The organism is Rhodococcus sp. NPDC058521, from assembly GCF_042719695.1.
In the GTDB taxonomy this organism is placed as follows: Bacteria; Actinomycetota; Actinomycetes; order Mycobacteriales; family Mycobacteriaceae; genus Rhodococcus_F.
Genome location: NZ_JBHXNL010000002.1, coordinates 340,828 through 398,498 on the forward strand (window position 1 = coordinate 340,828; position 57,671 = coordinate 398,498).

Below are 57,671 nucleotides of genomic sequence, written 5' to 3' on the forward strand. Positions count from 1 at the left end.
CGGGCTGTCAGGTTCCTGGGCAGGGTCGCCGAACCTTCCAGCGCGCGGGTGACCTACCGATGATCTAAAGCCGAGCACGCGATGACATACACATGAACGCAGCGCGGCCGGGTCGTCGACCCGGGCCGCGGCCGGTCACGGAACGGAATGCTTTTCGGCCACAGCTCTGTTGTGAACAGCTTGGATACACATGGCAGGCGCGGTGGCTACGAGCACGAGGAGACCGACACGGATCGCCGGAACCAGTATTCCGTCAGTAGCCATGTTGCGGCTGATCAGCATGCTGCCCGCCACGAAAAGAAGTGCTCCTACGAAGCGAAGTGAAACCGTGCGGCCGTCCTGACGTGGAAACTTCCCCCACCAGGGGACGCGCCTATCGGTGTTCAGTCGCATCACGAGCACTGTTCCGACGGTGTAGACAATCCCGCCGAGAGCCGAGAATGCGTATCCGATGAGCATGTGCCGACCGTAACCGACGGCACCACGCACCCGTACGAGTCGGCGTCGACGCCAAGGCAGGCCACTTGCGGTGACCGTGATGGCGACGGCCGCGCTGCTCCTCACCGCAGTCGCCGGCGGCGGCTCGGGCGACGATTCATCCGGCCAGCCGGCACCTGCCACCCGTGTTTCTGCCACGAGCGCTGCCGTGGCACCACCGGCACCGATCGAATCCGAACCCAAGACCGATACGGGAGCCGAGAACGGGGCACCGGCCGCGGTCCTGAGAACGAGGAACCCGCTCAGGCACCTGAAGCGGAGCCTGCTCCCGCGGTCGACGATCGATGCACGAACCAGATCCACTACGCAGGCGACCCTCGATCCAACGCCGAAATCAACTCCATCGGCGAGCAGACCGCCAGTGCCCTGAGCCGATCACCGGCTGCCCCCGTGAGTGGCATGATTGGCGGTGTGGGCCCATTGTTCGAGTTTCTCTCGCATTATTGGTGGCTGATCTTCGTCTTCGGCGGCAGCATCGGCGGAGCTGTGAAGGCGATCGGAGCCGCCAATCAGCGGCGGGTCGAACGTAGGCAAGAACGATTTCGCATCAAGCAACAGACCAAGGTCGCCGTCGCGCAGGCCAACGCACAGGGCCAGGTAGACAAGGAGGCTGTGCTGCGTGACGTCGCCAAGACGATCGACGAACACGAACAAACCGATGCTCGGTGGTTCGGCTACGAGATCGACATGGTGACACTGCTCGACTTCCCGATGATGATCGATATGCGTGAACCGCTCACCATCGAATTCCACAAGGCGAAGCGCCACGCCGACCTGCTCAAGCCCTCGGATCCGGAGTCGCTGGTGGGTGACCCCGACGGTCGCTCCCGGTACCGCGATGCCGTTCACGTCTATGCCGTCGCCTTCGACGTCGCCGAGAAGGAGGCCACGCGCCGACGCCACGGTGACTTCGACGACGGCGAGCAGGAGCGGCTCGTGCGCGCACAGCGCTTGCTTCGACTCGCGATGAACGACGGGGCCACGCAGCAGGAGCGGCACAGCGCGTACGCCAAAGCCCGCAAAGAGCTGGAGGGACTCATCTCCATCCCCAACACCGCGCGTCTACAGCTCGAGCGCAGCATCGCCGGCCAGATCGAGGCGTAGTGCCACTGTGCTTGGTCCGAGAGTTCCTGGACTCGTGTCTGAGTTCAGGACATGCAGGACAGTTGATGTTTCAGGACATCGAGGACACTCACAGCCCGCCTGGGTGACACTCAGGGATGGGCGGAAAAGGGTTTTCGATGAATCCAGACATCGTGGAAGCGGTCGCCACGTATGCAGGCGGGACACGGATCAATGTGTCCCGCCTGTGCCGCGAACAAAGCATCTCGCGGAACACCTTCTACGCACTGGTGCACCGTTTCCGTGACGAAGGGGCGTCCGCGTTCACCGCGCGTTCGACCCGGCCGAACGCCAGCCGGACGGCCACCACACCCGAGGTGCACGAGGCGATCGTGCGGGTCCGCAAAGAACTCGACGACGAAGGGCTCGACAACGGGCCCATCTCGATCCGCTGGCGCCTGCAGGACCAAGACCTGGACCCGGTGCCGTCGAGGTCGACGATCTACCGGGTGCTCACCGACCACGGCCTGATCATCGCGGAGCCGCGCAAAAAGCCCCGCACCCGCCGCAGCTTCGAGTTCTCCGAACCCAACGGGTGCTGGCAGATCGACGGGCTCGAGCACTACCTCGCCGACGGCACCACGGTATGCATCCTGCAGATCCTCGACGACCATTCCCGCCTGGACGTGTGCTCGTTCGCTGCTCGCGCGGAAACCTCCGCCGACGCCTGGACCGCACTGCAACGGGCGATGAACGGCTACGGGATCCCGCCCACCTGCTCTCCGACAACGGCCTCGCGTTCTCCGGCAAACGACGCGGTTCCATGGCAGAGATCGAACGCCACCTCGCCGCCCTCGGCACGAAGACCATCGCCTCCTCCGTCTACCACCCGCAGACCTGCGGCAAGAACGAACGCGCCCACAAAACCCTGCGCAAATGGCTCGCCAAGAAACCCGCCGCCGACACTCTGACCGAACTGCAGACCCAGCTCGACACCTACCGGCAGATCTACAACAACCGCCGCCATCAGGGAATCGGCGGAACCACTCGCAACAACGTTGGGACACCACTCCTGCCGCCCAACTCACACCCGGGCTACCGCGCCGAGCCGGCCGCATCGAGCGTCCCGTCTCGAGCACCGGAGTGATCCAGTTCGATGGACTGTCGATCATCATCGGACGCCGCTACAAGAACACCGACGCCACCGTCCACTGGCAGGGCGATCGTGTCACCGTCATGATCGGCGACACGATCGCCCGCACACTTACACCCGACAGAACCACCAGGTATCAGAAACTGTCCCATAAGTCCTGAGACAGATCTGTCCTCGATGTCCTGAGACATGACAAGAGCCCCTGGACTCGCTAACCACTCACGGGGCGCGGAGCGCCTTCAGGACGGCACGGGTGCGGTGATCACGCTTGTCACGGAGCCGCTCGTATGCCTCGGGCCCCACTCCATAGGTGTCTTCGACCTGTTCGAACAGGTTTTCGACGACCTCGGGATCGGTCGAGGGGACCCCGAACTCGATCTTGCCGGTTTCGGCTCCTACCCCTGCGAACAGGTGCCGAATGCCGCCGGGTCCACCGCCCAGTACGTTGCCCTCGAACAACCCGGTGGTCGCCCACCGCAGGCCGAGCGAATTCTGCAGAATCGTGTCGAGCTGTTCGGCGGAGACCACACCCTGCTCGACCAGGTATCGAGCTTCGCGTGACAGTGCCATCTGGAGACGATTGGCGACGAATCCGGGCAGCTCCTTGCGGATGACCACCGGCACACGCCCCAGCGCCTCGTAGAGTTCCACTGCCCGGTCGACGGCCTCCGGTGCGGTGCGTTCGCCCGGGAGCACCTCGACCAGCGGCATCAGCTCGGGTGGATTGAAGGGGTGTCCGACGACAACCCGAGCTGGGTCCTCCAGTTCCGTCGCGATGAGTGTCGCCGAGATGGAGGAACTCGAGGTTGCCAGTACGGCGTCGGGCTTGGCCGCCTGAACAATCTCTGCGAACAGCGATTTCTTCACGTCGAGCCGTTCCGGACCGTTCTCCTGAACTAGGTCCGCATCCGCGACGGCTTCCGCGAGATCGCTCGTCGCTCGCACGTGCTCGTCGTCCGCGAACTCCGCCACGACGTTCTCGAGGTCCGGGCGTGGATCGGTGATTACGACGTCCCACCCGTGTTCACGGGCAAGTCTGGCCCAGGACAGCCCGATGACTCCTGCTCCGACGATTGCAATCGTTCTCATGTCACATACCTACGATTCCGGTGAGTCTTCCTTCGATGCGCGCGACCACGCGCTCTTCACTGCCTGCGGTGAGCGGTACGGCGCGCACGGTTCCACCCAGGTCGGTGACGTACGCGGTGCCGGCAGCCGAGTCGACGGCCAGCCCGATCGCCTCGTGAAAGCCGCCGGCGAGTACCTCGGGCTGCGCGCCGCGTTCGCCTGGTCCGGGGACGGCCGCTCGGTTGAGGGTGTTGCCGGACGGCTCGGCGCCCCGGTCGGTCCAGTAGAGTACGTCGCCGTCCAGGTGCAGGTCGATCGGTTCGGGCAGGTTGTCCCAGAGCACTTCGATGTCGGTCCGATCCGCTGCCGTCTCCCCTTCGGGGATGTCGAGCCCGGTTCGCAGGATGCGACCCTTACCGCCCTTTGAGGGGCCCTTCTGTGTCCAGTACAGGTAGCCGGCCGCGGGATCGACCGCGATGCCGACGCATTCCTGCATGATGTCGCCCACGGGTGCGTTGACCACGAGGTCGGTCAGGCCGGTCCCGTCGATGTCCACACGGCTGACCTTGCAGCCCTCACGGTCTCCCCAATACAGCTGTCCCGCAGCGAGAACCGCGGTCAGCTGCTTTCCTGTGGTTATGGCGCCCACCGGCAGGATCTCGCGCCGATCGGTGCCGTCGACATTCGCCGAGTACAGGGCGCCGTTCTTCGCGGAGAAGTCGAACTCGGCATCCGGCCCAGAGCCGACGACCTCGGGTCGACCCATGATCGTCCAGTAGATCCGGCCCGATTCTGCGTCGTGGGCGATGCCGTCGGGCGCTGCGCCTGCATCGTCGACGAGCGCACGAATCGACCCGTCCGAAAGATCGATTCGCTCGATCGTGCCCGCGGCGATGTTCAGAACGAGTAGTGCGTCGAACATGTCCAACCTGCTTTCTAGACTGCGATCGCGTTGTCGCGCAGCGCACTCGGTGCTGTCAGGGGCGATGCCGATGCGAGAGCGCGGCGACGGGCCGCTTCCACTCCACCGAATGCCTGCGCGATTCCGGTGAGCCGTGCTGCGTAGTGGCTGACCGACGTTTCGTAGGTCATGCCGATTCCGCCGTGCAGCTGGACGATCTCTTCCGCGACCTTCCGCGAGATGTCGGCGACGAGCACGAAAGCGTCGTCCGCGTTGCTGCCGAGGTTCTGTTCGTCGCCCGAATCGAATGCTTCCGCCATCGCAGTGGCCCACAGCGCGGTCGAACGTGCGAGTTCGATCTCGGCGTACAGGTCGGCGCTGCGGTGGACGAGGGCCTGGAAGACCGACAACGGTACGCCGAACTGCTTGCGCGACTTCAGGTATTCGACGGTCTGCGCGAGTCCGGAGTCCATGAGACCCACCGCTTCGCCGAGAAGCGCGATCCGGGCCTTGGCGATTGCGACGTCGAGCGCACGGACGGCGTCCGTTCCGGCGGCGCCGAGCGCAACTGCCGGGGTGTCGGTGAACAGCACCTCGGACGCATGTGCCCAGTCCGGGGTGCGGCCGTCGACACGAGTGAGCCCGGCCGCGTCACCCTTCACGACGTAGAGACCCGTGTCGCCCTGGTCGTCGATCGCCGTCACCAGCAGGGTTGCGGCCCTGTCGGCGCGCAGGACTGGGGACTTCACTCCGTTCAGAAGAACCCTGTCTTCGGCTCCCGCGCTCGCGGCGACCGCGGGTGGGGTGTCCCAGGCACGCTTCGGCTCGGCGTGAGCGACGGCGTAGATCTGATCGCCACTCACCAACGGTGCCAACAGATCGTTCTGCTGGTCGTCCGTTCCCAGGGTGGAGATCAGCCAGGACGGGAGGAACACGCCGTCGAGGAGTGGTTCGACCGCTGCGTGCTTGCCGATAGCATTCTGGGTCACGAACACCTCCGCAGCACCGGCACCTGCCCCGTCGTGGTCTTCGTCGACACTCAGTGTGGTGAGTCCCAGATCGGTGGCGTTCTCCCATGCCTTTGCGCTCCAACCGAGTTCGGTTGCGACCACCTCGCCGCGGAACCCCGGGGCATAGTGGCGGGCCAGCATGGCGTCCACGCTCTCGAACAGAAGCTGCTGGTCTTCGTTGGGTTCGAGGTTCATGATGTTCTCCTTACAGCCCGAGGATGGTCTTGGCGATCACGCCGCGCTGGATTTCGTTGGATCCGCCGAAGATCGAGAGCTTCCGCAGATTGAGGTATTGAGTGGCCGCGACAGCATCAGCTGCCGCTGCGTGCAGTTCCGAGGTGACACCCGACCCGCCGCCCACGAGGAGCGAATCGGATCCGGCAATCGCGACACGCATTTCGGAAAGCTCCTGGAGAAGCTGGGTACCTTCCAGTTTCAGCAACGAGGAAACAGGGCTGGCCTGTCCGTTCTCGGAGGCGCCTGTGACGCGCAACTGTGTTGCTTCGAGGGCGAGCAGCCGCAGCTTGACGGCATGCATACGGCTTCGGAAGGTCGGGTCGTCGGCGAGGGGGCCGGTTCCGATGTCACGGCCACGTGCCTGGTCGGAGATCTCCGCAAAGATTCGTTGGCTCGTGCCCACCTGAGCGATTGAGTTGCGTTCGTTGCCGAGAAGGAACTTCGCGTAGCTCCACCCGCGATTCTCCTCACCGACAAGGTTTTCCGCGGGAATACGGACGTTGTCGAAGAAGAACTCGTTGACCTCCGAGCCACCGTCGATCAGCTTGATCGGACGACGTTCGATGCCGGGGGTGTCGAGGTCGAGCAGGAAGAAGGAGATTCCATGCTGCTTCTTGGGTGCGTCCGGGTTGGTGCGGGCAAGCAGGAACATCCAGTCGCCGTACTGCCCGAGTGTCGTCCACGTCTTCTGCCCGTTGACGACGTACTCGTCCCCGTCACGCACCGCCGTGGTCTTCAGTGCCGCGAGATCGGAACCGGCTTCGGGCTCCGAGAAACCCTGCGACCACCAGATGTCGAGGTTGGCGGTGACCGGAAGGAACTTCTCCTTCTGCTCCTCGGTGCCGAACTCGGCGATGATGGGTCCGACCATGCTGACGTTGAACGCCAACGGGTTCGGGACGCCGGCCCGCTGCAGTTCGGAGACGTAGATGTGAGTTTGGGTCGGCGTCCAGTTCTTACCGCCCCATTCGACGGGCCAGTGCGGCACTGCGAGTCCATGCTTGTTCAGCACCTGCTGCGTTTCCACGATGTCGTCGCGGGTGGTGTGACCCAATGCGCTTCGGCGTCGGATATCCGGGGAGATGTCCTGGGACAACGCGTTTCGAATGTCGTCGCGGAATGCGATCTCTTCGTTGCTGAGCCCGAGATTCATGATGCCTTCTTCTCGTCGTTGACGCGGCGGAGAGATCCGAGGACCTCGTCCGTGCTCTGGCCTGCTCGTTCTGCGTGCCGGTGAATGTCTGCCGGGGTCCTGGAGAAGTTCACGGGGTTGGCCGCCACCCGGATCCGACCCTCTGTGGGGTGATCGACTTCGCTGATCAGGCCCATTTCCTTGACGTAGGGGTCGTCGGAGATGTCGGCGATGTCGAGAACGACGCCGTACGGCATGTCGTGTTCGGTGAGGAACTCTTCCCACTCGGCTGTCGTCCTGTTGGTCGAGTGATCGAGCACTGCACGGATTCCGTCGTAGAACACGTCGCGAACCATCACCTTCTCGTCCCATACCGGGTCTGCGGCGCGCTCGTGCTGACCGGCGCCCTTCAGGAGGAGACGCACCGCGTCGTAGGTGTACGGAACAGCTGCGATCGCGCCGCCATCCTTGGTGCGCATGGCGGCGTGCACATCGGTGAGGCTCAGGGGATTGCCCACATCGCCTGCGGCCGGGACAAATACGTCGCCTGCCATGTGCTCGACCGCGTTCATGGCGATCATCGTGTCCGCCATCGCGAGAGACACCTGCTGCGCCTCTCCGGTCCGCTCACGGTGGAAGAGCGCGCCGAGTATGCCGTTGACGAGGTATAGGGCAGCGGTCTTGTCCGCGATGTAGGTGGGTACGAACTGCAAGGAGCCGTTGGCGCGCTCCTGGAGGTTCACCAATCCGGTGACGGCCTGGATCACTTCGTCGTAAGCGGGGCGTGCACTCTGCGACGAGGCCGCATTGAAGCCCTGCGCGTGCGCGTAGATCAGGTGGGGTAGACGCTCGTGAACCGTGTCGTAGCCCAACCCGAGTCGGTCGAGGGCCCCGAGGCGCATGTTGGTGAGCAGTACGTCCGCGGTCTCGAGCAGCTCGAAGAGCGAGTGCAGATCGTCCTTGTCCTTGAGGTTGAGGACGACGCTGCGCTTGTTGCGGTTCACCTGCATGTAGAGGGGCGCCATGCCCGCGTTGCGTCCGGTGTTGGCGGGGGAGACGCGTGCCGTGTCGAACGGGGGCTCGATGCGGATGACGTCGGCGCCGAAGTCACCGAGGATCTGCGATGCGAGCGGGCCCATGACGACGGTCGAGATGTCGACGACCGTGACGCCTTTCAGAGGTCCGGTCGGGTCGTTTCCGATGTTGAGTGTTTCGGATGTCGTGGGAACCGTCATCGCGTGGTGTCCTTTCGCGTTCGGCCGACCCGTTTCGGTCGATGTGATCATTACCCACGCTAATTACTGCTGACCCGGGAGGGAATGACCGTCTTTCACACGTCGGTATGACCACATGCGACATACCAACCCCGCCACGACTACACTCGGGCGAATGGAGATGAGGCACCTGCGGTACTTCCTCGCGGTGGCTCACGAACTCAACTTCACCCGGGCAGCGGGCATTCTGCAGATGTCGGTGCCGCCGCTGAGCCAGCGGATCAAGGCGCTGGAGAAGGAACTGGGCGAGCCGCTTTTCGACCGTTCCACCCACCACACGAGGCTGACGCCGGCCGGCGCCGCGCTGCTGCCCATCGCCACGAAACTCGTCGACGAGTTCGATGCGATACCCCACCTGATCCGCACCGACACCAGGCACGATCGCGTTCGCGTGGCAGTTCCCGACGTTCTCAATCCCCGCCATCGACGGAACATCTCCGAAAGGATCCGTGCGTTGAAGGGCTCGTATTCGTTCACGATTCGCCAGATCCCGTCCCTCGACATGGAGTCGGAACTTCTCGCTCGCAACGTGGACATCGCCATCTCCCACGTCCCGACGAGCCACCCCGACCTGGTGGCCCTCAGCCTCTACTCGGAACCCCTGGGCGCCGTCGTCGACGCGGACCTGTTTCCGGGGAGAACTTCGCTGAAGTCGAGTGATCTGCGTGGTCTCAAGCACGTGAGCGGCCCGACGCACTGGAATCTGCGACGCGAGAACAAGCGCTGGCTCGAGGCGGCCGGCATCGAATCCGAGCCCGACGTTCGGTTCTCGGACGTCAGCGGAATGCTCATGATGCTCCGCAACGACCGGTACTTCACCTTCGCGCCGATCGAATCGGAAGCACTCACCGGCATCGACCGGTCCGAGTTCGTCGTGCTGCCGATCGACGACGCCGATCTGGCACTCACCACGTGGCAGATCCGTCGGGTGGCCGATGCGTGGCTCGCGCCGATCACCTTCCGCCGTGACCCGGAAACGCCACTGCCCCCGACCTGACAGGGCGGGAGCAGTGGCGTTTCGTCGGTCGACCAGGTCTCGACGACCTAGCCCACCGGAACCGGAGTGGTCGTGGTTACCGGAGCTTCGGTCGTGGTCGTCGGCGCGGACGAGCCGGTCGACCCCTCGGTGACCGTGGCGCCGGCATCCTTCGTCGGCACCTCGGCGGGCGGCGCCGCCACCTCCGGCGTGACCTCCACGGTCTGCGACGGCGCCGGAGCGTCCGAGGTGACCGGTGCCGCCGACTTCGTCGTTGTGGCCTCTGCTGCCGGGGTCGGAACGGCAGTCCCCGCAGGCTTGTCCGCGGTCGATGCCGCCGCCTTGGCCGCGGTGGCGTCCTTCGTCTCCGCCACGAGTTGGAGTGTGTCGGCGACATCCTCGGCCTGCGGCTTCACCGCCGTGTTCAGCGGCTTACCGTTCTGTGCCTGCTTGGCCAGATTCGTGAGCCACGCCGCCGCATACTCGGCGGAGGTCAGCGGCTTGCCACCGTTGGGGTTGGCATCGCGCCAGTAGTCGAAGTGATGCCCGGTTCCGTTGGGGCCCAACGTGAGCTGATACGGATCGCTCATGATCACCGGGATCGTGTTGGTGTTGGTCGCGATCAGTCCCACGATCTCCCGGAACAGTTTCTGCGGCAGGTACGCGAGCGGAGACAGTTCCTCGCCGTCGATCACCTCGCCGCCGGTTCCGTCCTCACCGTCCTCGTCCTTCACCGCCGAGGCATTGGTCGCGACCTTGACGGGCGTCGCGTCTTCGCCCTGCGGGGGCTGGTAGCTCGGCGCCGACACCTTCAGCAGTACCTGAAGGAACGTCTCGTCGCTCTGCATCCAGTCCTTCTGCGACTGGATGTCTGCGAAAGCAGCGAAAGCGATGCGGCTCAGTGCCATTGCCACGTCCTGGCCGGTGGCCGGGGTGAGGCCGTCCCGCTCGATGGCATCGACGTTGATCTGACGGCCGACATTGGCCGCGAGTTGCAGCAACGAGGTGTTCTCGGGAGCAGCGCAGGTGAGGTCACCGTCCGAGCAGAACGACGCGATCTTGCCGTCCAATGCACCGAAGCCACCACTGGTGTCCGAGGCGATGCCTTGCCCCGACGCGGCGTCCTTGCCGGTCTGGTAGCGCTGGTCGAAGTTGTCCGGGCGTCCGTACGGGTCCTTCGCCCCGGGGAACGGCCCCTCGTTCAGTCCACGGCCCGCATCGGCCAGAATGACGACACCGAGCACCCGCGCCGGATCTACGATCCCGTACTTGCCGTTCGCGTCCTGATCCTGGTTGCCGATATTCATCGCGACACGGCGGGCGACATCTGCACCCTCGCTGTATCCGACGATCGAGAACTGCGTGTCCGGGCAGGCCGCCTGGATTTCCCGCATGACCCGCTGCGAGTTCTCGACACCCGCGGCGACCGCGTCCTCGTAGGTGGCCATGTTGGCGGGGTATTCGATGTACACGGCACCGTACGTACCGGCGGCGACCTGGTTCGTCGGGACGTTGACGACTCGGTCGACCCAGTAACTGCTGTGATCACCGGACATCGCCGCAGGGAGGTCCTTGCCATCCCGGCCCTGCAGCATCGCCGTCGTGCCCTTGACCGGGGTGTCGTTTCGTCCCGCGACCGAGATGGTCATCATCTTCTTGCAGTCGTTGACCGACGACGTCAGTTCGGTGTCGATCGTCTGCGGCCCCGAGGGCAGCGCAAATGATGCGGCGACAATCGCCGTAACCCCCAACATTGCTGGTACGGTCGCCGCCGAAGCGATGCGATGCCGTTTGAAGAACTCGCGAAGAGCCATGTCCACGTCCTTTGACCCCGAACCAACCGGTATGCGCGCGAACCGACCCCCATGCCGTGCGTCACGTCAACACGAACGTCGTAGTGGAAGGCGAAACCGTTACAGCGGTTCTCAGGCGTCTCTGTGAACTCGCCGCCGAGTTCCCCGATCCTTCATGCTGCCGATGCGGAGTGAACCGGTGTGTCCCTCGTCTTCCGAAAGCTCTTCTGCCACCTCCTCGACGTACCCTTCGGGGTCTATGTCGGAGGTGTCGATATCGTCCGCGGTGCGGTGCTCGGACAGGTACGCGGCGAATCGCCGACCCAAAGCGTCCCGAAACGCCGCTGTGGCGGTCCGCCGAAAATCCGCAAGTCCCTCGCGTTCCTCTTCTGCCATGTGCTCGTCGTTCGCTTCTCGGGCGCGTCGGACGGCCGCCCACCATTGTGCATCGCCGACGGCATGCTTCTCGGCGTCGTGGACGCCGTCACGAATGTCGTTGTGGTCGCCGATCGCGTCGAGAGTCTCCGGACGAGCATCGTCCCCGACGCGAAGCAACTGGGGGTAGAAGATCTCCTCCTCGGCGACTGCATGCACGTCGAGGCGTCGTGCAAGGGGCTTCCACACCGCTTCGAGCGCCGCGCAGTCGCGAGGCGACTGCGCACGCAGTTCGTCCAGGTCGGCGAACTGACGCCGGAACCACTGGTGATCTTCGAAGATCAACTCGACGATATCGGCCATTCCCCGACCATAACCTCGATCATTCGGACGCGACTGCTGGTCGGGGATCAGTCCGGGCTTTTGTGATCGGGTTCGACCGGCTCGACCGTCGCCCGATCGGAGGGTGTCCCGGCCGCGCCGCGCTCCTCCGACTCCTCGACCACCCGGTTCTCGAGTTCGTCCACGACGGACTCGACGTCCCCGCTCTCTTCGGCTTCCTTCAACCGGTCGTGTGATGCGTTTCGCTCTTCTGTACCCATGCGATCGCCTCCTCGAGTAGCCATACGACCCTGTCTCACCCATTGTGCAGACAAATGGTCGCTCTGCAGCAAAGGTCGGTGGCCGGACCCTTGGCCCGACCCTGATGCTCCACCTCCGAATCTGGGTGAGGTGCCCGATGGTGTGCGACGCCCTGCATGCCAGGGTGAGTTGAGTCCACCGGTTCACAGCAACCCCGCCTGCAGGGCGAGATACGGATCAACCCCACCATGACGATTTCCAGCATCATGCCGGTCGAGGACAATGACCGCATGGCCTCCACCCACCCCAGAGCCGACGGCCCCCGCAGACGACGCGCGTTCAGCCCGGCCGACAAGCTGATGCACCTGACCGCGTACGAGCAGGCCTGCGAGGACGGCACCGGCGGTTCCTACCTGCGCCGCGAAGGCCTGTACTCCTCGCTGATCAGCGAATGGCGCAAGCAACGCGACGCCGGGGTCCTCGACGGCAAACCCGCAACCTCGAAGATCGGCAAGCTCACCGCCGAGCAGGCCGAGATCGCCCGACTCAAACGGGAACTCGACCGCGCGAACAAGCGACTCACCACCACCGAAGCAGCCCTGTCGATCATGGGAAAAGCACACGCTCTCTTGGAATCACTGTCCGAGAGAGCGGATCCGGACGACAAGCCGACCAAGCGCTGACCGCAGCGTGGACCGAACTGACCGAAGCTGGGGTATCGACAAGAACGGCCAGCGCGTTGACCGGTGTAGTTCGTTCGACCGCGGTCCGGCGCCGCGCCGCAGACAAGGCGCCGACACCTGAGGTTGCCGTCGGGCCCGCGACCCCACCGGCGAACAAACTCACTCCCATGGAACGCCGGCGGATCCTCGACGTGCTGGGCAGCGCCCGGTTCGTCGACTACGCGCCGCTCGAGGTGTACGCGCAGCTGCTCGACGAGGGCATCTACCTGTGCTCGGTGTCGACGATGTACCGCGTCCTGCGTGAGAATGCGCAGGTCAACGAGCGTCGTCGGCTGGCTCGGCACCCGGCGAGAGCCTGCCCGGAGCTGGTCGCGTCCGCGCCTCGGCAGGTGTACTCGTGGGACATTACCAAGCTTGCCGGGCCGGTGAAGGGGCGCTACTTCGACGCGTACGTGATGATCGACATCTACTCGCGCTACATCGTCGGCGTCCACGTCCACGCGCACGAATCTGGCGTGCTGGCACGGGAGTTGATGGAGCAGATCTTTGCGGTGCACGGCATTCCGCAGGTCGTCCACGCTGACCGGGGCACGTCGATGACCAGCAAGTCCGTCGCGACGTTGCTCGCCGACCTCGAGGTCACCCGGTCGCATTCGCGGCCACGGGTCTCGAACGACAACCCGTACTCGGAGGCGGTGTTCAAGACCCTCAAGTACGGACCGACCTTCCCCGATCGGTTCGGATCACTCAGCGAAGCAAGAGAATTCATGATCCAGTTCAGCGAGTGGTACAACCATGACCATCGCCACACCGGCATCGGACTACACACGCCGGCTGACGTCCACTTCGGTTTGGCCGCCGGCAAGGGCGCCGAACGTCGGCAGGTGCTCGATGCCGCCCGCGTGAGGCATCCGCACCGCTTCGGCACCACGAATGCGCCGAAGATCCTGGACCTGCCCGACACCGTCTGGATGAACCAGCCAGCCGAAGGTTCCGAGACCACCGCGGAGGCTGAAAAGTCGGCCGCTTAACACCCGCTGGACTCAATCACCTTGACAAGTTCCGACGCGACGAGCGAGCTACTCGTGCTCTCGGTCATCGCAGTGGCAGCCGCGACCGGAAACCCACCGCTGTGGCATCTCCTCCCGTCCATCGGGTTCGGGGCAATGCTCGGCGATTCAAGGTCTCGCAGAGGGCTTGCGCGGCGACAAGGAATGGGCGGTGACCTCACAGGCGTTCGGGCGCATCCTCGCCAATTTCGCCAAGCGGGGCAGTTTCATCCGCGGATTCCAGATGCTGCACCGCAGTGTCCCGGCCGATATGACCCCGCACGAGAACTGGGTGACCGCGCAGATCAAGGCCGCCGGAGCGGACGCGGCGCGGGTGGTGCCGGCCATCGCCTCCTACGGGCAACTCCTCGACCGGCTGGCACCGCTGTCCGAGCAGCACCACGCGTACGGGGTGCTGGTGTTCCCGAAGTCGCCGGCCCTGCTGGCCGAGGGTGCCCGGATCGCCCGACGCAAGAACGCCCCGCTGATCGGCGGTATCGCCCAGGTCATTCGAGACGAGACGATGCGGGCTGTCGTGTCCTTCGAACGGGCACGGATGGGCCGAGTGGAGGTCTACGGGGAACAGCGGGCCTGCGCGGTGATCCGCGCAAGCCTGGACCCCTCCCATCCGCTCGACGCGCACAAGGGTGTGCGGTGGGAGAACTGCTGGCCCTCGTATGTGGGCCGCGACGAGTCGGTGCAGGTGGCCGAGAAGTGGCACACCCGGGTGGGCATCGTCCCGGCCCGCGCCATTCAGCCGATCGAGCTCGGTCCGTTGTGGCTGGCGCCGCTGCTGACCGGGGTCGAGCCGGATATCGGGGACGACGAGATCGCACCGGCCCCGACGATCCGGACGGTGATGGTGCGCATGGACTTCGTCGAGGCGAGCAAGGCTCGTTCGGCGGCGAAGAAGGATGCCACGCAGGATCAGGCCAAGCAGATCTACGAACAGCGCAAGGGCATGGTGACCGACGGTTCGTCCGAGGTGGCCATCTCCGAATCCGCCCGTCGCCGTGAAGACCTCAAAGCCGGAAGCGGGCACCACGGAGTGATCTACTCCGCGGCCGTGTCGGTGACCGGCCGCGACGAGGACGACGCCCTGCGCGCCTGCACCCGCGTCGAGCAGGCCGCCGGCGAATGCGGAATCGACGAGATCGAGTGGCAGGACCACCGCCACGACGTCGGCATGTTTTTGACGCTGCCGCTGGGCCGTGGCCTTGCGGGAACCAAGTTCACGCGGCACTGAGGAGCACACGATGACCACCAGCACCCGCACCCCACACCATCGGTCCACGCCGCCGGCGAACCGCACCCGCGCCCGCCGGTGGTGGTTCTCGGGCGGACGAAAGACCGTCCCCGCCACGACCGCCGAGGAACGGTCGGTGGCGGCGGCCTACGACGGTCTCGACCGCAAGGTCGCCCGCAAACGCGCCCCCAAGCGCAACAAATGGCTCGACCGGTGGGGCTGGTACGAAATCAGGGTCGAAGGATCATGGGCCAGCACCCGGCAGAGCGAAGCGCTGAACCTGGCCACGATGCGCCGCTCGGTGCGCCACGAAGGGATGATCACCGGCCTCAACAAGATCTCCCAGTCCACCGTCACCACCGACCCGTTCGCCCTCTACGGGGCGGAAATCGAGAACATCAACGTCGCCGTGGTCGGCGACATCGGCAAGGGCAAGTCCTCGATGATCAAAACCGCGTACTGCCAGCGGCAATTGGTCAAGGGCACCCAGGTCGTGGTGATCGACAAGAAACGCCAGGGCAGCAAGGGCGGCGAGTACACGATGGTTGCCGAGGAGATGGGGTCACCATCGATCCGCTTCCGCACCGGCAACCGGGGAATGCGCATCAACCTGCTCGACCCGGCCATTGCCTCCGGCGAATCACGCATCGACGGCGTGGCACCGGCCGGACAAGAGGCCCTGGTCGGCGCCGTCATCGAGGACACCATCGGCCGCGATCTCGGCCCCGAAGAAAAGGGCGCGATGCGACGCGCATTGCGGGTGGTCAACGAACGCGCCCGCCGGGAAGACCGCGAGCCGCGGCCGATCGAGCTGGCCACCGAACTGCTCGACCCGAGCGCCGAGTTCGCGGACATGTTCGGCCAGCTCTGGGCCGACGAATCCCGCAAGTGGGGTCTGGCACCAGGGTTGGCGTTGCAGGAGCTGTGCGAGGGCGACCTCAAGGGACTCGTCGACGGTCAGACGTCACCGGAGATCCGCGAAGCCCTCGATCATCCGTTCGTGCACTTCGACGTGTCCGCTCTGCCGACGAAGGGTCCAGCGCTGCGGGTGATCATGACGGTCATCAACACCTGGTTAGCGAACCTGCTCGCGGACCGGTCCGCGCGGCACAAGCAAACATTGCTGCTGGTCGAGGAAGGCTGGCACGTTGCCGAGGGGTCCACGGGCCGGGTGTTTCGCGAGAACATGAAGCTCTCTCGCGGGCTGGGCTTGTCGACCGTCTCTGCGTTCCACCACATCTCGGACCTGCCGCCGGAATCTCCGGCACGAGCACTGATGAAAGAGGCCGGGATCGTGCTGCTCTACGGGCAGGACCGGCTCGAGGACGCCGAGGAGACGGTGCGCATGTATCACCTGCCCGAAGGATCGGTGGAGATCATCATGTCCCTGGCCAAGGGGCACTGCCTCGTCAAGTACGGCAAGGCCGACCCGATCCTCATGGAACACGTGCTCTCCGGCAGGGAGATGGTTCTGACCAACACCGACGAAGTGATCAAGGGGGCAGCATGAGTACACCGATCGCCCGGCCCACCCAACCGGTGATCTCGCCGCTGTTCTGGCCGGTGCTCGGCTTCGCAGCCACGGTCGTGTTCTCCGTGGTCGGCGGCGGCTGGCTCTCCGGTCTCCTGTCCGGCCACGGCGGTGCACTCCCGGCCGGGTTCTACGGGTTCCTGGACGTGATCAAAGGGCTGTTCATGTCCCCAGCCGACCCAGCGTCGGCCTGGCCGGAAGGATCGCGGCCCGGCGGGCCGGTCCTGACGTGGGTTTGCATCGGCCTCCTCGCAGTGCTGTGCATGGTGATCGCAGCATTCATCTCCGGGCAGCAGATGAAACGAACTGCGGCCACACGCGAACGGGCGCACGGGTTCGCCGACCGCACCGAACTCAAACGGCAAGGACTGACCGAGAAGACGGCCGTGAAGAAAGCCAAGGCCACCCAAGCGTCGCTGGCTCAGGTGCCGCTCGGGCAGATCGACGCCGAGACCGCCACCACCAGAATCGGGAAGCTGTACGGAACCCGCGACGAGGGTGTGTACCTGCAATACCGGGACGGGCTGCTCGTCGAAGGACCGACCGGGTCCGGTAAAACCTGGCGGCTGTGCTGGCAGGGCGTCACCAATGCGGTCGGCACCGTCGTGGTCACCACCACCCGCGGTGACCTGCTGCGCGCCACCTGGGCCGACCGAATCAAGGTCGGGGCGGTGTACGTGTTCGACCCGGAACGCCTGACCGCGTTTCCGCAGAAGATGAAGTGGTCGATCCTCGCCGGCTGCGACGACCCGGAAACCGCCAAACGGCGGGCAGAGGCGTTGGTGCAGGCCATGCCGATGGACGACACCAAGAACTCCGGGTACTGGAACGGCAAAGCGGCGATGCTGATGCGCGGCTACCTGTACGCGGCCGCGGTTCTCGACGTGGATCTGCGCACGGTTCGGGTGTGGGCGGCGTCCCGCAACGTCAAGGCCGTGCGTGAGGTGCTGGCCGAACGCCTGCCCGATTGGGATGCCGAACTCGCCCAGGCGCTCGGCTCGAAATCCGATTCCTCCGATGACGTGATCAGCGCGTGCACCCGACTGCTCGAACCGTTGGCCTCACCGGCACTGATGGAATCGGTGAACGTGCCCCGAAATGAGTCGGTCGATCTGAAAGCGATCCTGGCCGAGGGGAGGAACACGATCTACCTGGTCTCGGAAGGACATTCGGCGTCGGCGGCCGCCTTCACCACGGTCCTGTCGGCCGAGTTGTATCACCTGGCCAAGACTCTGGGGTTGAAGAATCCGGATGACCGGCTCGACCCACCGTTGCGGATGGTCCTCGACGAGATGAACAACGTAGCGGCGATCCCGAACATGCCGTCGCTGATCACCGATTCCGGTGCCCGCGGCATTCAGATCTGGGCGATTGCGCACAGCGCCTTGCAGAACGAGGAGCGGTGGGGCCGGATCGGCGGCCGCCGACTCTCGACCGACTCACCGGTGCGGATCTACCTTCCCGGTCTCGGTGACGAACAAGAGCTCACCTCGCTGTCGCGGCTGCTCGGAACCCGCGACGAGTACACCGCACCGCACGCACCGCCTCGGTCGGTGCCGATCATGTCGCCCAACGACATCCGGCAGATGCCACAAGATCAAGCACTGATGATTGCTCGGCAGATGTCCCCGGCGAAGCTGCACCTGCCGACCGTGTGGGACATTCCCGATCTCGCGAAACGGGTTCAGGCGAACCAGGATGCGTTCGACTGGTACTGCGAGACCGCGCAATGACCATCCCCGAGTTTCAGCTACCCGAGTACCGGCCCGGGCCGATCGACTGGGCTCACCTCGACCGCGAGGCGGCTGCCGCCCTGTGGGCCGAGCTCTACCCGTGGACCGAATGGCTGCGCCGCCGCTACAACCTCGGCACAGACATCAAAGGGTGCTGGTTCCACCACGAGGAGCTCGTCGAAGAGCTGACAGCGGCGATGATGGCGCACCGCGAGGTCTACCAAGCGAGCAAGAACCCGTACAACGGGGGAGCGGCGGCCTGGCACTACCAAGTGCTCTGGCCGCTGATCGCCCGTCTGCGCAGTGTGGTCGACTTCGAACTGTGCCGGCCCGGGGTATGCAAGTACCGGCCACCGAACCCCGATGTGGCCGACGACTTCCAAGAGTTCTGCGCACGCGACTGCGACAACCGACCGGAAGCGGCCGCCGTGGTCACAGGCGCGCAGCATCCGCAGAGATTGGATATGGACACCGTCATCAGCATGGTGGACGCAGGAACAGCCAACGCCGACGACCCTGCCGACGACTTCACTGCGGTGACTATCGACGGCGTGCGCTGGGAATACGACGAGAACCTCGCCGCCTACCAGCCTGCACGCTGACCCCAAGCCGAAGTACCTGCTGGTAGTACCGCCCGGGGTGGTCTCGCCCACCGCTCCGGGCCGGCAGTAGGTACTTCTCAGTGTTCACCGCAACCGCCGGTGCGGGTTGTCCCCGCCTGGGACCCGTCCAGCGGTTGCGGTGAACACGACCAGATTGGCGACACTCAAGGGTTGATACGCATGAATTACTAGCGAGCCCTCAAGAGAGTGTGAACTTCCTTGAATAGCCCTCCACGGACAGGCTCGGGGCGGGGATGCACGTCCCGAGCCTGATGATCGCAGCGTTAAATTGACTGATTCGCGCGGTTTGTTACCTAAGTGATATTTGGTTCTTGTGTGGTTGCTGAGAACTCGCCGTAGGTTCCTCTCCAGCAGCGTGTGCTGCGGATCTTCGATTGCCAGGGGAGGGCCCGGATGACGGGATATTTGCGATCAGGGCGCGGGATGCGCCTTCGCTCACGGAGGTTGGTGCGGGGCACGGTCGTGCTGTCGTTGGCGGCTGCGCTCACGTTCACGGGTGGCGGTTTGGTTGCCGCGCAACCGGACTCGGACACCACCACTACCACGACGACTACTACGCCGGCCCCAAGCACGTCGGCCGAAGGATCGACCCCTGCGGAGGAATCGGCGCAGGGGTCGCCGCCGACCACGCCGCCGTCTGTGCGGCCGCCGAGCACGGTGGCCAGCGACGAGACAACCGCCACCTCGCCACCGCCGCCGGCCATCGAGACGCCGGTCGAGTCGGTAGCTCCCGAACCATTACGTCAGGCTGAGGTGCCGGACGAACCGGCATCTGATGAGCCTGTGGCCCCGGATGATCCGGAGTTGTCGTCGAAAACGGCAGAGCCGGATCCGGACTGGGCGCCGACGCAGAATCCGAATGCGACCGTGGTGCCGGGGCAGATGCGTTCGGATCATGAAGAGATCCCCGCCGGATTCACGAAGGAACAAGCTGATCAAGCAGAGATCGCTGAGGCGAGGGCAGCGAGATCGCGGGCCGTCGCAGCATGTCAATACTATTGGCCGTCGCCGCATGCGGTGTGTGGTGCGATCAAGGACAAGTACAACTCGTTGGGCGGGCCGGCGAGCTTCCTCTCGTATCCGAATACACCTGAGTTGACGAACCCGGACGGACATGGAAAGCGGACCCAGTTCCTCAATGGTCCGATCTACTGGTCGGCTGCCACCGGTGCGCATCCGGTGGTCAATAGCTTCCTCAACCGGTGGGGCGTCCACGGCTACGAAGCAGGCTGGTTGGGCTACCCGAAGACCGACGAGATCGTGCATGCCGACGGTGTGGGTCGCCGCCAAGAATTCCAAGGTGGCGCCATCTACGTGGCGTTCCAGAACGCGATCGGCTCGACCATCACCGGCGCGATCCGTGACAAGTGGAACACCGTAGGTGCTGAAACTCCTGGCAGCCTGCTCGGCTACCCCACCTCCGACGAAATCCGCCTCCCCGACGGACAAGGCCGCATGAACCGCTTCGAACGCGGCGTCATCTACTGGCACCCCTCATATGGAGCCTGGCCCGTGACAGGTGGGGTCCTGGAAAGATGGGCCTCCGCAGGGTACGAATCCGGGCCGCATGGTTACCCCACAGCCGATGCTGTCGACAACGGATCCACAATCGAGCAGCGATTTCAGCATGGGACTATCCATGGTCCAGGTGGAGCGACTCTGAGGTTGGCCGAATTGAGCCCTGGGGTCACGGCCATGGAGATCCTCACCGAAGCCGAACGCGTGGCCCAGGAAGTGTCGGCCGGTGTGGTTGATGTGATTCAAGATATCCTCAGTGGCGCTCTGCTCGATATGTCGGTAGACGATGTTTCCGAACCCAACGGAGCGGAGGCGGTACTTCCAGATGCACGTGGGCCCGGAGACTTGTTTCTCTCCGACGCAACCACCCTTGATGTAAACCATGGGCACAATGGAATCTTCGTCAGCACAACGCAAACGGTCGAAGCGCTGGACCCTGAACGCGGAGTTCAGTTGATCAACAACCCGACAGCGGGCCCAGGGCAGACACCCCGGACATTGCCTGATCCAAAAATGATGTGGGTCAACACATCTTCCACGGTTCGCGCAGCGGCCGTGTCCTTCGCGAGGTTTCAAGAGGGGAAAGGCTATAACTCGAATTTTCACTTCAACAAGAAGGTTGTAGATGCCCCCGCATACAACTGTTCGAGCCTCCTGTGGGCCGCATACATGACTGCGACCGAGGGTGGGATCGACCTCGACGAAATCAATGGCGAGGAAGAACATACTCCCAGTGCAATCTATCCGCGCGAGATCTACCGCTCTTCCTGGACAACGCCTTACCCGTGAAAGGATGCCTTTGCCGCGCGACCTGGTGCCGCGCGGCAAAGGTGCGCGGCACCATATGAAGGGATTACCAAAGTACGATGCGATCACCTCGCCGGATTGTCCTCATCGCCACAGCGGCGGTGCTGCTGTTGTCATCATGTTCGGACTCCGACCACGACGATCGCGGTCCCGAACTCCGCGAACTCCCCCCATCTGCCGCAGGTGCGGTGTCGGTCGGTCCTCGAAATATGGAATCGCTCAGCAAAGCCGACCGCTCGACTGCATTTGTCTTCGGAAGAGAGGGCGATCTTCTGGGGAAAGTTTCCGGGCAGGCGATCTACGGTGGTGCATCCGTGCTTTCGAGGGAATCGCTGACGACCACGTCATCGCAGCGAGTCACAACGCTCACACCGGACGGGTCCGCAGAAAGCGACATCGGGTACGAGAACATCGTCGAGGCTGCGACAGGCGACCCCGCAGGCGGCGCGGCGGCCATGTGGTTCAACTCGGGGGTGGTCGACGGCGTCTACTCCAACCGGTTCGTGACCAGCTATCCCGATGCTGGCGTCCGTACAGGCTTTGTTCCTGGGGTCACGCGCATGGTGGGACATTGTGGCGACCGCATTTACGGCATCGCTCAGGAGGCCTATATCGGGACCTCGGGGCCGCCTACCGAGAACACTCTCTACGAGTATGCAGCAGAAACTGACCCGAAGCCTTTGCATACTTGGGACTTCGCAGAGGACTTTCTGCCCGCGTCCCGCAATGCCGTGTGTACGCCGGACGGCAACTTCCTCCTCGGGCTCTATGCATCCGATGAGTCCCGGAAAGACAGATCTGGAGGGGTCGGGCTGACTCTCGTGCGCGTGAACGTGCACGACGGGACCAGAACGCAAACCTCTCTCGAGATGGTCGGCATTTCCGAAGACACCCGGGGTGGGATCATTCACCTCAGCGGGGGCCGACTGCACTGGCTAACAGCAGACGGCAAGGCGGTGTCCGCTGATTGGGATTCAGATGCGCCACAGGTAGTCGTGGACTGGGAGCTTCCGAGCAAAGAGATCGGATCCGTCACCGCAACCGAATCAGGGGAACTCGTCATCCTGTCCAAGGACACATCATGGGGGATCGAGAGGTTCGAGATCACCTCCGGCGATCCTACTTCCGAGCGCATCTCACTCTCTTGGCTCGATTCCATACTGGGCGCGACAACTGAAAGCGGAAAGAGCACGTACACTTCGTCTGGCCTCGCATACATCCCGTAGGTCGCGTGGCCGCAAGCCTGGGCCGCTCGGCTCTACATGGACGCTATGGGTGCGGCCGTGAACACGCCCTGTGCGGGCGATCTTACGCTCGCATATCGCGATCACTTGCCTCGTGCGGACTTTGTTGTCAGACTATAAGTGCCCGAGGCAATAGCTGAGGGAAGTGGTCCGTGTAGGAGGTCTCCGGGGCGTAAGTACCCCAGTAGGCAGCCCCCACCAGATGGTTTCCAGCCTTGCGCGCCCATCACGACTGAACACCCCGGTTTCTTGCGAGACCGGGGTTTCGTCGTTTCTACAGATATTCGACGGTCACCCGGTGGTTGATGGCCTTCCGAAACGAGCCGCCTCGACCCCAGGCCCACGCATGGACGTCGGGGATCCAGAGCAACGGGTTCCCTGGGCCGGCGGGCTCGTGGGTGTAGGTGAGTTCTGGGGAGCCACCCAGTGCGTCGTAGATGACCCTGCGGTCCTCTGTGTCCTGGGCGCAGGATTCGATGACGACCCGGTGGCCCCGAGGTCTTGGAGCTGGGTGAAAGTACGTGCCAGTGCCATGTCGCGGGCAGTGCGGGTGGGGCACTTCTTCGTCACGACGAACAGGTAGCTGTGGGCGTCGAGTTCGGCCACGCCTTTGACGATGCGTTTTGCGTCTTTGCCCATGTTCTTCATATGGATGCGCGATGCCCCTTTGGGGCACAGCTGCCTCATTTTGGTCTTGAGGGCCGTCACGTCGCCCGGTGTGATGGTGGCCGCGCACATCAGGAACTCACCCTTACGTCCGGACTCGTCGACAAACGCGTGCAACGGCGCCAACCTCTCAGGAAGGGGAGTTCTCGTACGGGGTCGGATTGTCCCGCACGAGAATTTTAGGCCCTAGCAGTTGGACGGAGCCGATGCTCCTGCGCCGAACTACATTCGAGGGCCGCGCCGTTCCTGGTCGATGCTCTGTTGCTGGGTGGCGATGGTGTGGTGGCGCTCGAGCTCGTGCTGCTGCTGGTGGTGCTGGTTCTCGTGATGCTGCTCGAGGTGCTCACGGTAGGTCTCGATGCTGGTGTGGACGTTGTTGAACGCGACTCGTTCGGTGTGCTCGTGCGGTCGGTCGCCGGCCACGGAGGTGGTGTCGGTGATCTCGTAGGTGTGCCGGTAGGCGTGGACCTCGGCGGCGGTGCGTGCCCATTCCTGGCGCAGTTGCGGGTCGTCGGGTCGTGGGCCGACTTCGGCGGTGAACGATGCCGGCACCATGTCGGTGGCCTCGTCGTGGCCGAGTGCGCGGGTGTGGTCGGCGTGCTCGGCGGAGATGTGGGTGTACTGGTCTCGGAGCTCTCCCGCAAGGGTGGTGTCGACGTGGTCGGCGTCGAGTGCGGGGGAGGGAACCCATCTGGGTGCGTTCGGGTTCGTGGGGTGCTGTCCTGCCGGTGCGATGGTGTCGAGGGCGTCGAGGATTCCGGCTGCTGTTGCACTCGATCGGGTGGTGGCCTTGACCTTCTCGCACAGTTCGGGCAGCGCGTAGTGACCGGTGTCGGTGAGTTCGCGCATCCGTCCGGCGGCGGTGTTCCAGCGTGGATCGTCGGTGCGGTCGACGAGTGCCGTGGCGATCGGGAAGTGCTCGCGCAGGACCGCGTCGTGATCGCGCAGCCATGCGGTGTTGGCGGCGAGGGTGGCCTGCTCGATGGCCGGGCCCATGTCGCGGATCAGGCCCATGACGGTGATGTCCTGGTCGCGGCCGCGGAGCTGCTGGGCGTGCCAGCCGAGGACTGCGTTGGGGTCGAGTCCGGCGAGGGTGGCTTTGCCGAGCTGACGGCCGAGCCGGTGCACACCGCGCTCGTGGGCCAGCCTTTCGGCGGTGGTGTCGTCGAACACGGCAGCCAGCGGCACGTTCACCCGCTGCTCGTCGACGCGCTTCTGCGTGGCCTCGTAGGCGCGGATGCTCTCGCCGATCCCCGGCTGTGGGGTGTGGTCGGGTCGGGCCTGGGCGTACTTGGCGGCGACTGTGCGGGCGTAGTCGTCGAGCTCTTTGTCGGTGCCGGCGACGCGCGGCGGCAGTGCCGGCAGTGCGACGCTCTCACCATCGGTGGTGTTGCCGAGCGGGATGGGGGAGTGGGTTTCGATGCGTGAGCGCAGGACGGCGGCGATGTTGCGGCTGGTGTGCAGTTCGCCGTCGTTGACCGCTGCGGTCAGGACGTGGGTGGCACTGTTGCCGCTGTTGTTGATCTGCGCCAGAGCGTCGCGGAGTGCTTGCCTGCTCTTCGGGTCACCGGCATCGATGGTGGCCAAGACCGCGGCGGGTAGCGCCCGGTCGAGGGTGGTGTCGAGCCAGTGCTCGTGCAGCCGGGTGTGCGCGGCGAGGTATGCCTCGCGGAGTCGTTCGGGGCTGCGGGCGTGAGCGGTGGCTTCCTTGAGTTCGGTGAGGGCAGCTTTGTGTCCGTTGTCGGCGGCGAGGATCTGGTTGAGCACCAGCCGTTCGGTGGGGGTGTCGAGTTCGGACAGGTGCATGCCCTCGGTGTCGAGGGTGACACCGGGTTCGGTGGAGACGTAGAGCCGGTTGTCGCTGCGGCCGCGAGTGAGCGCAACGTAGAGGCCGGCGCGGTTCATGTTGCCGGTCGGGCAGGTGTGGGAGGTGTCGACGGTGATGCCTTGGCTGCGGTGCACGGTGGCGGCGTAGCCGAGTTCGGTGTTCTCGCGCACGTACGTGGCGGGCAGTGTGATGGTGCCGGTGTGGGCTTTGCTGCGCACCACCAGGGAGCCGTCGGGGTTGACGGCGGTGACGGTCCACAGGTCGCCGTTGCGGACGAATGTGTTGCGTCGGCGGCCGCCGACGGCACGCAGTTCGCGGTTGTTGCGGCGCGTGAGGACGGTGTCACCGACTCCGGCGTGCAGCTCGTCGGACAGTGGGATGGCACCGGCCTCGGTGGCGATTCCGGTGGCCCGGTGGCGGGCTTGGACGGCGAGGTTCACCTCGCGCACGTCGTCGACGGTCGAGAGCATCACCATCGACGACAGGCCAGCGTCGGTATCGGCCAGGTAGCCGCGTACGGCGGCCTCGCGCATCTCTGTGGCTGTGCCGGCTTGCACCCAGCCGCGGTCGAAGTACAGGTCGAGGCTTTCGTTCTCACCCTTGCGGAGTGCGAGTGAGTTCTCGGCCTGTTGGAGGTCGTCACCGAAGCGCACGACGTCGGTCAGCTCGGGTGCACGGCTCTCTTCGGCGAGCATCCGGAACGCGCCACCGGTCTCGACGGCGTCGAGCTGTCCGGGGTCTCCGAGCAGTCGGACGATGGCTCCGTGATGCTGGGCGATCTCGGTGATCGCGGCCAGATCCTTGGTCGAGGCGAGGGAGGCTTCGTCGACCAGCAGCATCGTTCCGGGTGCGATGGTGACGCGGTCGGGAATGGTGCGGGCGGGGATTCCCATGTGCTCGTGCAGCCCGCGCCACGGGTAGGTCAGCGTCGCCAGGGTCAGCCCTTGCACACCGATCTCGTCGCCCAACACTTCGGCGGCGACAGCGGAGGGAGCGAGCGCGAGGACCTCGTGTCCGTAGTCCTGCCAGGTGTCGGACACGGCTTTCATGGCGGTGGTCTTGCCGGTGCCGGCAGGCCCGACTCCTGCGGCGACGAGCGCACCGGAACCGATGAAGTGTTCGGCCAGTGCGCGCTGTCCGGCGTTGAGACTGCGACCGTCCTTCTTCGCCGAGGACGTGATCACCCGGTCGAGTCGGCGCTGCGGGGCGATGTACGCGGTGGGTGTGCGGCTGGCGTCGAGGAGCGACTGTTCGGCGGCGATGACGCCGTGGGAGGTGTGTAGCGCGCTGCCGTGCGAGGTGAGGATGAACTCGCCGTCACGGCGGGTCAGAGCACTCGGAGCGTGGGGGACCACCTGGCCTACGGCGCCGGTAACCGGCTGGCAGCGCGCAGCAAGGGGGCGGTGATCCACTCTCGACAGGGCGTCGACGCCACTCGAACAGCATGGCGCGACCGCACTGCTGGCGGCCAGATTCGTGCCGGCCGGCCGGGTCGCGGTGAACGCGACGGCCGGCGCAACCCAATTCCCTTACCGAACCTTCTTCCTCGTCACCATCGCGGCGTCGGCTGCCTGGGCCGGGTACTGCGGGCTCATCGGGACTCTCGGTGCCCATTGGTCGAATGAGAATCCGCTGGCTGCTACCGCATTCGCGCTGGCCATGGCGCTGGCCGTCGGTGCAGCCGTCGATCTGAGTCGTCGCCGTCGAGCAACTCGTCGGCTGGAGGTCGCCGACTTCGAATCACGTTGATCCGGACCGGAGCCAAGCACAGCTCTACGCGCTTAGGCTCGCTCCGCCCACCAGAACGCCGGGACGGATGGAGTCCATGACCACCACAGCTGTACACGCCGATTTCGAGCAGCCCGAAACGGAAGCCGAGAAGCGCAAGCGGTTGCGCACGGTCGTCGCGGCCAGTCTGCTCGGGACGACCGTCGAGTGGTACGACTTCTTCCTGTACGCAACTGCCGCCGGGCTGGTGTTCAACGAACTTTTCTTCCCGGACGAGAGCTCTTTCATCGGAACCATGTTGGCGTTCGCCACCTTCGCCGTGGGCTTCGTGATGCGTCCGGTGGGCGGCCTCGTCTTCGGCCACATCGGCGACCGAATCGGGCGCAAGAAGACGCTGGCACTCACCATGTTCGTGATGGGAGTGGCCACCGCGCTCATGGGAGCACTTCCGACCGCAGCTCAGATCGGTGTGCTGGCACCGATTCTGTTGTTGCTACTGCGCATCCTGCAGGGATTCGCTCTCGGCGGCGAATGGGCCGGGGCCGTCCTGCTGTCCGTAGAGCACAGCCCGGCGAAGAAGCGCGGACTGTTCGGCTCGATCCCTCAGGTGGGCCTGGCGCTGGGTCTCGCTCTGGGAACCGCGGTCTTCGCCGCGTTGCAGACGGTCTTCGACGACGAACAGTTCCTCGCTTACGGGTGGCGAATCGCTTTCGCACTCAGCATCGTTCTGGTGGCAGTCGGTTTCGTGGTCCGCCTGAAGGTCGAAGAGACACCCGCCTTCGAGGAAGTGAGCAGACTGAAGGCTCGCTCGTCGGCGCCCGTCAAGGAGGTCCTGCGGGGAAGGAACACCCGCAACACGGTGTTAGGTTTGCTGTCTCGTTGGGGCGAAGGGGCAGCATTCAACACGTGGGGCGTTTTCGCGATCACCTACGCGACAGGGACACTGGCGTTCGACAAGGTGCAGGTTCTGCTCGTCGTCACCGTCGCAGCGCTCGTGATGGCGGCGCTACTTCCTTTGTCCGGCATCGCATCCGACCGCTACGGGGCACGGCGTGTGTACACCCTGGGCATCGCGCTGTACGGATTGGCTGTGTTCCCGGTGTTCGCACTGTTCGGAACCGAGAACCTACTGTGGTTCACGGTCGCGATGGTGCTGGTGTTCGGTGTGATTCACGCGCTGTTCTACGGCGCCCAGGGAACGTTGTACGCAGGTCTGTACCCCACCGAAATCCGCTACACCGGCTTGTCGGTCGTCTACCAGTTCTCCGGTATCTACGCGTCGGGACTGACGCCCCTGATCCTCGCCGGCCTCATCGCATCCACCGACGGTGCACCGTGGCTGGCCTGTGGATACTTGGTCGCGACTGCCCTGATCAGTGTCGTAGCCACGACACTGATCCGCCGGGAAGATCTACACCTGGCCGTGGACGCCCCGAACGACGAGTGACCCCGAGCGTCGAAAAATCGGTGGAATTCCGGGCAGGGTGCCCGGTGGCGTGACAGGCATGATCATTCAGTCGATCCTCCTCTAGGAGAACCTCCGAGCGCAGTCCACTCCGTGCCACGCACTGCTGGCTGCGTCGACCTGACCCATTCGCCGCAACACGCGGCTTCGGTCGGCGACCGATGCGCACATTCCCATACGGCACGTGGACCGTGTTCGTCGTGCGTTCCTCGGAGGAACAATGATCATCACATCCAGCGTCCCCGCGCATTCGAATGCTCAACTGACCGCATCCGACATCTGGCTTGCCCGCGGGGGAGAGCAGGTCCTCACCGGCGTGGACCTCACCGTTTCACCGCGGTCGCGGTGGGGCATCGTAGGCGAGAACGGTCGCGGCAAATCGACGCTGCTTCACGTTCTCGCCGGGACCCTCGAACCCGATTCGGGAACTGTACGGCGTTCCGGCCCGCTACGCATGGCGGAGCAGGAAACGACGAGCGACGACGGACGGACCGTCGGAACTCTGATCGACCTCGAACGTTTGGAGCGGTGACCGACTGGTCACGGCCGCTCACGGAACTTTCTGTGGGCCAACGGTATCGCGTACGCCTGGGCGCCCAGCTGGGCGCTCGTCACGACCTCCTCCTGTTGGACGAACCGACGAATCATATTTCGATCCTCCTCGTCGAAGATCTGAGCACAGCTCTCGACGTCACCGAGTCGACGGTGGTCGTGACCACTCACGATCGCCAGCTGTTGCGGGACATCGAGCACTGGGCCGCAAATGGCACTGAGTCGGCGCGGCCAGTCGGCAAGGCACCGACCCGACTATGCGCCGGAAGCCTGCCTCGAAAGTTCTTCGGCCGCTTCGCTCTCGATCTGCGGGAACTGCGCGCCCATGGCCTGCGCCAGCGCATTTGCGGCGGACAACGGGCGCACCATCACCTTCAGATCGTCGACCTTGCCATCGGCGTCGAGATGCAGGAAGTCGCATCCGTTGATCTTCTTCCCGTCCACGACCGCTTCGAACTCGAGCGCGTGGTCACGGCCGTCCGCACTGTGGAATTCGCGAACGTAGTGGAGTTCCTCGAAGACCCGCAGCACGCCTCGCAGGATTGCCGCCGTGATCACTTTGCCGGGATAGGGCTCGAACGCCACGGGGCTGGTGAAGACCACGTTCTCGGCCAGCTGGGCCGCAATTGCCTCGTGGTCGCCGGATTCGACTGCTTCGCGGAAGGTGCTCATTCGTGGGGACCTCTTTCTGGTGGGTGGTCAGCTTCGATGGTGCCTGGGAAACGTTTCGGCCGCTCGTACCGACATACAGTCGAAGTCCATGAAACGCCCATGAGTAAGGAAACCCATGAAGCTTCGTGCTCTTGCTGCCGGCGCGGCGATCGCCGCCACCGCTGCACTCGCCGTTCCCGGCATCGCCTCCGCGGACGACCCCGAATTTCCACGCGTCGGCGTCATGTACCCCGGCGCCTACCACCTGACCCAGCACCCCTCGAACGTGCTTGGCACGCCGCTCGCAGACTGCGATCTGCACGTCGCCCCGGACAGCGACTACGTGCGTCTCGAGTGCGCCCAGTTCAGCCGCGAGGGTCACCAGAGCCCCGTCGGTCCCGACCAGGCTTACGTGACCCTCGACGGCCTTCCGTTCGGGTTGTCGGTTCGCGACATCGACCCTCGACAGGGCCACTGGATCGGCACCATCAACATTGCACAGACCCCGATCGAGGTTCCGTACCCGTTCGCCGGCGTGACGTTGCAGCGTCGCTGATTCGGTCCGTCAGCTTCGCTCAGGCAGTCTGAACCGCGCCGCCGCGCAATTCGACGAGCGCGGTTCGGAGCCCGCGCCGTTTTCCGGTGATCGGGTCGACACCGAAGGTGTTCTGAACGCCCGAACGAACACCGGAACGTAGTTTCGAAGCTGAACACCGGAACGTAGTTTCGAAGCTGTCTCGGGGGCGTCGTCGGACGTGGCGACCAGCATCGCGTCCGGTAGCGCCAGTTTCGCGATGTTGCGGAAGGTGAGCCAGTACTGATGGGCGAGTGAACCCGTCGTGTACGGCAGATCGTACTTCTCGCACAGTGCACGATCCCGCACACCGATCTCCTCGAAACGATCGCTCGGCAGGTCCGGGAACAGATGATGCTCGATCTGGTGGCTCAGGTTGTCACTCATGAATCGCATGACCGGTCCGGCGTGGAAGTTCGCCGACCCGAGCACCTGTCCGGAGGTACCGGCGCGCCTGGTCTTCTTCTTCGTACTCCGCGACGGTGAACTTCTCTGCGCCGTCGGGGAACTGGCCGCAGAAGATGACGCCGTACGTCCAGAAATTTCGGATCACGTAGTCCTTGGCGGCTTGCTTCCCCGCACCTTCTCGACGTCGACGTGGTGCAACGCTATGAATCTCGGGGTCGTTCATCCAGTCCCATTGCCCGTGCATCACGTTGTGCCCGAGTTCCATGTTCTCGATGATCTTCGCCAGGCCCAGCATGGCGGCTTCGGCGACCCACGCGGGCTTCTTGTCACGCGCGGCGCGCCATCGCGCTTCAACGCGGGCTCGCCGCCGGTGGTTGCGCCTCGACGTCCGCTTCGGTCAGATGGGCGTATTCGTCGATATCTGTGATTGCCACCATTTCCTCCTACAGGTCGAGGGTGCACTCGCCGGACACGGCGGAGATGCAGGTCTGAATTCGTTCGCCTTCTCGGTGTTCTTCACCGGACCTGAGATCGCGCACGTAGCCCTCCTCCAGCGGAACGACGCACGTCTGGCAGATACCCATGCGGCAACCGAACGGCATCATGATGCCGAGATCCTCACCGGATTCGAGCAGCGTTGTGGCCCCGTCGATTTCGACTGTCTTACCGCTCTTCGCGAAATGGACGACACCGCCTTCACCACCCTTGTCGGTGCGCGCGATGTTGAATCGCTCGATGTGCAGGAGGTCGCGTGCCTCGACGTCGGTGAACACGCGCTCGACGTCGTCGAGCAGCTGGGTCGGGCCACATGCCCAGCACTGCCGCTCGCTGCATTCGGGAACGCGCCGGTGCAGTTCGTCGAGGTCGATCTTGCCCATCGACCGCGTCAGCTGAAGGTCGAGGGTGTAGTGGTCTACGTCGCGGGCGAGCACTACCAACTCGTCGAGGAAAGATGACGCTCTCAGGGTCGGGGCGGAGTGCAGATGCACGTTCTCCGGAGTGTGTCATCGGGTCTTCAACGTGCGAAACATCGCGATCACGGGAGTGATGACTGCCGGCGCTCACGAAAAGAACCTTCACGGTGGTGGCTCCGGCAGTGAGAAGTCACCCTTCGGCGCCGCCAATCTGATGATCGTTCCCGGCTCGACACCGTCGACGAGGTGGGCCGACAGAAACCCGCCCGGGTTGGCCTTCACCGTCACCGAGATCAGGTCCTCCTCCGACCCCGCGACAGACGTCAGCGAATACGACGGCCAGTGCCATCGGCCGCCGACCTGTAGACCGATACCGAGGTACTGTCCGGACACGTATCCGCGACATCCCCAGCCCGTCTCGATGACCACGGTGGCCGAGTCCTCGGTCTCCTTCTGGACCGCCACGACCCGTCCTCGAAGTTCAGCGCAGACCACAGTGGATTGATCAGGTGCAGATAGTCGTCGGGCAGCGGGGTCGTCGCACGGGCCACGAGCCCTCGCAGGACGTTGACCGCAGGCGTCCGAGCTTCGACATCTTCTGCCGGCCGTTTGCTCCACTCGAGGACGGGCATACGACTTCCCTTCTGGCGTTCAGTGCACACCCGTACTCCGAACCATTCGGTGCTCGCAGAGTCCACGCCGCACCGATATCAGTGACGATAGCCGTCACCGCAGGTCCGAGCTGACGGAATCGGCAGCTCGGCGTAGGCTCTGGAAATCATGGAGAGCACCCCTTTCGGCCGCGTCATCACCGCGATGGTGACGCCGATGCACCAAGACGGATCGATCGACTACGAAGGCCTGCAACGCCTGGCCGTTCACCTCGCCGACCACGGCCACGACGGGCTCTTGGTAAACGGCACGACGGGTGAATCTCCGACAACCACCGACGACGAGGACTACGCCTGCGTGCAGGCCGTCGTCGAAGCGGTCGGCGATCGCGTGTCCGTGATGGCCGGGTGCGGCACCAACGACACCGAGCACTCCGCGCGAGCTGCACGAGAGATGGTCGCCCGGGGCGCCGACTCCCTGCTCGTCGTCACCCCGTACTACAACAAGCCGCCGCAGGACTGCATCCTCGAACATTTCCGACTCGTGGCAGAAGCCGGCGACGGCACCCCGGTGATGCTCTACGACATCCCCGGCCGCACCGGCACCGCCCTCACCACCGACACGATTCGCCGCGCAGCGGAGATCGAGCACGTGAAGGCACTCAAGGACGCCAAGGGCGACTTCTTCGAGGCGAGCCGGCTCATGGCCGAGACAGACCTTCTCTGGTACTCCGGCGACGACATCGTCAATCTTGCCCACCTGGCGCAGGGTGCAACCGGAATCGTGTCCGTCGTCGGGCACGTCGCGGGCGACCTATACGCGGAGATGATCGCTGCGGTCGACAGCGGCGACCTCCCACTCGCGCGAAAGATCCACACCCGACTGATCCCCGCGGTGGACGCGATCATGCACACCTCCCAGGGCGCAATCCAGGCCAAGGCCGCCCTGAAGATGTTGGGAATCATCGAATCGGACCAGCTCCGCATGCCGCTTCGTCAAGGACCGCCGGAGCACGCCGAACGCCTGCGGGCAGGCCTTACCGCATCCGGTCTGATCTGACCTCGCCGACCGAACTGCACCGCGCAACGAACCTGAAGGAAGTTATCAGCGCGAGTGGTGCTACCCGGTGTTCTGTCCGTCTGCACGTGTGGCGGAGATGAGCTGTTCGCGCGCCCGCGCCACGCGGGATCGGACCGTCCCGATCGGGCACCCGCACACGTTCGCCGCCTCCTCATAGGACAACCCGAGGACTTGCGTGAGAACCAGGGCCTCGCGTCGGTCCGCAGGCAAGGCGGCGAGCAGCATGCGTACCTCGACGAGGTCCTCGGAGCCGTTTCGCGGCGGAGCGGAGGCCGCCTGCGCGGCGTCGGCTGCTGCGATCCAGTCGTCGCTGCCGACGAGGCGGGGCCGTGACAGCGCGGACCGCACCTGGTCGACCACCACCCGGCGTGCGATCGAGAGCAGCCACGTGCGTGCCGAGGACTGCGCCGCGAACCTGGGCAACGACTTCATTGCCCGCAGATAGGTTTCCTGGGTCAGATCGTCTGCGGCCGGGACCGAACTCAGATGCGCGAGGAAACGCCATACATCGCGTTGCGTTTCCCTGATGAACGATTCCAGTGCCCGGTGATCCCCTCGGCCGGCAGCGAGCGCCAACTCGGTGGTGTGCGCGTCGTGCTCGGCCCGGGATGTCACGCACGACAGAATAGGGGACAGGCGGTGGGAACTTTCCGGCAACCCTGCGCGACACTGTAGGGGTGGACTGCTCACTCGCGCGCGAAGCTCTGTCAGCGCGCATCGACGGAGAACGGGAGCCCGTGCCCTCCGCGCGCACCGATGAACATCTCGACAGTTGCGCCCAATGTCGGGCGTGGTACGCCTCGACCACCGCACTGACCCGTGAGCTCCGTGTGGGCTCGGCCGTGCGGACACCGGACCTGACATCGGACATTCTGGATGCGGTCGGGGTTCCCGTACCGCGGACTCGGCCTCAGCGGGCACTGCGGTGGGTAACCCGCGATCACCCCTGGAGGGCCGCGCTTGCGGTGATCGCTCTGGCCCAGATCGGTCTCGGTGTCGCCCAGGTCGCCGGTATCGGACACGATCACAGCAGTGATGCCATGGATATGGGGTCTTCGGCGATGACCGGGCATCTGTTCAACGAGAGCACGGCATGGAACATCGCGGTCGGCGTCGGTTTCCTGATCGCTGCGTGTCGGCCTGCGGCCACCGCCGGGTTGATGCCCATGCTGGCCACGTTCACCGTACTTCTGGCAGCGTTCGTGATCACCGATTCGATCGCCGGCCAGGTCACCGTCGAGCGGGTCGCCTCGCACGCCGCCATCGCGATCGGGGTGCTGGTCTGCGTGATGGTTCGACGCCGGGAGAAGCGGCCGAGTTCACCGTCTCCGCACCGGCGTCCGGTGGACACCGACGACGACATCGACCTTCCCGAGGGTGCGCGGTACGGGCGTCGTCGCGGTCATCTGCGGGGCGCGAACGACCCCGCAGCGTGATCGTGAGCATGTAGAGGCGGCACGTTCGAGCGGCCGCAGCCCCAACACTCCACAGTACCGAGGAAAGAACTGATCGACATGTCCCTGAGCGCGCCCTTGACCGTCGGCCCGAGCGGCGGCGATGCACCGGATGCCACCGACACCGTTCGTATCGCACTCGCGGTCAGCGGAATGACGTGCGGCGCCTGCGCCAATCGTGTCGAACGAAAGCTGAACAAGGTCGACGGAGTACGGGCGTCGGTGAACTACGCCACCGCGGTGGCCACCATCGAAGCGCCCTCGTCGAGTACACCGGAGCAGCTGTGCGACGTCGTCGAAGCCGCCGGATACGCAGCCGAACCGTTCGTCGATCACGCCCGCGTCGACACCTCCACCGAGGATGCGCGCACGCGCGATCTCTTCCGGCGCTTCGTGGTGGCGCTGGTGTTGTTCATGCCTCTCGCGGATCTGTCGATCATGTTCGCCGTGGTTCCCAGCACACGCATCATCGGCTGGCAGTTCATCCTCCTGGCCTTGGCCATCCCGGTCGTCGGGTGGGCCGCTCTGCCGTTCCACCGTGCAGCACTCGCGGGCGTGAGACACCGCACGTCGACCATGGACACGCTCGTGTCCTCGGGCATCCTCGCCGCGACCGGCTGGTCGGTCTACTCGATGTTCTTTCGCACCTCGACGGCGGACGAAAGCCGCGGCGTCTGGGCCGCCATCGTTGCGAGCGACTCGATCTACCTCGAGGTGGCAGCGGGGGTCACCGTCTTCGTCCTCGCGGGCCGATACTTCGAGGCCAAGGCAAAAGGCCGTGCAGGCGGAGCGTTGCGTGCGTTGGCCGAATTGGGGGCACGCGATGTGTCGGTGCTCCTGCGCAGCGGAGAAGAGCTCCGCATTCCCGTGGCGGAGCTAGAGGAAGGGCAGCGGTTCGTCGTCCGCCCCGGAGAAGTCGTCGCCGCTGACGGTCTCGTGGTCGAGGGCAGCTGCACCGTCGACACCTCCGCTATGACGGGGGAGTCGTTACCGGTGGACAAAGACACCGGATCAGCAGTGACCGGCGGGACTGTCGTGCTGGACGGACGGCTGATCGTCGAGGCAGCGGCAGTCGGCGCGGACACCGCTCTGGCCGGAATGATCCGGCTCGTCGACGCCGCGCAGTCGGGAAAGGCCGATCTACAGCGCCTCGCCGACCGTATCTCCGGGGTCTTCGTTCCCATCGTGTTCGTGCTGTCCGCGCTCACCTTCGCCGGCTGGATGTTCGGCAGCGGCGACCTCGACACCGCCGTCAGTGCCGCGCTTGCAGTGTTGATCATCGCGTGTCCCTGCGCGCTCGGACTGGCCACTCCTACAGCGCTGATGGTTGCGTCAGGCCGCGGAGCGCAACTCGGCGTGTTCATCAAAGGACATCATGCGCTCGAAGCCACGCGGGCCGTCGATACCGTCGTGTTCGACAAGACCGGAACCATCACCACCGGTTCGCTGGCATTCGAATCCATCGTCGTCGCACCCGGGGAGAACCACGACGAGATGCTGGTCTTGGCCGCGGCAGTCGAACACGCCTCAGAACATGCGATCGCCGAGGCGATCGTCGGCGCAGCCCTCGCCCGCACCGACGCCGTGCCGCCGGTGGACGACTTCACCGCGTTGCCCGGTTTGGGAGCACGCGGGCGTGTCGAGGGCCGCGCGGTCGAGATCGGTCGGCGCCGCTTGTTCGAGAATCGCGACTGGCCCATTCCACGCGTACTACGGCAGGCGCAAGCCGACAGTGAGAAAACCGGTGCGACAGCGGTGTATCTGGCCGTTGACGGCGAAGTGCGTGCAGTACTGATCGTGTCCGACACGATCAAACCGTCTGCCGCGGCGGCGGTTGCACACGTGCAGACCCTTGGACTGCGCACCCTGCTGGTAACCGGGGACAATGCGTTCGCCGCCCAAGCTGCCGCCGACGAAGTCGGGATCGACGACGTCATCGCCGAAACGATGCCCGAAGGGAAAGTCGACATCGTCACCTCGCTGCAACGATCAGGACGGACCGTGGCAATGGTCGGCGACGGCATCAACGACGGACCTGCTTTGGCCGCAGCGGACCTGGGTCTGGCGATCGGCGCCGGCACAGACGTCGCCATCGGTGCCGCGGACATCATCGTCGTTCGAGACGATCTCAGCGCCGTCGTGGATTCGTTGGGCCTGGCCAAATCCACCCTGGCAACCATCAAAGGCAACATGGTGTGGGCGTTCGGATACAACATCGCCGCCATTCCCGTCGCGGCCGCAGGTCTGCTCAACCCCCTGTTGGCCGGCGCCGCCATGGCGTTCTCGTCGTTCTTCGTCGTCTCGAACAGCCTGCGTCTGCGCCGCTACCACAGCACTGCGACCGACCATTCGGAGTGACCACTACGTCACTGTGACTACGTACTCGCGTGAAACACGTTGAGCAGATGTCACTTTCGCGTGCGGGACAGTTGCGCCAACATTGCGTTGTAGGCTTCGAGCTCGTCGTCGTTGTTATGGTCTGCGACCCGGTCCTCACGAACCTCGGTTCTTCGGTCGTGACGTGCCCACTGGGTAACCAACGCGATGACCACGAGCACCAACGGCACCTCACTCGATGCCCAGGCCAGTCCTCCGCCGAAGCTCTGATCGCTCGCCAGATCCTGGACCCACGGCAGGTCGAGGTAGCGGTAGAAGGTGCCGCCGATGATTCGGTCCATCGTCATCACCGCGATACCGAAGAAGGCGTGAAACGGCATGACTGCGAACAACAACGCCAGGCGTCCGAGATGGGGCAGCCGCTTGGGGCCGGGGTCGATACCGATGATGATCCAGTAGTAGAGGTAGCCGGTGACGAGGAAGTGAATGTTCATCAGCTCGTGTCCCCAGTGATAGCGGACGAGTTCGTCGAACAGCGGGCTGAAATACACTGCATAGAGCGAGAGAACGAACAACCCGACAGCGACCGCGGGGTTGGACAGAAACCTCATCACCGGTGAGTGAACGACCAGAACGATCCATTCTCGTGGCCCGGGCATGGAGCCGTCGTGGGCGGGTGGGATCGCGCGCAGGGCCAGGGTGACCGGCCCGCCGAGAACGAGCAACACCGGTACGAACATGTTCAAGGTCATGTGAACACCCATGTGCACACTGAACATCGCCGACCCGTACGCGCCGACTCCCGAGCTCGTGGCAAGCAGCATTGCCACACATCCGGTCATCCACGCGACAATGCGTCCGGCCGGCCAGTTGTCTCCTCTGCCACGCAGGCGCAGAACTGCCCACACGTACACCACAGCCAGCACCACCGCTGCGCTGCCGGTGACGAAATCGAATCGCCAGAACGTCGCGAACCGGCCGAACGAGGGTGGGCCGGGGGGCTCGAATCCGATCAACACGTCGTAGACAGTGGCAGGAGAAGTCAGGAACACCGGGGCGGGTTGTACCGCCATCAATACTGCAGCCGACCACACCATCAGCAGCGCGGCCGAGACGACCGCTACCAGTAGCGAAGACCGACCGCGGCTACGCCGGCGGAGGAGAAGGGCAACGACGCATCCCGCTGCGACGAGTACCCCCGCAGCGACGGCGAAGGCAAGGCGTCCGTACGAGGAACTCGATATTGCACCGATCGGCAGAAGAATGCTCGCCAACACCACCGATAGGCCCACCACGAGAACTGCTGCGCATCCTGCAACAACCGCATACCGCGACACTGCGACAACAAGATCCGGATCGTCGGGGTCACCGCCGCGCCGGATCTGAGACCGCAAGGACAGGGTCATCCCGGTCCACACCGACAACGCAAGAACCGCCACGATCACGGCGCTGGTGGCAATGTCGTGATCGTGGCCCTGCCCGGCATTGCCCACGACCCACGCAGGAAGAACCGCCACCGCAGCGACGGCCGATGCGAGTGCCATCGGAACCCAGTTCAGTGTCCACCTGGTGATCACGGTGACCACCAGCGCTCCTGCCGCGGTGACCATCCAGGCCTTCGGGGCCTCGTTCGGGGAGACCAGATCGGCAATGACTCCACGCCGCACGGCATCGAAGACTCCGATTCCGGTGGAGTCGGCCGCCGACACCGGGATCAACACCACCGCCGACACCAGCAAGACCGCACTCGATCGGCTCGCGATCAACAAGGAGCCGTACCCATCGGGACCGATCCGGCCGCGGCGCGTAATACGGGTGCACACCAGTGCGTGTACCAGCGACCCCACGGTCATCGCGCCGGTGAGAGAAGCGATCAACCGGACCAGAACGTACGTCAGCGCGGTGAACGCACCGGGAAACGCATCCCCACTCGCCGAGTACCGGCTCTCGCCGGAGACCACCGTAACCACGACGGCGGCGGCAACCGTGCATGCGAGGGCCCCGACGACGAGGCACTTCGAAAAGCCTCTACGCCCGAACATTGTGCGGAGAACTGCGGTCACGGAACCTCATTAGACGTCAGTGCGGCATCGGTGAAGTCACAGGGGTGCACGATGCCGCAACCTCGAGGGTCACATCGCACCGATCATGATCGCCATCCCGCCTGCCATCGCCACCTCACAGGCTGCCGCCACGGACGGCAGACGCGACACCCGGAGCACCGCTACTGCTGTTCCACCCGCTGTCGTGGTTCTGCCTTGCGCCGCCGCCGAGGTCGGTGACGCGGTGAGTGCGGCAGCTTGCTCGGCAACGAACATTCGGTACAACCACACGATCGCCGCAACCGTGAAGGCGACTGTCAACGCAAGTGATACTGCCGATATCCACCCTGGCGCGGACGCGGCGCCGGCCGAATGTGCGTGGCCGCTCATGTCCATTCCAGGTACGTGGCCCCCGTGCCCGGCCATACCCTCCATCGAGGGTTCGGCCGCGTGATCGTGCGCGGGCGCGCCCGGAAGCCATCCGGCCATGACCGCGATCATCCACACCATCGCAGCCATCATGAACGCGTGATAGCCACCCATCGCCAGACCGTGGACGTGCTCGTCGACGGTGCTGTGACCCCGTGCGGCGCGAGTGCGCGCCGCCGCGACCGCGAACCACACGGTCGCTGCAGCGAAGAACACACCCTGCGGCACGAGCGGAACACCCAGACCCCACGGCCACGCCATCGCGATCATCGCCGCGCACATCGCCAGATGGAAGCCGTGATCGATACGCACAGTCGCTCGCCGTACCACCGTGATGCGATACACGCAGTATGCGGCGGCAAAGACGAACAACAAGGTGCAGATCCATCGCAGGGAACTGTCAGCAATCATGCCTTGTCCCGTCCTTCAGTCGAATCGACCATTGATATGTGCCCTTCCCGCAACTGATCGCCTGGAATCGTTCCGTTTCGCTCACGCGCAGGCAGCGACGCAGTTTCGAGGGCGGTCCCGCGGGATCGCCTGTGATGGCGCACACCCAACGCGACGTCGACCGCGACGAACACTGCGAGCGTGATCCCGAACAACGGCATGTACCAGCCCAGGAGCACCGCGATCACCACCGCGGTCACTGCCGCCCACGGCGGCATCCGTCGCAGCGCTCCGCGTTTGGCCGGTGGTCCGAACGTCAGTCCCCGTGCGCGAGTCGGGCGGCGCAGCCACCACATCTGATACCCGCGGATGATCACCGCGATCAGTCCGATGGCGGTGAGCGCCAAAAGAATCTGATTGACCAGACCGAACAGAATGCCCATGTGAGCGTCGATGGTCCAGTTGGTCATCTTCGCCATGAACGGCCAGTTCGCGAACTCGACCTTGTCGGTCACCTGACCAGAGTCGGCATCTACCGCTACCGAGTCGTAGCGAGTCGGCCAATCGCGTTTGGCCTCTTGAACTTTCCATGCCTGTCCGTCACCCGCGGGAGGAATGATCTCCATCGGCGTCTGTAGTCCCGCGGCCCGAGCCGCGGCGTCGACACCGTCGATACCGACGCCCTCGTCGATGACCGAATCGGTCACCGGTGCTGCGGCTTCACCGTGATGGCCACCGCCACCCGTACCCGATCCCGTCGGATCGGTCTCCACCGACGGGGTCGTCCACGACAACGCCGTCCGCACGTCACCGATCGTTTCTCCGGCATGCCGTGACCAGGTCAGACCTGTGATCGACAGCAGCAGCAGTGCTGCGATGATCCACACCCCGACTGTCCCGTGCCAGGACAGTGCCCGCGTGCGGCCCTTTCGATTCGTCTCCGGGACCAGTGCCGCCTTGGTTGCCTTGGCCGCCGAGCCGGAGCGTTGGCGAACCCTGGAGATCCACAGCACCAGCCCGCCGAGAGCGACCACCCACAGCCAGCTCGCGGCCAATTCGCTGTAGTTGCGGCCCAGATCGCCGAGGTGCAGGTTGCGGTGCAGCTCGTCGATCCATGCCCGCACAGGGAGCCACTCGCCGAACGTGGTGAGCTCGCCGCGCACCTGTGCGGTGTATGGGTCGACGAACACGGTCCGCCCATAATCGGTGGGCACATCGTCGACCGCCAGGACCACGCGGGTGGTGCCTTCGGCGTCGATCGGTGGCCGCACCTCGGTGATCGTGCCTTCCGGGTGGGCGGCGCGGGCAGCGGCAACCTGCTCACCGAGCGGAAGCGCGCGCTCACCGACCTGATCGACCGTCAGTTCGTCGCGGTGTACGTAATCGGAGAGCTGCGGGGTGACGGTGTAGAGCAGACCCGTCACCGCAGCGATGAGGAGAAACGGGCCCACCAGGATGCCCGCATAGAAGTGAAGACGAAGTACGAACGGCCGCAGTTGCGGCCACAGAGGCGCCCTCGGCTCCGGTGGCGGTCTGTCACCGGGCGCTGGCGGTCGATCGATTTCACTGGTGGACATGCGGTTCGTTCCTTCTCCTCGGGCCACACAAGCTGTGGGCCTTCTCTGTCACTAGTCGGGCCGGCACGAGAGAAGTTCCCGAGCACGTGCGGTATCTCGCCGGCCTGGGAACCGATCGGGTTATTCCTGCGACTTCCTGGCTGGGTACACCGTCCGAATCGGCCGGATCCACAGCTGCGGGTTGTCCGGTGACGGTGCAGAACTGCGGACGCACATTGACCTTCAATTCAGCGCCCGAACGCGTGGTGAGTTTGTGGCAGGCACCGACGGAGATGCTGTCGGTGTTCGGTGTTCACGCCTCCAGCCTGATCAACCCCCTGACTGGGCGCCCCACATCGTTCGTGCCGACCACACTCAGGAGAATCATGACCGACAACCACGTCAGTGACCACACCGATGACCCTGCTGCACAGCACGCCTGGGAACGATCCGTCACCGCACGCGACGCGCCCGCCGCGCGCCCGGGCGTGACCTTCACCACCGAGGAAGACGTGGTCATCGTCGTTCACCCAGGATTCGACACCCTCGACGCAATCGGTCCCCACTACTTTCTGGCGTCGATGCTCGGTGCGACAGTGCATGTCGCGACCACCGGTGCCACCCGGACGGCGGCCATCAGCGCGGGAGGCCTGGCAGTGATGCCGACGACGGCACTCGACGACGCCCCGCCCGCGCCGACAGTGCTCCTCGTACCCGGAGGCGACACCGGTGTTCTTCTCGCCGATGCGGCCGCGATGTCAGCCATTCGCCGCAGCGGGCACGGTTGCGAGCGTGTGCACCGGAGCGGTCGCGCTTGGCGCACCGGGACTGCTCGACGTCGGCGCGCGACCTCGCACTGGTCGGTACGGCACCTGCTGAGTGGTTACGGTGCAACGCCGGTGGACGAACGTGTTGTCGAAGACGGAAACGTCATGACCGCAGCCGGCGCGACCTCGGGAATGGACCTTGCGCTGCGCCTGGTCGGCCGACTCCGCGACGACGACGCTCGCTTCCTGTAGCTCAGCGCCGAATACGCTCCACAACCAACCTTCGCACAGGGACTCCCGACAAGGCCGGCACCGAACTCACCTCGCTGGCGCGTGACTTTTTCGCCCCTGTCGAGCACGGCTTACGTGCCAGGTAGGCCTGGCACGAATCCGGAGCTTTCGCCGCCGGGACCGCCGCAGAGAGGGCGCCGCTGGTGGGGTAGCTCGAAACCTGCTGAATGAAGGACTCTGCCGCGATGGCTGTTCGGATTCAGCCGAGCGTCTTCACGATCCAGTCGATTCCGGCGGCCACCGCATCCCGCGCTTCGGACCTCTCGTCGAACACGTCGAAGCCGTGTTCTGCGCCGGGAACGAGGTTCACGGTGACCGGTATGCCCGCCTTCTGTGCGCGCTCGACAAACGCCTTCTGATCGGGTGCGAATATCGGGACTTCGTTCTCGACGACGGTGAAATACGTTGGAACGGAGCTAGCTCCGCTGATCACCTCGTCCACGGTGGGCCACTCCGGGAACTCGTCGGCGGGCAACATCGGATAGGTGAGTTCCACGCAGCGAAGCCAGGGCTCCGGCTTCGCGAGGAACGGGTACGACAACACCCCGCCGCCCGAGAAGAACCAGAGACCGACCTCGTCGCCGTCGGCCTCGGGCTGATTTCGTAGTACCTCGACGGCCTGTGCGACCGTGGCCACGGCTTGGGGAACACGCAGCCCCTCGGTCAGATCGTGGTCGATCACGGCGGCCACCAACCCTCGTCGCGCAAGATGGCTTGCGTAGTCACGGAAGAAGCTCGACTGTCGCGGCATCACCTCGGGGGGTTCGGCAAACAAGCCGTGGAGGATCAGGACGCACGGCGCCGGGCGTTCCGTCTCGGGCAGATATACGTCGAGGTTTCCACGCGTGACCGCGTCCACCGGGTCTACTGGAAGAATCATCGAGGGGTCGGCGAAATCGGTCATGGGAGAGGCCTTTCGCGTTGGCGCGGTTACGAACGTCACCACGAACCTACGTCCTCAACAGCCGAGGCTCCATCGATTTGTCAGGCCGTCGCTCCTGTTTACCGATGACGGTACTGTAGGCCCTCTTCGAGTTCGCGGAGCCGTTTCGACGCCTTCTTCAGGCGCTTGTTGCGAATCGGCATCCGACTCCTTCACCGCTTCGAAGACCGCTTCGTCGTTGTCACTGAAGTCCAGGATCATGCGCGGCACACCCAATGTCAGGATCAGCGTGGGCCACACGACCCACGCGTGGTCCCGACCGACCAGAACCTGATGTACGAGGAAAGCGACGAGCCTGGCACCGATGATGATCCAGCCGACCGACTCCACCAGCTGTCCTCGTCGACGTGCCACTATGACGCGCGTATGAGCGGAGCGAAGGCGTCCAGAAACGCGTTCCAACCCGCACTGGGTCGTAATGCCCCGGGCGTTCGGGGCCTGGGGGTATCACTTCGGCCCGCACCTCCGACATTCATTCGGCGTCAGAGGGCTTGTTCGCCCTGAAGCTCCACGCCACTGCCATGGTTTCATCAAAGTATCTCTGTCCCACGGGGGACAGAGCGTCCCAGGATGCCGGCGAGGGGCGCCCACCGGGGGCACCCCTCACCAGGACTACTGGCGCTTGCTCTGGTAGCGATGCACCGAGAGCGGAACGAAGATCACGAGGATGACCACGACCCAGATCAGGGTGTATGCGATCGGGTTCTGCATCGACCAGACGTCCGCTACCGGGATCGACGGGTCCGTGTTGCCGAACAGTTCGCGAGCTGCCTGAGTCACGGCAGAGACCGGATTCCACTCCACGAAACCTTGCAGGAAGGAGGGGAACGACTCGAGCGGCACGAACGCATTGGAGACGAACGTGAGCGGCATGATCACCATGAACGAGGCGTTGTTGATCACCTCGACGCTGGGCACGAGCAGGCCCACATACGCCATCACCCAGCTGAACGCGTAAGCGAAGAGCAGCAGTAGCGCGAATCCCGCGACCGCATCCATCAACGATCCACGGATTCGCCATCCGACCAAGAGGCCCGTCAGCGCCATGATGACGATAGACACCAGGTTGTAGGCGATATCGGACACCGTCCGGCCGATCAATACGGCTGATCGAGACATCGGGAGAGATCGAAAACGGTCGATGATGCCCTTCTGCATATCCTCGGCCAGTCCCGCCCCGGTGTACACCGAACCGAAAATGACTGTCTGAGCGAAAATTCCGCCGATCAGGAACTCACGGTAGTTGACGCTGCCGCCCGGGTCGATCGCACCGCCGAACACGTACGCGAACAGCAGTACGAACATGATGGGCGACATCAGAACGAACACCATCACTTCTGGCACTCGCTTGATCTTGATCAGATTTCGCTTCGCGATGGTTCCGCTGTTCGAGATGGTGCGGGTCAAGGTGGCGGTCATCGGGTCGTCTCCTTCACACGAGCGCCTGCTGCCGAATCGGTATCGGCGTCCGGGGCACTGTCTTCTGTTCCGTGACCGGTGAGGGTGAGGAACACATCATCGAGCGTCGGACGCCGAACACCCACGTCGAGGACGCCGATGCCTTCCGAATCCAACCGTCTGAGCAGCCGCATCAGCGCCTCTGCCCCGGCATCGACCGGTGCCGAGAGTTCACGTGTCGATTCGTCGACCTTGACCTGCCCGGTTGTGATCGCGGCGACGGCTTCGCGTGCAGCCGGAAGGTCTGCCGCCTTCGCGACCACGAGCTCCACGTGGTCGCCCCCGATATTGCGCTTGAGCTGGTCGGCGGTGCCCTTGGCAATGGCTCGGCCCTGGTCGATGACCACGATCTCGTCGGCGAGACGGTCCGCCTCTTCGAGGTACTGAGTGGTGAGCAGGAGAGTGGTCCCGCTGTCGACCAGTTCTCGGATGACGTCCCACATGCCGATGCGGCTGCGGGGGTCGAGTCCGGTGGTCGGTTCGTCGAGTACCAGCACCGGGGGTGCTGCCACCAGCGCGCCGGCGAGGTCGAGGCGACGCCGCATACCGCCGGAGTACGTCTTCGACGGCCTGTCCGCGGCATCCGACAAGTCGAATCGATCGAGTAGTTCCCTTGCCCGACTACGCGATTCAGCCCTTCCGAGACCGTAGAGCCGACCGATCATGTCGAGATTCTCGAAGCCGGTCAGATACTCGTCGACCGCTGCGTACTGTCCCGCGAGCCCGATTCGGGATCGAACTCCATCCGGGTCGGCGAGAGCGTCGACACCCGCAATCTCGACCGATCCCTCATCGGGTTCGAGCAGCGTGGTGAGAACCCGCACCGCCGTCGTCTTCCCCGCCCCGTTCGGACCCAGCAGACCCAGCACACTCCCCTGGGGAACATCGAGGTCGAGCCCGTCGAGCGCGCGAACCTTCTTGTAGTGCTTCACCAGCCCTCTGGCGCGAATCATATGCGCAGCCATGGGTCCACCTTCCTTGTTCAGCGGTTCGTGTTCCGAAGCGTACGACCTGGGTACGACAACCCCGGAAAACAGGGTATGCCGTACGCAGAGCATTACCGAGTAGAGTGTACCCAGATAATTGGTCCACCCGCCAGGAGGTTTTCGAGCATGAGCCTCACCGACTCCACATCGGTCCCTGAACAGCCCGAACGCCTGCTTCGCTTGCTGTGGGCACCACCGAGTGCGGGCAAGAGAGGACCGAAGCGAGCCTTCACGCGCGACGAAGTGGTCGCTTCTGCGGTCCGGCTCGCCGACGCATCCGGACTGTCCGAATTCTCGATGCGGGCAGTAGCCGAGACGCTCGGAATGGGAACGATGTCGCTCTATCGCTACGTGCCGGGCCGCGACGAGCTGCTCGCACTCATGGTCGACGCGGTCATCGCCGAGACCTCCTTCGCCCACGAAGGCGGGGAGAGTTGGCGCGATCAGCTGGAGTTCGCCGCCCGCGGAGACTGGGACCTGTACTGCCGCCACCCGTGGATGCTCGAACTGCCCCTCGACCGCATCTCGATCGGACCCAACGCCACCGCACGGCTCGATGCCGCAGTTGCCGCAGCTTTTTCCACCGGGCTGACTCCACGGCGGGCCCTGGACGTGTACTCCGCCATCGACCACATCGTCCGCGGATCGGCCGGCGCGGCAACCCAGAACGACCAGTTCATCCGGACGACAGGCGTGGGCATCGAGCAGTGGTGGGAGCAGCAGGCCGTCCACCTCGACACGTTGATCGACTACTCCCGGTTTCCCGCCCTCCTGACCGCGATCGAGAGCAACGCCTTCGGTCCCGAACAGGGCAGCACGAACACCTACCGTGACAGCTTCGAATCCGCGCTCAAACTGCTCCTGGACGGGGTGGAACGAGAAATCTCGTCGAAGGCGCAACAGCGCACGACTCCCCGGTAGCCACCGACCGGCGGACGAAACGTAGCCGATCGGCGGATGCCGGTCGCGGGCACGGTGCACGACGCTGATGGTATGTCACTCATCGAAGTGCTCGACCTGCACAAGACCTACGGATCCACGGCAGCCGTGGACGGTCTGACCCTGAGCGTGGACGAAGGCGAAGTGGTCGGCATCCTCGGCCCCAACGGATCCGGTAAGACGACAACCGTCGAATGTGTTGCCGGACTGAGGCGCCCGGACGGAGGATCGGTGCGCGTGGCGGGCCTGAACCCCACGTCCGACAGGCGTGCGCTCACGCGGTTGCTGGGAGTACAGCTCCAGCACGCCGGTCTCCAAGCCAAACTCACCGCACGTGAAGCCCTCGCGTTGTACGCCTCCTTCTACGAATCTCCCGTGGACGGAGCCGATCTCGCCGATCGTCTCGGCATCGGACACAAACTCGACGAGCGCTACGAGAACCTCTCGGGCGGTCAGAAACAACGTCTCGCAATCGCTCTCGCACTCGTCGGCAAACCCCGCATCGCCGTGCTCGACGAACTCACCACGGGGCTGGACCCGCGGGCTCGGCGAGGCGTATGGGAGGTGATCGAGGACGTACGCGACGGCGGCACGACAGTCGTTCTCGTCACCCACTTCATGGAGGAAGCGCAGCGTCTGTGTGACCGCCTGGTCATCGTCGCGGCCGGCCGAATCGTGGCGGAGGGGTCCCCGAGAGACATCATCGGCCGGACCGGCACACCGACTACCATGTCTTTCCTGCCGTCGACACCACTTTCGGAGCGTGACCTCGTGGCGATACCCGGCGTGACCGATGTTCACGCGCGGGCGAACGGGCACCTCGACCTGCATCTCACCGATCCAGCCGTGCTCGACGTTCTCGAATTCCTGAGCCGCCACGGGGTGATCCCGAACGGACTCCGAGTCGAGGACTCGACCCTCGACGACGCGTTCCTGAATCTGACCGACACGGATACTGCCTCGACGGTGCCGGATCGCGAGCTCGTTACCGATAGGGAGGAATCCTGACATGCCCGGCACCGCAACCGTCGTCCTGCGCACCGAACTGAAACTCTTTGCGCGTGAATCGGCCTCGATCTTCTGGATCATCGTCTTTCCGCCCTTGCTCATCGGAATACTCGGACTGGTCCCGGATTTCCGGAAGATCGACCCAGACACGGGCATCTCGACTCTCTCGCTGTACGTGCCGGTGACCTTCATCGTCGCCGCCCTGTTCGCTGCGGTGACGTCGATGCCCGCTGTCGTCGCGACCTATCGGGAGCAGCGCATCCTGCGGCGAATGTCCACGACTCCGGCTAGACCTGGCGACCTGCTCCGCGCCGAGTACGTCATTCACGGTGGGGCAGCACTGCTCGGTGGCGCGCTCGCCCTGATGGTGGCGGCGGTGTTCTATGGCGTCGGTCTCCCGGCGAACGAGTTCGGCTTCGTTCTCGTCGTGGCGTTGGTGATGGCTGCCGTGTTGGCGATCGGTGGCCTGGTCAGCAGTCTCGTACCGACGGCCAAGCTTGCGTCCGCCGTCGGCACCATGGCGACTTTCCCACTGCTGTTCACCGCGGGACTGTGGGTGCCGGTGTCGGTCATGCCGGATCTGTTGGCGGCAGTGGTGGAGTGGACACCGCTGGGCGCCGGGGCGCTCGCACTCGACGCCACTGTTGCGGGCGGCTGGCCGTCCGTGGGCCAAGTTCTCGTCGTTTCCGCGTGGGCGGTCGCCACCGGCACCCTCGCTGCGCGATACTTCCGGTGGGAGTGAGCCGAGGAGGCGTTTTGAGCCAGAGCATCGAGTTCGGCCGCAACCGACTCGACCGCAGGTGGGCGCGGATCGTGCGGTACGGCCCCTACGTGATGCTGGCACTGGCGTGTGTCGCCGCAACCCTGACCGCACACATTGCGCCGCTCGGGGACAGTTACGGACCCATCGTGGGCCTCGTGCTCGCGGCGGCGCTGCTTCATCGGATATGCGTCGATCGGCGGTGGGGCAGGGCCCCGGACAATCGGATAGGTGCGATCTACCTCGCGCTGCGTACCGTGATCGCCTTCGTACTGACCTGGCTGAACCCATTCTTCGTGTTGTTCGCCGTCATCGGCTATTTCGACGCCGACGAGCACCTTCCCCGACGGTGGAGCTGGATACCTCTGGTCGCGACAGCCGTCACGGTCGCCGGATCACAGTCGGGAGGGCTGCCCCCGGACAGCCTCGTGCAGGCGGCGATCTTCGTCGGGCTCGTCTTCGTGAACGTGGCGCTGGTGCTCGGATTGGCTCGGCTGGCCTGGGGTGAAGTGGACCGTGCGAACGAACGCACCGATACGATCGCGGAGTTGGAGCGCACCAATATGCGACTCGAGAAAGCGCTGCAGGAAAACGCTCGCCTCCAAGCCGAACTGGTCACTCAGGCACGGCAATCCGGGGTCCACGACGAACGTGAACGGCTCGCACTGGAAATCCACGACACGATTGCCCAGAGCCTCACCGGCATCATCACCCAACTTCAGGCCGCAGATGATGCCCGCGAGGAGAAACAGGCGGGCCGGCACAGACGAAGGGCGGCGAACTTGGCACGGGACGCACTGCGTGAGGCGCGAAGTTCGGTGCAGGGCCTCGCGCCGATTCCTCTGGAACAAGGGGGCCTCGAGCGTGCGCTGGAACGGGTCGTCGCCGAATTCTCGATCGATCAGCCGACCCGTACCGAACTGGTGGTGACCGGGGAACCCCAGCCGGTCCATGCGCAAGTGGAGGCTGCCGTGGTGCGCGTCGCACAGGAAGCGCTCACCAATGTCGCTCGGCACGCGGACGCTGGCCGCGTGGCCGTCACCGTGTCGCATCTGGAGGGCGAGATACTGCTCGATGTTCGCGACGACGGCACCGGATTCGATCCAGCGGCTGTTCGGAGCCGAGTGTCGGGGGGATTCGGCATTCCTGGAATGGCCACCCGCGCTTCGCGGGTCGCAGGCGAACTCGTGGTCGAATCGCAACCCGGTCACGGCACTGCAGTGTCGCTGCGCGTCCCGGCGGTGTCCGATGTCTGATGTCATCCGATTGCTCATCGTCGACGACCATCCAGTCGTCCGCGACGGCCTGCGGGGAATGTGCGATGCGTCAGAGGAATTCGATGTGGTCGGCGAGGCAGCCGACGGAACGGATGCGATCCGGCACGTCGAACGACTCGACCCGGACGTCGTACTGATGGACCTGCGAATGGCGGGTGGCAGCGGTGTGGAAGCGATTGCCGAGTTGACCAGGCGCAGATCCCGAGCCAACGTTCTGGTGCTGACCACGTACGACACCGACCACGACATCATGGCCGCGCTCGATGCCGGTGCAACCGGCTACCTGCTCAAGGATGCGCCGCGGGACGACCTCTTCGCCGCGATCCGGGCTGCAGCAAAGGGCAGGTCGATGCTGTCTCCTTCCGTCGCGACTCGGGTCGTCTCCCGCGTGCGTTCGGGGGCGGACGCGCTGAGCATCCGCGAGCAGGAGATCGTCGCGCACGTTGCCAAGGGCCGCTCCAACCGGGAGATCGCCGCCGCTCTCTTCGTCAGCGAGGCCACCGTCAAGACGCACTTGGCGCACGCCTTCGACAAGCTCGGAGTGAAAGACCGCGCAGCTGCGGTGGCCGTCGCCTACGAACGCGGCCTGCTCGGCAGCTGACTTCAGGCGGACTCAGACCCCACTGCCAATCACCGTTGAGCGTCACGACGAGGACGAGTACGACGAGCACGACGACCGCAGGTATGACCAGCGTCCACGTGCGTTTACGGCCGGGTTCCTGAGCGCGCGGCCGATCGGACGGCGTGGGCTCTTGGTGAGTCATATATGCAAACACCTTCGTGGGTCACAGCGTTCACCGACTTCGGCGTGCGTCTGGTTCGGCCGAGTACCCAGCGTGATACTCCGTACACACTGTGTGAACAATTCGCAGAATGGGCATTCGCCTGACGCAGACGTGACGAGGAGGGTCGGACGTGGGTGCATTGCAGGACTTCATCACCGGAGCCGCCGGCTCCGTATGGGTGTACTTCGCCTTGCTGGCCGTGTGCATCGTAGATGCCTTCTTCCCTCCGGTACCCAGCGAATCCGTGATAGCAGCACTGGCTGCGATCGGTAGTTCGACCGGACAGCCCTCGGTCTGGCTCCTGGTGGTCGCGGCAGCAACAGGCGCCATCATCGGGGACAACATCGCCTACACGATCGGTGCCGCCATCGGAACGGACCGCTTCGCCTGGATGCGAAAACCGCGAATCGAGAAGACTTTCGCGTGGGCTCGGCGCTTGCTCGACACACGCGCTGCGGTACTCATCGTCACAGCGCGCTACATCCCCGTGGGCCGTATCGCGGTCAACATGGTCGCTGGTGCTACGAAGTACCCACGGCGAAAGTTCTTTCCGTTGACCGTTGTCGCCGGAATCACCTGGGCGCTGTACTCCGTGGCGATCGCGACCCTGTTCGGTCGGTGGCTCAGTGATCAGCCGCTTGTCGCCGCCGCCATCGGCATCGCCTGCGCCGTCGTACTGGGCTTCGTCATCGATCGTGTGGTGCAACACTTCTTCGCCGCCGGCGACGCTCAGGACCAGTCCGAATCGAGAAAGGCACGCCATGACGCAGGACGCGAACACCACCCGGACAGATCAGCTCGAGTTCCAGAATCCGGTCACGAGGTACCCGACGATCGAGCCACCGGAGCAGCACCAGGCCGAGCCGGGGCTCGACGAGCAGATGGACCCGAAGGCCGACATCGGTGAATTCTCGTACCGGGGTACCGGCCGCCTGGTGGGACGAAAGGCCCTGGTCACCGGTGGCGATTCGGGGATCGGAGCTGCCGTCGCCGTCGCGTTCGCCAGAGAGGGTGCCGATGTCGCGATCAATTTCCTCGAGGAAGAGACACCAGACGCCGAGAACGTGGCCCGAATCATCACGGCATCCGGGCGCAAGGCGGTGACGCTACCGGGAGATCTGACGGAGGCGAACGTCTGTCGGCAGGTGGTCGCGGCTGCGGCCGAGCAGCTCGGTGGCCTCGATATTCTGGTCAACAACGCCGGCAAACAGATCGCGGTGCCGAGCCTCGACGAACTGACCGACGAACAAGTCGAGACGACCTTCCAGACCAATATCCTGGCGATGTTCCGCACCTCTCGCGCAGCACTCGCACACCTGCCCGCCGGCGCCACAATCGTCAATACGACCTCGATCGAGGCGTATCAGCCTTCACCCCTCCTTCTCGACTACGCGTCCACCAAGGCGGCGATCAACAACTTCACGAAGGGATTGGCAACCCAGCTGGCAGAGACGGGCGTTCGGGTCAACGCGGTGGCGCCCGGGCCGATCTGGACGCCACTCCAACCCAGCGACGGACAACCGAAGGAGAAGCTGCCAGAGTTCGGCAAGAGCACCCCACTCGGTCGGGCCGGTCAACCTACCGAACTCGCGCCTGCCTACGTCTTTCTCGCGTCGCCGGAGTCGAGCTACGTGGTCGGCGCGACAATTCACGTGGACGGCGGCATGCCTACCCCGTGACGGTCGGTATCGTCACCGAACCACTCGAACAGGCTGTGGCGCAGCCCTTCCTGATCATCTCCGGTCCAGACCACGTGCCCGTCCGGACGTAGGAGTACCGCAGCCGCGTCGAGGTCCTCGCTGACGTCGACGACGTGATCGACCCGATTCGACCATCCTTCCACCGAGAGTCGTCCGGTCTGATCGAGAAGGAGCCCGCGACCCTTGCGCATCTGTTCGTAGAGTCGACCACGTTTGAGCGGGAGGTCCCGTAACCGGCGGCCGAGGAGCTCCGGACCGTCACCGAAGTCGTAACGCACTCCGACCGCGATGATCTTCTCCGTCAGGTATCGGTTCACCTCGTCGAAGTCCATCAGTTCCGACACCAGTCGCCGCGCGGCCTGGGCACTCGGATCGACAGACGTCAACAGCATCTGCACGCGGGTGTTGTCGAGAACCGCTGCGGCGACCGGGTGCCGTTCGACCTCGTAGGTGTCCAGCAGTCCGTCGGGCGCCCACCCGTCGATCACCGCGGCCAGCTTCCAGCCGAGGTTGAACGCATCCTGCACACCGAGGTTCAGCCCCTGCCCACCGATCGGCGGGTGGATGTGTGCCGCGTCCCCCGCGAGAAACACGCGACTCACCCGGTACCGCCCGGCCTGCCTGGTTGCGTCGCCGAATCGAGACAGCCAGCGCGGCGAGTGCGCACCGAAGTCGGTGCCCGCGACCGCCGACAATTGTTCCTTCAGCTCCTCGAGGGTCGGGCCGGTCCGCCGATCCTCGGCGACCTTCGCGGCGGGAACGATGACGCGATAGGCCCCGTCCCCCAGCGGCACCGCGCCGCATCGCACCTGGGTCTTGCGGACCGCCTCGTTCACGGCCTCGACCTCTTCCGCCGTGGCGGACAGTTCCACCTCGGCCAGAAGCGTGTCGGACCGGCTCGGCTCACCGGGAAAATCGACGCCGAGCAACTTTCGTACGGTGCTACGTCCACCGTCGCAGCCGGCCAGATAGGTCGAGCGCAATTCGGAATGATCGGCAAGGCGCACGGTCACCCCATCATCGTCCTGGTTCAGGCCGACCAGCTCACATCCACGCCTGATCTCGACGCCGAGTTCTGCCGCATGCTCGGCAAGCAGTCGATCGGTAATCGTCTGCGCAATACCGAGCACGTAAGGGTGCGCGGTGTCGAGGTTCTCGGGTGCCGGTTTGCGGATACCCGCGAAGAACCCACCGACCGGATACTTCTTGCCGAGTGCCAGGAAACGTTCCAGCAGCCCCCGCTGGTCCATGATCTCGATACTGCGAGCATGCAGCCCCAGCGAACGGACCACCCTGGTCGGCTCTTCGTCCCTGTCCAGAACGAGCACGTGAACTCCGTGCAGTCTCAACTCTGCGGCAAGCATCAGGCCGGTGGGACCCGCGCCGGCGACGATCACATCGAACATGGATCACTCGTTTCCCTCGTGGTGTGCGGGTGATTGTGCGCCGACACCGGGACCTTGCCGCAAGGCCCCCACCCCGCTATATAGTTGAAGGGGAAGGGGCGGTGATCTGCGGAAACGGCGATTGCGCCTCGAATTGGTATCCCAGATCCAGCAGTGTTCGTTCATCACCTGCGCGTGCGATCAGCTGGATCGCACCCGGCAGTCCACTCGACAGGTGCCCGTGTGGCAGCGATATTGCAGGACCGCCACCGACGTTGTTGATCGGCGTGAATCCCACGTAATCGACGAGGGTGGCGAAAAGCTGCTCGAACGGCTGCGCGGGATTGTGTTCTCCCAGCAGGGGAGTCGGTTGCGCTAGCACAGGCGTGAGCAGGACGTCCACGTTCTCGAACTGTTCTTCGTATGTTTGCGTTGCGCCGCGCAACCGACGAATCGCCGAAACCAGCCCCACGGGTTTGCGTAATACGTTCTGCGCCAACCCCTTCGTGAACGGGTCGAGGCGACTCGGATGAAAATGCCGCCCGTGGTCAAGTTTGAAGGATGCCGACATCGCAATGGCGAACATGGACCAGTAAAGCTTGAAGTCGTCGACGAGACGCTGATCGAACTCGACGTGATATTCCGAGACCTCGTGCCCCATGGCAGCGAATACGTCTGCGGCAGAATCGGTCACGGCCGCAATCTCGGGGTGGGTGGGAAACCCTCTGAGATCGAGCCGAACCACTCCGATCCGGAGCAGACGGTCGGACGGACCTTCGACGAGGCCGATCGGCTTCATGGTCTCGTTGGGGCGGTAGCGCTCGGCCGCCGCGAAGTAGTGAGCGGTGTCGCGCACTGTCCGGGTGACAGCGCCTTCGCTCACTAGATTCACCGGTAGCCGGCGCACCCCCGGCTGGTCGAGCATCCGGCATCGAGTGGGCTTCAGACCGACCAGGCCGTTCACTGCGGCAGGGATCCTGATCGAGCCGCCACCGTCGTTGGCGTGGGCGATCGGCACGACCCCGGCTGCCACGAGGGCAGCCGAGCCACCGGAAGAAGCACCGGCGGAGTACTCGGTGTTCCAGGGGTTCCGAGTAGGTGGACGGTCGACGAACTCGGTGCTGGCAGTGAGCCCGAACTCGGGCAGAGTCGACTTGCCGAGCAGGGCAAACCCCGGCGACAGGAACTGTTCGGCCGGGCCGGAACTCTTCTTCGCCGGATGCGGATCGAAGGCAGCCGATCCGTGGCACGTCGGCAGCCCGACGACATCGGCGTTGTCCTTGACGAAGGTGGGAACCCCGGCGAACGCACCGCCACGCGGGCGTTCGGCTTCCGCCAATGCCTGCTCGTAGCACTCGAACTGAACCGCATCGAGCGCACTGACAGCGCGAGCGCGGGCTATCGCCGCTTCCACGACCTCACGCCGCCCCAGGTGCCCGTCTCGAATCTGCGCAGACAACGCTACAGCGTCGAGATCGCCTATTACGTCGTCGGTGAATGCATGTACGCGCTGTTCGACAGCCATGTCTCCCTCTCCGTGGACTGCCCCGGCACCCCCGTACCGCGAGCCTTTCGGCCACGTTACTGCGCGGGCAGACGTCCGGGGAATGATCGGACGGGAGGTTCTCTCAGCGAGGCCAGACTCCCGAGGTTCCGCGTCGGTGCGAGGCCAGCAGGTGGGTGTCGACGATCCCGATCGCCTCCATCAGCGCGAACATCGTCGTCGGCCCGACGAACGCGAACCCCTCCTTGCGGAGCGCCTTCGCAAGCGCAATCGATTCCGGCGACTTCGTCGGGATCTCGGCAAGGAGCGTCGGCTCGGGAGTGCGATCCGGGCGAAACGACCAGACGAAGTCGACGAGACCGCCCTTCTCGCGGAGCGCGACGGTGGCGCGAGCATTCGTGATCGCGGCGGCAATCTTCGCGCGATTGCGGACGATCCCGGCATCCGACATGAGCCGATCGTGATCGGCCTCGGCGTAGTCCGCGACCTTCTCGGGGTCGAAACCGTCGAATGCCGCCCGGAATGCGGGCCGTTTACGCAGGATGGTCGCCCACGACAGTCCCGCCTGGAACGCTTCGAGCGTGATGCGTTCGTACATGCCGCATTCGTCGCGTACCGGCATTCCCCACTCGGTGTCGTAGTAGTCCCGCAGCAGAGGATCGGTTGCCGCCCACGCCGGCCTGATCAATCCGTCCTCGCAACGCACCGCGTCGGTACCGTTCCGATCGTCCACGGTCATTCGATGAAAGCCTTCCGGTCGCTGTGGTGGTTCACCCGTCTCACGTCAGTCCGGTCTCTCGCATGGTGATGTTGATCCGTCCGGAGTCGAGACCGCAACCTGCAGGCGCCGTCCCCGGCTGCACTCCGAGGACACCGTGAAAGGCGAACCGCGCGGGCCCACCGAAGACGAACAGGTCACCGGACACCAAAGCTACGTCACGATACGGCTTGTTGCGATTCTCGTTGTTCCCGAACCGAAATCGGCACGTGTCGCCGATCGACAGGGATACGACCGGTGCGCCGGAATGCTCGTCCTTGTCCTGGTGCATGCCCATCCGGGCTTCCGCGTCGTAATAGTTCACCAGGACCGCATCCGGTGTGTAGGAGTCGGCCGCGCGATGCCCCGTGTCCGCGAGGGCGCGTCGGCCGAGACGCACCATCCAGTCCGGAACCGGTAGTACCAGTGCACCGTTGACGTCGACCGCGGTCCGCGTGTATTCGTACGGACGCCAATGCCAGCCAAGACAGACCGTCTTCACGGACATCTCGTGCCCACGAACCTTCGCTCCGCGCAACGGCACCGGGCCGGACGCCCACTCCTCGAAGCGGTCGACGATCCACTGTTGCTGTCGAACCGCCAGCCATCCGGTCACCAGGAATGCTCCCGGCGCGACCTCTTGCGGAGGACGAGGCAGGGCGTCGTCACCGAACAGTGTCGTCATACGGCATCGTGAAAGACGAGACCCAAAGTGTGGCGCTCGCCGCTTCGAACCGTCGAAACACCGTGTCGCATGGCAGCAACCGACCACCCACGCGCGGACTTCACGGGCCGATCCCGAGTGGTGAACAGGTACCCGTGGCCCCTCGGGACGGTGAAGGAACTGCCGCGGGACTGCGCGCGGGGGCGTTGCTCGACGAGCAGGAACTCTCCGCCGGTGTGGTCGATGCCCGGATCGTTGAGGTTGATCACCACTTGCAGCGGGAAGACGAGATCGCCGTACAGGTCCCGGTGCAAGGCATTCCAGTCTCCGGCACCGTATCGGAGCAGGATCGCTGTCGATTTACGCTGACCTGCCTCGTGGCACTGGTCGCGCCACTCGTCGAGGGTGTCCGGCCAGGGCGCGGTTCGTCCGAGGCGACTCCACCAATCCCGGGCGATCGGCAGCAGGTGCGGATACAGCGCCTGCTCGAGACGCTCGACCGGTTCCGGATACGGCGAATGGAAGTACTTGTACTCGCCCTGCCCGAATCGGTGTCGCGCCATGTCTATGGTGCTGCGGAACAGCCGGTCGTCGACATAGAGAGTGCGGATGTCCTGCGTCTCCTCGTCCGAGAGCAAGCGCGGTAGCAAGGCACCGCCCATGTCGTCGATCTCGGCCGTGATGCCTCCCCAGTCCGCGGAGTCCACGCGTCGACGCCAGGGGTCGACAAACTGTTCGTACGTAGTCATTTCGACGTCTCCAATTGCAACAGAGCGGTTTTGGCCTGTAGGCCGCCGATATATCCGCCGAGGGTGCCGTCGCTGCGCAGCACCCGGTGGCATGGAACCACCACCGGGAGTGGATTGGTCGCGCACGCCGTGCCGACTGCTCGCACCGCTCGGGGATTGCCTACGGATTCGGCAACCTCCTTGTACGTGGCAGTCGACCCGTAACCGATGTGCGGCAGGTAGTGCTGCACCACCTGCCGGAACCCGGCGGAGAGGCTGTAGTCCAACGGCAAGTCGAACGTTCTGCGGGCGCCGGAAAAGTACTCGTCCAACTGTCGCGCGGTGCCGTCCAGGCGACCGGGCGCGCGCAGTAACCGCGGACTGACCTTCTCCGCGAGGGCTTCGAGGACCCGATCGAAGTCCTCACGCTGGAACGCGACGCGAACCAGTCCGCTCGTCGTCGACGCCAGGAGCAAGGTTCCGACCGGAGAATCCACGGTTCGGTAAGCGATGTCGATCAACCCGTCCGCCTGCGCTC

General features: G+C 64.7%; 51 protein-coding genes and 3 pseudogenes (1 of these 54 running past the window's edge). 27 read left to right on the forward strand and 27 right to left on the reverse strand.

What is annotated here, in order from left to right:
* Positions 1–135: 135 nt before the first annotated feature.
* Positions 136–681 (reverse strand): hypothetical protein, encoded by a 546-nt coding sequence (locus tag ACFWO3_RS05835; RefSeq protein ID WP_378574730.1) that lies wholly within the window; start codon positions 679–681, stop codon positions 136–138.
* A gap of 216 nt (positions 682–897) precedes the next feature.
* On the opposite strand from ACFWO3_RS05835, the gene ACFWO3_RS05840 reads away from it, so the two are divergent.
* The 4 genes from ACFWO3_RS05840 (at position 898) to ACFWO3_RS05855 (ending at position 2,874) form a co-directional block, all read left to right on the forward strand.
* Entirely contained in the window at positions 898–1,602 is a 705-nt protein-coding gene (locus ACFWO3_RS05840; RefSeq protein ID WP_378575010.1) for a hypothetical protein, read from the forward strand.
* Between the two features lie 137 nt (positions 1,603–1,739).
* On the forward strand, positions 1,740–2,531 hold the full coding sequence (locus ACFWO3_RS05845; protein ID WP_378574732.1) for a helix-turn-helix domain-containing protein: 792 nt from the start codon (positions 1,740–1,742) through the stop codon (positions 2,529–2,531).
* Positions 2,429–2,707, forward strand: coding sequence for an integrase core domain-containing protein (locus tag ACFWO3_RS05850; RefSeq protein ID WP_378575012.1), 279 nt, complete (start codon positions 2,429–2,431; stop codon positions 2,705–2,707). Before ACFWO3_RS05845 ends, ACFWO3_RS05850 begins: the two co-directional genes overlap by 103 nt.
* Positions 2,704–2,874: a hypothetical protein gene (locus ACFWO3_RS05855; protein WP_378574734.1), complete on the forward strand. Its 171-nt coding sequence runs from the start codon at positions 2,704–2,706 to the stop codon at positions 2,872–2,874. The genes ACFWO3_RS05850 and ACFWO3_RS05855 overlap by 4 nt, the downstream gene beginning before the upstream one ends.
* Positions 2,875–2,932: 58 nt before the next feature.
* Here the strand turns inward: ACFWO3_RS05855 and ACFWO3_RS05860 are convergent, their stop codons facing one another.
* Genes ACFWO3_RS05860 through ACFWO3_RS05880 form a run of 5 tightly spaced genes read right to left on the reverse strand, consistent with a single transcriptional unit; the run spans position 2,933 to position 8,296 of the window.
* Entirely contained in the window at positions 2,933–3,802 is an 870-nt protein-coding gene (locus ACFWO3_RS05860; protein ID WP_378574737.1) for a 3-hydroxyacyl-CoA dehydrogenase NAD-binding domain-containing protein, read from the reverse strand.
* Between the two features lies 1 nt (position 3,803).
* Positions 3,804–4,703, reverse strand: a complete 900-nt coding sequence (locus ACFWO3_RS05865) for a hypothetical protein (RefSeq protein ID WP_378574739.1) — start codon at positions 4,701–4,703, stop codon at positions 3,804–3,806.
* A 14-nt stretch (positions 4,704–4,717) separates the two neighbouring features.
* Positions 4,718–5,887: an acyl-CoA dehydrogenase family protein gene (locus ACFWO3_RS05870; RefSeq protein WP_378574742.1), complete on the reverse strand. Its 1,170-nt coding sequence runs from the start codon at positions 5,885–5,887 to the stop codon at positions 4,718–4,720.
* 10 nt (positions 5,888–5,897) lie between these two features.
* On the reverse strand, positions 5,898–7,082 hold the full coding sequence (locus ACFWO3_RS05875) for an acyl-CoA dehydrogenase family protein (RefSeq protein WP_378574745.1): 1,185 nt from the start codon (positions 7,080–7,082) through the stop codon (positions 5,898–5,900).
* Complete coding sequence (locus ACFWO3_RS05880; protein WP_378574747.1) at positions 7,079–8,296, reverse strand: CaiB/BaiF CoA transferase family protein; 1,218 nt, start codon at positions 8,294–8,296, stop codon at positions 7,079–7,081. Before ACFWO3_RS05880 ends, ACFWO3_RS05875 begins: the two co-directional genes overlap by 4 nt.
* A 154-nt stretch (positions 8,297–8,450) precedes the next feature.
* Here ACFWO3_RS05880 and ACFWO3_RS05885 point away from each other — a divergent pair, with 154 nt between their 5' ends.
* A complete protein-coding gene (locus tag ACFWO3_RS05885; protein ID WP_378574750.1) occupies positions 8,451–9,332 on the forward strand; it encodes a LysR family transcriptional regulator in 882 nt (293 codons plus the stop codon).
* Positions 9,333–9,379: 47 nt separating this feature from the next.
* Here the strand turns inward: ACFWO3_RS05885 and ACFWO3_RS05890 are convergent, their stop codons facing one another.
* The 3 genes from ACFWO3_RS05890 to ACFWO3_RS05900 form a co-directional block, all read right to left on the reverse strand.
* Positions 9,380–11,125: a cutinase family protein gene (locus tag ACFWO3_RS05890; protein WP_378574752.1), complete on the reverse strand. Its 1,746-nt coding sequence runs from the start codon at positions 11,123–11,125 to the stop codon at positions 9,380–9,382.
* 111 nt (positions 11,126–11,236) lie between these two features.
* Positions 11,237–11,842, reverse strand: a complete 606-nt coding sequence (locus ACFWO3_RS05895; protein WP_378574754.1) for a hemerythrin domain-containing protein — start codon at positions 11,840–11,842, stop codon at positions 11,237–11,239.
* 47 nt (positions 11,843–11,889) lie between these two features.
* Positions 11,890–12,081 (reverse strand): hypothetical protein, encoded by a 192-nt coding sequence (locus ACFWO3_RS05900; RefSeq protein WP_378574757.1) that lies wholly within the window; start codon positions 12,079–12,081, stop codon positions 11,890–11,892.
* 228 nt (positions 12,082–12,309) lie between these two features.
* Between ACFWO3_RS05900 and ACFWO3_RS05905 the strand changes: the two genes are divergently transcribed.
* From ACFWO3_RS05905 to ACFWO3_RS05935, 7 genes are all read left to right on the forward strand, one after another.
* A protein-coding gene (locus ACFWO3_RS05905; RefSeq protein ID WP_378574759.1) for an IS3 family transposase occupies positions 12,310–13,775 on the forward strand; the annotation gives its coding sequence in 2 pieces (ribosomal slippage) (positions 12,310–12,679 and positions 12,679–13,775; 1,467 coding nt in all).
* 190 nt (positions 13,776–13,965) lie between these two features.
* On the forward strand, positions 13,966–15,039 hold the full coding sequence (locus ACFWO3_RS05910) for a hypothetical protein (protein ID WP_378574761.1): 1,074 nt from the start codon (positions 13,966–13,968) through the stop codon (positions 15,037–15,039).
* Positions 15,040–15,049: 10 nt separating this feature from the next.
* Complete coding sequence (locus tag ACFWO3_RS05915) at positions 15,050–16,549, forward strand: ATP/GTP-binding protein (RefSeq protein WP_378574763.1); 1,500 nt, start codon at positions 15,050–15,052, stop codon at positions 16,547–16,549.
* A complete protein-coding gene (locus ACFWO3_RS05920) occupies positions 16,546–18,303 on the forward strand; it encodes a type IV secretory system conjugative DNA transfer family protein (RefSeq protein WP_378574766.1) in 1,758 nt (585 codons plus the stop codon). The genes ACFWO3_RS05915 and ACFWO3_RS05920 overlap by 4 nt, the downstream gene beginning before the upstream one ends.
* A complete protein-coding gene (locus ACFWO3_RS05925; protein ID WP_378574768.1) occupies positions 18,300–18,905 on the forward strand; it encodes a hypothetical protein in 606 nt (201 codons plus the stop codon). Before ACFWO3_RS05920 ends, ACFWO3_RS05925 begins: the two co-directional genes overlap by 4 nt.
* Positions 18,906–19,583: 678 nt before the next feature.
* Entirely contained in the window at positions 19,584–21,233 is a 1,650-nt protein-coding gene (locus ACFWO3_RS05930) for a hypothetical protein (RefSeq protein ID WP_378574770.1), read from the forward strand.
* Positions 21,234–21,460: 227 nt separating this feature from the next.
* Complete coding sequence (locus ACFWO3_RS05935) at positions 21,461–22,477, forward strand: hypothetical protein (protein ID WP_378574772.1); 1,017 nt, start codon at positions 21,461–21,463, stop codon at positions 22,475–22,477.
* 906 nt (positions 22,478–23,383) lie between these two features.
* On the opposite strand, the gene ACFWO3_RS05940 is transcribed toward ACFWO3_RS05935, so the two are convergent.
* Positions 23,384–26,401: an ATP-dependent RecD-like DNA helicase gene (locus ACFWO3_RS05940; protein WP_378574774.1), complete on the reverse strand. Its 3,018-nt coding sequence runs from the start codon at positions 26,399–26,401 to the stop codon at positions 23,384–23,386.
* 25 nt (positions 26,402–26,426) lie between these two features.
* Here ACFWO3_RS05940 and ACFWO3_RS05945 point away from each other — a divergent pair.
* The 3 genes and pseudogenes from ACFWO3_RS05945 to ACFWO3_RS05955 form a co-directional block, all read left to right on the forward strand.
* A pseudogene (locus ACFWO3_RS05945) lies at positions 26,427–26,738 on the forward strand (DedA family protein); the annotation flags it as partial.
* Positions 26,739–26,814: 76 nt separating this feature from the next.
* Positions 26,815–28,164 (forward strand): MFS transporter, encoded by a 1,350-nt coding sequence (locus tag ACFWO3_RS05950; protein WP_378574777.1) that lies wholly within the window; start codon positions 26,815–26,817, stop codon positions 28,162–28,164.
* A 238-nt stretch (positions 28,165–28,402) separates the two neighbouring features.
* Entirely contained in the window at positions 28,403–28,714 is a 312-nt protein-coding gene (locus ACFWO3_RS05955) for an ATP-binding cassette domain-containing protein (protein WP_378574779.1), read from the forward strand.
* Between the two features lie 8 nt (positions 28,715–28,722).
* On the opposite strand, the gene ACFWO3_RS05960 is transcribed toward ACFWO3_RS05955, so the two are convergent.
* Positions 28,723–28,905: a hypothetical protein gene (locus ACFWO3_RS05960; RefSeq protein WP_378574781.1), complete on the reverse strand. Its 183-nt coding sequence runs from the start codon at positions 28,903–28,905 to the stop codon at positions 28,723–28,725.
* Positions 28,906–28,989: 84 nt separating this feature from the next.
* Positions 28,990–29,406: a nuclear transport factor 2 family protein gene (locus ACFWO3_RS05965; protein WP_378574784.1), complete on the reverse strand. Its 417-nt coding sequence runs from the start codon at positions 29,404–29,406 to the stop codon at positions 28,990–28,992.
* A gap of 115 nt (positions 29,407–29,521) precedes the next feature.
* Between ACFWO3_RS05965 and ACFWO3_RS05970 the strand changes: the two genes are divergently transcribed.
* Positions 29,522–29,941, forward strand: coding sequence for a hypothetical protein (locus ACFWO3_RS05970; protein ID WP_378574787.1), 420 nt, complete (start codon positions 29,522–29,524; stop codon positions 29,939–29,941).
* 19 nt (positions 29,942–29,960) lie between these two features.
* On the opposite strand, the pseudogene ACFWO3_RS05975 reads toward ACFWO3_RS05970, so the two are convergent.
* Together ACFWO3_RS05975 and ACFWO3_RS05980 are read right to left on the reverse strand one after the other, a co-directional pair.
* Positions 29,961–30,801 (reverse strand): annotated as a pseudogene (locus ACFWO3_RS05975) (fatty acid desaturase family protein).
* A gap of 9 nt (positions 30,802–30,810) precedes the next feature.
* Positions 30,811–31,913, reverse strand: a pseudogene (locus tag ACFWO3_RS05980) (ferredoxin reductase).
* Positions 31,914–32,061: 148 nt separating this feature from the next.
* On the opposite strand from ACFWO3_RS05980, the gene dapA reads away from it, so the two are divergent.
* Entirely contained in the window at positions 32,062–32,952 is an 891-nt protein-coding gene (gene dapA, locus ACFWO3_RS05985; RefSeq protein WP_378574790.1) for a 4-hydroxy-tetrahydrodipicolinate synthase, read from the forward strand.
* A gap of 60 nt (positions 32,953–33,012) precedes the next feature.
* Here dapA and ACFWO3_RS05990 read toward each other — a convergent pair whose 3' ends face one another.
* Positions 33,013–33,588 (reverse strand): sigma-70 family RNA polymerase sigma factor, encoded by a 576-nt coding sequence (locus ACFWO3_RS05990; RefSeq protein WP_378574793.1) that lies wholly within the window; start codon positions 33,586–33,588, stop codon positions 33,013–33,015.
* A gap of 62 nt (positions 33,589–33,650) precedes the next feature.
* On the opposite strand from ACFWO3_RS05990, the gene ACFWO3_RS05995 reads away from it, so the two are divergent.
* Positions 33,651–34,409 carry a zf-HC2 domain-containing protein gene (locus tag ACFWO3_RS05995; protein WP_378574795.1) on the forward strand — a complete coding sequence of 253 codons (759 nt, stop codon included), beginning with the start codon at positions 33,651–33,653 and terminating at the stop codon, positions 34,407–34,409.
* 78 nt (positions 34,410–34,487) lie between these two features.
* On the forward strand, positions 34,488–36,785 hold the full coding sequence (locus ACFWO3_RS06000) for a heavy metal translocating P-type ATPase (RefSeq protein ID WP_378574798.1): 2,298 nt from the start codon (positions 34,488–34,490) through the stop codon (positions 36,783–36,785).
* A gap of 50 nt (positions 36,786–36,835) precedes the next feature.
* Here the strand turns inward: ACFWO3_RS06000 and ACFWO3_RS06005 are convergent, their stop codons facing one another.
* From ACFWO3_RS06005 to ACFWO3_RS06015, 3 genes are all read right to left on the reverse strand, one after another.
* A complete protein-coding gene (locus ACFWO3_RS06005; protein WP_378574800.1) occupies positions 36,836–38,827 on the reverse strand; it encodes a cytochrome c oxidase assembly protein in 1,992 nt (663 codons plus the stop codon).
* A 69-nt stretch (positions 38,828–38,896) separates the two neighbouring features.
* Positions 38,897–39,646, reverse strand: a complete 750-nt coding sequence (locus tag ACFWO3_RS06010) for a DUF5134 domain-containing protein (protein ID WP_378574803.1) — start codon at positions 39,644–39,646, stop codon at positions 38,897–38,899.
* Positions 39,643–41,202: a PepSY-associated TM helix domain-containing protein gene (locus tag ACFWO3_RS06015; RefSeq protein WP_378574806.1), complete on the reverse strand. Its 1,560-nt coding sequence runs from the start codon at positions 41,200–41,202 to the stop codon at positions 39,643–39,645. Before ACFWO3_RS06015 ends, ACFWO3_RS06010 begins: the two co-directional genes overlap by 4 nt.
* A 365-nt stretch (positions 41,203–41,567) precedes the next feature.
* On the opposite strand from ACFWO3_RS06015, the gene ACFWO3_RS06020 reads away from it, so the two are divergent.
* On the forward strand, positions 41,568–42,200 hold the full coding sequence (locus tag ACFWO3_RS06020; protein ID WP_378574808.1) for a DJ-1/PfpI family protein: 633 nt from the start codon (positions 41,568–41,570) through the stop codon (positions 42,198–42,200).
* Positions 42,201–42,438: 238 nt separating this feature from the next.
* On the opposite strand, the gene ACFWO3_RS06025 is transcribed toward ACFWO3_RS06020, so the two are convergent.
* The 3 genes from ACFWO3_RS06025 to ACFWO3_RS06035 all read right to left on the reverse strand — a co-directional run bounded on the left by ACFWO3_RS06025 (position 42,439) and on the right by ACFWO3_RS06035 (position 45,605).
* Entirely contained in the window at positions 42,439–43,143 is a 705-nt protein-coding gene (locus ACFWO3_RS06025; protein ID WP_378574810.1) for an alpha/beta hydrolase, read from the reverse strand.
* Between the two features lie 651 nt (positions 43,144–43,794).
* Positions 43,795–44,601, reverse strand: coding sequence for an ABC transporter permease (locus ACFWO3_RS06030; RefSeq protein ID WP_378574812.1), 807 nt, complete (start codon positions 44,599–44,601; stop codon positions 43,795–43,797).
* Positions 44,598–45,605, reverse strand: coding sequence for an ATP-binding cassette domain-containing protein (locus tag ACFWO3_RS06035; RefSeq protein WP_378574814.1), 1,008 nt, complete (start codon positions 45,603–45,605; stop codon positions 44,598–44,600). Before ACFWO3_RS06035 ends, ACFWO3_RS06030 begins: the two co-directional genes overlap by 4 nt.
* 147 nt (positions 45,606–45,752) lie before the next feature.
* Here ACFWO3_RS06035 and ACFWO3_RS06040 point away from each other — a divergent pair, with 147 nt between their 5' ends.
* The 7 genes from ACFWO3_RS06040 to ACFWO3_RS06070 all read left to right on the forward strand — a co-directional run bounded on the left by ACFWO3_RS06040 (position 45,753) and on the right by ACFWO3_RS06070 (position 52,074).
* Positions 45,753–46,547 carry a TetR/AcrR family transcriptional regulator gene (locus ACFWO3_RS06040; RefSeq protein WP_378574816.1) on the forward strand — a complete coding sequence of 265 codons (795 nt, stop codon included), beginning with the start codon at positions 45,753–45,755 and terminating at the stop codon, positions 46,545–46,547.
* Between the two features lie 72 nt (positions 46,548–46,619).
* Positions 46,620–47,573 carry an ABC transporter ATP-binding protein gene (locus ACFWO3_RS06045; RefSeq protein WP_378574818.1) on the forward strand — a complete coding sequence of 318 codons (954 nt, stop codon included), beginning with the start codon at positions 46,620–46,622 and terminating at the stop codon, positions 47,571–47,573.
* A gap of 1 nt (position 47,574) precedes the next feature.
* Entirely contained in the window at positions 47,575–48,315 is a 741-nt protein-coding gene (locus ACFWO3_RS06050) for an ABC transporter permease (protein ID WP_378574820.1), read from the forward strand.
* A 14-nt stretch (positions 48,316–48,329) separates the two neighbouring features.
* Positions 48,330–49,589 carry a sensor histidine kinase gene (locus ACFWO3_RS06055; protein ID WP_378574822.1) on the forward strand — a complete coding sequence of 420 codons (1,260 nt, stop codon included), beginning with the start codon at positions 48,330–48,332 and terminating at the stop codon, positions 49,587–49,589.
* The gene (locus ACFWO3_RS06060) at positions 49,582–50,211 is read left to right on the forward strand and encodes a response regulator (RefSeq protein WP_378574825.1); all 630 of its coding nucleotides are present in this window, start codon (positions 49,582–49,584) and stop codon (positions 50,209–50,211) included. The genes ACFWO3_RS06055 and ACFWO3_RS06060 overlap by 8 nt, the downstream gene beginning before the upstream one ends.
* 314 nt (positions 50,212–50,525) lie before the next feature.
* Positions 50,526–51,302 carry a DedA family protein gene (locus ACFWO3_RS06065; RefSeq protein ID WP_378574827.1) on the forward strand — a complete coding sequence of 259 codons (777 nt, stop codon included), beginning with the start codon at positions 50,526–50,528 and terminating at the stop codon, positions 51,300–51,302.
* Complete coding sequence (locus ACFWO3_RS06070) at positions 51,229–52,074, forward strand: SDR family oxidoreductase (protein ID WP_378575015.1); 846 nt, start codon at positions 51,229–51,231, stop codon at positions 52,072–52,074. Before ACFWO3_RS06065 ends, ACFWO3_RS06070 begins: the two co-directional genes overlap by 74 nt.
* Here the strand turns inward: ACFWO3_RS06070 and rox are convergent.
* The 6 genes from rox to ACFWO3_RS06100 all read right to left on the reverse strand — a co-directional run.
* Positions 52,044–53,501, reverse strand: a complete 1,458-nt coding sequence (rox, locus tag ACFWO3_RS06075; RefSeq protein WP_378574829.1) for a rifampin monooxygenase — start codon at positions 53,499–53,501, stop codon at positions 52,044–52,046. The two genes, ACFWO3_RS06070 and rox, sit on opposite strands and share 31 nt — an antisense overlap.
* Before the next feature lie 76 nt (positions 53,502–53,577).
* Complete coding sequence (locus tag ACFWO3_RS06080) at positions 53,578–55,005, reverse strand: amidase (RefSeq protein WP_378574831.1); 1,428 nt, start codon at positions 55,003–55,005, stop codon at positions 53,578–53,580.
* 103 nt (positions 55,006–55,108) lie between these two features.
* Positions 55,109–55,723 carry a DNA-3-methyladenine glycosylase I gene (locus tag ACFWO3_RS06085; protein ID WP_378574832.1) on the reverse strand — a complete coding sequence of 205 codons (615 nt, stop codon included), beginning with the start codon at positions 55,721–55,723 and terminating at the stop codon, positions 55,109–55,111.
* Between the two features lie 40 nt (positions 55,724–55,763).
* On the reverse strand, positions 55,764–56,426 hold the full coding sequence (locus ACFWO3_RS06090; RefSeq protein WP_378574833.1) for an alpha-ketoglutarate-dependent dioxygenase AlkB family protein: 663 nt from the start codon (positions 56,424–56,426) through the stop codon (positions 55,764–55,766).
* The gene (locus ACFWO3_RS06095) at positions 56,423–57,154 is read right to left on the reverse strand and encodes a 2OG-Fe(II) oxygenase (RefSeq protein ID WP_378574835.1); all 732 of its coding nucleotides are present in this window, start codon (positions 57,152–57,154) and stop codon (positions 56,423–56,425) included. Before ACFWO3_RS06095 ends, ACFWO3_RS06090 begins: the two co-directional genes overlap by 4 nt.
* Positions 57,151–57,671, reverse strand: the 3' portion of a protein-coding gene (locus tag ACFWO3_RS06100; protein ID WP_378575018.1) for a methylated-DNA--[protein]-cysteine S-methyltransferase. The gene runs 91 nt beyond the window's last position; 521 of the gene's 612 nt are visible here — the last part of the coding sequence; its start codon lies beyond the right edge, outside the window; its stop codon occupies positions 57,151–57,153. The genes ACFWO3_RS06095 and ACFWO3_RS06100 overlap by 4 nt, the downstream gene beginning before the upstream one ends.

Bases quoted from the DNA above. Each gene is read 5' to 3' on its own strand.
- ACFWO3_RS06090 (WP_378574833.1), bottom strand. From the start codon at position 56,426: ATGACGACACTGTTCGGTGACGACGCCCTGCCTCGTCCTCCGCAAGAG.
- ACFWO3_RS05925 (WP_378574768.1), top strand. From the start codon at position 18,300: ATGACCATCCCCGAGTTTCAGCTACCCGAGTACCGGCCCGGGCCGATC.
- ACFWO3_RS05845 (WP_378574732.1), top strand. From the start codon at position 1,740: ATGAATCCAGACATCGTGGAAGCGGTCGCCACGTATGCAGGCGGGACA.
- ACFWO3_RS05970 (WP_378574787.1), top strand. From the start codon at position 29,522: ATGAAGCTTCGTGCTCTTGCTGCCGGCGCGGCGATCGCCGCCACCGCT.
- ACFWO3_RS06095 (WP_378574835.1), bottom strand. From the start codon at position 57,154: ATGACTACGTACGAACAGTTTGTCGACCCCTGGCGTCGACGCGTGGAC.
- ACFWO3_RS06085 (WP_378574832.1), bottom strand. From the start codon at position 55,723: ATGACCGTGGACGATCGGAACGGTACCGACGCGGTGCGTTGCGAGGAC.
- ACFWO3_RS06045 (WP_378574818.1), top strand. From the start codon at position 46,620: ATGTCACTCATCGAAGTGCTCGACCTGCACAAGACCTACGGATCCACG.
- ACFWO3_RS05935 (WP_378574772.1), top strand. From the start codon at position 21,461: ATGGAATCGCTCAGCAAAGCCGACCGCTCGACTGCATTTGTCTTCGGA.
- ACFWO3_RS05890 (WP_378574752.1), bottom strand. From the start codon at position 11,125: ATGGCTCTTCGCGAGTTCTTCAAACGGCATCGCATCGCTTCGGCGGCG.
- ACFWO3_RS05915 (WP_378574763.1), top strand. From the start codon at position 15,050: ATGACCACCAGCACCCGCACCCCACACCATCGGTCCACGCCGCCGGCG.
- ACFWO3_RS06015 (WP_378574806.1), bottom strand. From the start codon at position 41,202: ATGTCCACCAGTGAAATCGATCGACCGCCAGCGCCCGGTGACAGACCG.
- ACFWO3_RS05895 (WP_378574754.1), bottom strand. From the start codon at position 11,842: ATGGCCGATATCGTCGAGTTGATCTTCGAAGATCACCAGTGGTTCCGG.
- ACFWO3_RS06010 (WP_378574803.1), bottom strand. From the start codon at position 39,646: ATGATTGCTGACAGTTCCCTGCGATGGATCTGCACCTTGTTGTTCGTC.
- ACFWO3_RS05880 (WP_378574747.1), bottom strand. From the start codon at position 8,296: ATGACGGTTCCCACGACATCCGAAACACTCAACATCGGAAACGACCCG.
- ACFWO3_RS05885 (WP_378574750.1), top strand. From the start codon at position 8,451: ATGGAGATGAGGCACCTGCGGTACTTCCTCGCGGTGGCTCACGAACTC.
- ACFWO3_RS06020 (WP_378574808.1), top strand. From the start codon at position 41,568: ATGACCGACAACCACGTCAGTGACCACACCGATGACCCTGCTGCACAG.
- ACFWO3_RS05900 (WP_378574757.1), bottom strand. From the start codon at position 12,081: ATGGGTACAGAAGAGCGAAACGCATCACACGACCGGTTGAAGGAAGCC.
- ACFWO3_RS06080 (WP_378574831.1), bottom strand. From the start codon at position 55,005: ATGGCTGTCGAACAGCGCGTACATGCATTCACCGACGACGTAATAGGC.
- ACFWO3_RS05955 (WP_378574779.1), top strand. From the start codon at position 28,403: ATGATCATCACATCCAGCGTCCCCGCGCATTCGAATGCTCAACTGACC.
- ACFWO3_RS05840 (WP_378575010.1), top strand. From the start codon at position 898: ATGATTGGCGGTGTGGGCCCATTGTTCGAGTTTCTCTCGCATTATTGG.
- ACFWO3_RS06050 (WP_378574820.1), top strand. From the start codon at position 47,575: ATGCCCGGCACCGCAACCGTCGTCCTGCGCACCGAACTGAAACTCTTT.
- ACFWO3_RS05920 (WP_378574766.1), top strand. From the start codon at position 16,546: ATGAGTACACCGATCGCCCGGCCCACCCAACCGGTGATCTCGCCGCTG.
- ACFWO3_RS05865 (WP_378574739.1), bottom strand. From the start codon at position 4,703: ATGTTCGACGCACTACTCGTTCTGAACATCGCCGCGGGCACGATCGAG.
- ACFWO3_RS06000 (WP_378574798.1), top strand. From the start codon at position 34,488: ATGTCCCTGAGCGCGCCCTTGACCGTCGGCCCGAGCGGCGGCGATGCA.
- dapA (WP_378574790.1), top strand. From the start codon at position 32,062: ATGGAGAGCACCCCTTTCGGCCGCGTCATCACCGCGATGGTGACGCCG.
- ACFWO3_RS05950 (WP_378574777.1), top strand. From the start codon at position 26,815: ATGACCACCACAGCTGTACACGCCGATTTCGAGCAGCCCGAAACGGAA.
- rox (WP_378574829.1), bottom strand. From the start codon at position 53,501: ATGTTCGATGTGATCGTCGCCGGCGCGGGTCCCACCGGCCTGATGCTT.
- ACFWO3_RS06030 (WP_378574812.1), bottom strand. From the start codon at position 44,601: ATGACCGCCACCTTGACCCGCACCATCTCGAACAGCGGAACCATCGCG.
- ACFWO3_RS05860 (WP_378574737.1), bottom strand. From the start codon at position 3,802: ATGAGAACGATTGCAATCGTCGGAGCAGGAGTCATCGGGCTGTCCTGG.
- ACFWO3_RS05870 (WP_378574742.1), bottom strand. From the start codon at position 5,887: ATGAACCTCGAACCCAACGAAGACCAGCAGCTTCTGTTCGAGAGCGTG.
- ACFWO3_RS05875 (WP_378574745.1), bottom strand. From the start codon at position 7,082: ATGAATCTCGGGCTCAGCAACGAAGAGATCGCATTCCGCGACGACATT.
- ACFWO3_RS06035 (WP_378574814.1), bottom strand. From the start codon at position 45,605: ATGGCTGCGCATATGATTCGCGCCAGAGGGCTGGTGAAGCACTACAAG.
- ACFWO3_RS06040 (WP_378574816.1), top strand. From the start codon at position 45,753: ATGAGCCTCACCGACTCCACATCGGTCCCTGAACAGCCCGAACGCCTG.
- ACFWO3_RS06025 (WP_378574810.1), bottom strand. From the start codon at position 43,143: ATGACCGATTTCGCCGACCCCTCGATGATTCTTCCAGTAGACCCGGTG.
- ACFWO3_RS05965 (WP_378574784.1), bottom strand. From the start codon at position 29,406: ATGAGCACCTTCCGCGAAGCAGTCGAATCCGGCGACCACGAGGCAATT.
- ACFWO3_RS06060 (WP_378574825.1), top strand. From the start codon at position 49,582: ATGTCTGATGTCATCCGATTGCTCATCGTCGACGACCATCCAGTCGTC.